This window comes from Mycobacterium sp. NGS67, assembly GCF_059812185.1.
The window spans coordinates 1-55224 of sequence record NZ_JCALCF010000005.1 but is presented as its reverse complement, the minus strand read 5'-3'; the positions used below and the strand labels follow the sequence as shown (position 1 = coordinate 55224).

Genomic DNA, 55224 nt, shown 5'->3' with positions numbered 1-55224 from the left:
GACCTCGAACCGCAGCGCTTCCCCATTCAGCAACAGGCGGCGGGCGACTCCAGCTGTCGAACCGAGGGTCGTCACAGTAATTCCGTCGCTTGACGGATACCGCTAGCAACGGTGGGGTGGCTGACCCCTGCGAGGGTTGCGATGCTCCGATTCGACATCCCTAACCGATCGTGGGCCAGTTGCCAGACCTGGTTACGCGCATCGCTCGTGGGGAATTGCGCGATGAGTTCAGTGATCACGACATCCTCCATAGTCCGATCGTTGAGAATTGCCCGGCGCCTGCAGAGATCCCAGAATCGGAGGATGACCGCGTTACTGTGCCCTTCCCAACATGCCGCGGCCACACTCACCACTTCAGCTGAAACGTCCCGGCATTCCAAGTTGGTCAGCAGTGTGCGTCGTTCGGCATCGCCGGGAAGGGCAAATTCGATGATGCGATCGAAACGACGATCGACGGCTTCGTCGAGCAACTGGGGATGATTTGTTGCGGCGACCAGCAGACTCGTCTCTGGCCATCGATCGAGCTCGACAAGGATCACGTTGACAATGCGTTTCAACTCGCCGATGTCGGTGTCGTCGTCGCGGCGCTTCGCGACTGCGTCGAATTCATCCAGCAACAACACGCATGGGCCTGATTTGGCGAACTGCAGGACCGATCGGATGTTACGGCCGGAACTGCCCAGGTAGCTGGAGACGACGGCAGCGAGATCTAGTGTCACCAAGGGCAATTCGAGCCGCTGCGCGATCCAGCGGGCGGCGAGCGTCTTGCCCACCCCTGGTGGCCCCCAAAACAGCACCGTCCGGCTCACCGTGACACCGGCTCGCGCCAGCTCGGCGCGGCGCTCACGCTCCGCCACGATCTCGCGTAATTGCGCCGCTACGGACTCATCGACGACGAGTTCATCACCGACGGGCATCGCATCAACATGTGCCAGCGACTGCGTTCCCTCGGCATCCGCCGGGATCGCTCCGCTGTCGAACCGCAGCCCAGCGGCTGGAGCTGCCGCAGCTAGTGCGTCATGTAGTGCCACTCGAAACGCGTCAGCATCGGGCACCGACGTTGGAACCGTACGCATGAGGCGAGCGGCCAGCTGTCGGACGCCCGCGGCATGCCCGCGGGCCCCCACTCGGACCAGATCCACCAGGGCGCGTTCAAGTCCGCCATCGCCCTGGTAAATCGCCGATTTGGATGCTGCCACGTTTACCACGTTAGCGTGGATAGGCGACAATTCCGAGAGGCGATCGCCGGTGAGCCCAAAGATGTCGCTCATGCAGCCGTTGCCGCCCTCAACGCGCGTCTCGCCGGTGTGCCGATAATCCCGCGGCCTATCCTTACTGTCTCGGGGTCGCGGGTCGATCGACGAAAGCCGTCACGATGCCTATAGCGCGGTGATGCCACTCAGCTCCGCGAACTTTAAGGATGCGTCGACCCTCCCCTCCTCCGACCTCCACATGCCGATAACTGCCGAATATGTCGGCCGGTAAATGCCGAGCCCCAAGCCCTCTGCTGTCTGTACACGCCCATCAACCGCTGGCCTTTGCAGCACAGACGGACCAGTTAGTCGCCAGTGCGGAAATGACGACAGCATCGAAAGAAACAAGCCCGGCGAGGCGCGCACGATCGCGAAGCCTGAGGACATCGATGCTGTCGATCCCGTCGGCCGACCGTGACGTGAACAGCAGAGCGTCGGTGAGCGCACGGTCGCGCCGGCAACATGAAGGCTCAGGTGATCGATATCGGCGACACTCGATAACCCGGACCCGCAGTCACGCCCTACGACATCAGCGCGCATCCGGTGCCAGCGTTGATGACCGCCAGCCGCCCCCACGCCGCGCGTACCCGCGCTTCCATCCGATGTCAGCTGCGTCGACTATCCTGGAGGAATTCCATTGAAGGTGGTGTTCCGAGTGACCGAGCTGCAGAAGGCCAAGCGCCGGGTGAAGGCCGTGCGGGCGATCCGCCGTAGCACCGAACTTGAAGGTTCCCGCAGCACCAACGCCACGCGCGCCGACCAGGTCGCCTACGCCCGTGGAACCATCACCGCCGCTGAGCTGCGCGACCGCGTTCGGCGCCGGTACAACCTGACGTAGCCGAGCCCGGAGTGCCGCATCCCTGGGATACCGGCGATCTCGAACGGAATTGGCGGGGCTACTTCATTCCTGGCACGAACGTTCTGAGGAATCGTGTCGATGCCGAGACAACGGAGGCGCTGCGGGACGCGGAGAACGATCTCGTCGAGGCTCGGGTTATCGAACTTCGCGAGGCCCCCGAAATTCTGGGTGACCGTACATATGATTTGCCATACCTGCGCGCGATCCACTGTCAGCTATTTCAAGACGTCTACGTCTGGGCGGGTGATCTGCGGACAGTCGGCATCGAGAAGAGCGGCGAGTCATTCTGTCCCCCAGGCAGCATCGGCCAGCCGATGACTCATGTCGCCGCTGAGGTCCACCGGCTCGACCGGCTCAGGGATGTTCCCGAGGCTGAGCTCGCCCGCACCGTCGCCTACCTGTACGACTACGCGAACTTTGCCCATCCCTTCCGCGAGGGCAACGGCCGCTCCACCCGCGAGTTCTTCGACCTCCTCCTCTCAGAACGCGGCGCCGGCCTCGACTGGCAGAAGACCGACCTGACCGAGTTGCACAGCGCATGCCACGCCGCGCGAGCCGAATTCGACCTCGCAAGGCTGACAGCGATGTTCGCGAGAATCCTCGACGCTGACCCTGCATACGATTTCTGATCGGGCAGGGCGGCTGCCTAGCGTTCTGACTCGACCGCCGCTCGTGGACCTCGGCAATCGCCACGGTGCCAGCCGACGCGGCGGCCGTCGCTGAACGGTGAAAAGTGTTGTCGCTGTTTGTGTCCCTTCAGCTTAAAGTCGAAGGGTGATCATTGGAGTGGCGACGAGATGCCTCTGATCCGCGCTCGGGCGGGGTAGTCCTGGACGGCCTGGTGGTGATGCGCAGGCCCGAGGAATCGCGGGTCTTGGCCCCAGAACGCTCGGACACTCCCCTGCCCAGGCGACCCGCCCATATTCATGGATAACCGCTATTATGCATGAACCATGTCACCCGCCGAACCGCTCTCGCCCGGTCCGCCGGCGCGCACTGACGCCGACCGCCCGCAGTGGTTTCGGGCGTTTCTGGCCGATCGGAGCACCCGCAAGCCCTCACCGCACACCGTGGATGCGTATCGGCGTGACTTCGATGCGATCGCTGCCGTGCTCGCCGGCGGACCCGAACACCTGGCCGCGTTGGACTGCGCCGCGATCACCAAAGACACGATGCGCCAGGCCTTCGCGGTGTTCGCCGCCGCCCGTGAAGCGGCCTCCATCCGGCGCTGCTGGTCGACGTGGAACACGCTGTGCAGCTATCTGTTTACCGCCGAGCTACTCGAGGCCAATCCGATGCAATTCGTCGGCCGGCCCAAGGTCGCCAAAAACCTGCCGAAGTCACTTCCCGCCGCGGCCGCCAAGGCCCTCGTCGACGCCGTCGCAGACCACAGTGACACGAAACTGCGCAACGAATGGCCCGAACGCGACCGCGCCCTCATCTTGACCACCCTGCTCACGGGCCTTCGCGCCGGCGAATTACGCGCCGCCAACATCGGCGACGTCCGCCTCGCCGACCAGGGTGGGGTGATCCACGTGCGCGGCAAGGGAAATAAGGACCGCGCTATCCCGATCGAAGCAGCGCTGCTCGACGTCTTACACGACTACCTGGCCAGTCGCGGCACTCGATTCCCCGCCGCCACCCGTCGTCGGCAGGCCGGCGACGTTCCTGCGCTGCGCCGCTGGCCCACCACAGCGCCGCTATTCGTCGGCGTCGACGGACAGCGAATCACCCGCGGGGCACTGCAATACCGGGTTCTGCGCGCATTCAAATTGGCCGGCCCAGACGCGCACCGCAACCCCGGCGCCCTCGTGCACGCCCTGCGCCACACCTACGCCACCGAGCTGGCCAACACTAACATCAGCGTCTACAGCCTCATGCGGCTTCTCGGCCACGAGTCCATGGCCACCTCCCAGCGCTACGTCAGCGCCGCGGGTGCCGAAACCCGTTCCGCTGCAGCGATAAACCCGTTGTATCAGCTCGTCGACACCTCTCCCCCATCCGCGGATGAGCGTTAGCTCGCCGAAGGACCGCAGCGACCCACTGGTCAGCTGGGGAGATAGGCTGCGTTTCTGTGGGGGTTGTCCATGAATATTTCGTGCGCGATGATGACGAGCAGGGGTCGTTGCTGCTCGATACACCTGAGCGCGGTGTCATCGGGATGTGTACCATCACCGAGTTAGTCAGTCTCGAAGCCCTGCTGATGGATTCGGCTGGCATTGAGACAACGATCTCGCAGTTGATGGACCGTCCCGACCACGGCGTTGTCGTTGCCCACGACGACGAGCCCTGACACGTGTTCGTCGACCGGATCGCCGATCACACCACCGCGTTGATCGCCGCCGCCGGCCCCGAACAACTCCGCACCGCACTGCAGCCCTGGTCGCAGATCGAAGAGTTCGCCGGACAAGTCACCGCCGGCGAGCTCGCGGAGGTGATGGCGCTGCTGCAGCCGCTGTTCCGCCAGGCCGTCCAGCACGGCCGCCACATTTACGTCCGCACTTCCTGCTGACCGGGTGTCAGCGCCCATCGAGATTCAGTAATCGGCACTGGGGCCCGCTCTTCGGTGTGAAAACGGTGTGCTGGCAAGCCACGCAGCTGTGTGAACGGTGAAGCGATCCACATGCGCAGTGCGAGGTGCCTACAAGTACCTGGAAGGCACCTAAGCCGGCGCCGCACGCCGGGCAGTGCGAGGGTCCCACTTCTTCCCAGCCGCGATGAGTCTGCCGAAGACGCATTCGGCTCATGCTAGCCATCGGCACCGTCAGAAAATTGGTGAGCCGCGGCCGTCGCGCTGGGCCATTGGCGGGGCTTAGCCTCGCAATTATGCGAACTGATCGGATTGGTGATGGGTAGCCCATCAGCCCGGACCGTTGCGCTCCGTGACCAGATACTGGCCGCGCTACGCGCGGAGAGCCCGTTGCCGATATCGACGCGTCGCGTGTGCGAACTCCTCGGCGCGCACCGATACGACGAGACCGGCTACCGAATCTATCCGCAACTATGCGCCCTTGACAGGCTGGGCATCGTCGAGCGCCTCCGCCGCGGAGGCGACTGCCGCGACGTCTTCTGGCGTTTTCTCGGCGATCCCACGGAAGCTGATTTCAACGCTGCCGTCGACGCCACGCAGCACCCCAAATCAGAAGCTATCGAGCTGCGACACCGGCAGCGGTCAGACGAGCTGACAGAGGCGACGTTAGCAACTCTCGACCGCTATATCACGGCGTTCGACGTGGCGCAAAGACGGTTCGCCGCCGCGGCGTCATCAAACGATACCGACGCCGAAACTGGCGCAGCCGATGAACTAGCTGCTCTCGCAAGGCAATTCGTAGACGTGTGGACAAACTGGCCGTTAGAAAAATTGGTGAGACCCATGTGCGCGGGTGAACCATCACAAGGGCCTAGCCCCGAGAGTATGCGACAGCAGCCCGCTTCCGATGTCCACGCCTGGGCGCGTAGCGCCGCGGTCGGATCTCCCTTGGCACGAATGATTCTCGTGGTGTTGGCCGACGGAGCGAAGGACGACCGCACTGTGTGTATCTCCCTTCGCGCCTTGGTCGAACAGTCTGGAGCCGCGCGAAGCACGGTGTTGCGTGCTCTCAACGATTTAGAAGAGCGGGGGTTGCTGAGCCGGCGATCGCAATTCGACGCTGACGGGGCTCGCCTGCCCAGTCGATATCACCTCAATTGCGCCCCTGCGCAACGCCTTCGAGGTCCGGCCACAGCGGCTCGGTCAGCCCGCGGCGTTCCTTCCCGGCGGGCCCGGGCCTGCAGTGTCGCCGCGGAGCGCCGGTGGGAGGCGCTGCCGCCGCTGCTGCCGGTTGCCGATGCGGCACCGTTGTTGGGAATCAGTCCTCACACTGTGTATCGGTTGATCGCCCGCGATGAGCTGCCGTTTCGCCGGGTCGGTTCCCGCCGGGTCTATATCGACACGGCGCGCCTGCGCGACCTGCTCGACCCGTTGCCACGCTGATCGTCGACGCCGGCACGTAAGCCGCGCCACGGCGTTCCATTCGCAAAGCACAGCACGTAGACCGTGCGCGCGAATGCGGCGACGGCGTCGTTTTTGCCTTCTGGCCTTCGATTATGGCCGGCGCTCCGCTTCGCGCAAGGCCACGGCCTCCGCTGCGCTACGGGCACAAGGCTGGCAAAGTCTCGCGCGCTGCTCGCAGGCTCGCACCTTCGACACTCTGCGCCCGGACCTTGCACTCTCGCGGAGCTGTTGCCGGCCCAAATCTTGGCTGCCAGAAGGCAAAAAATGTGGGCGGCCCGCAAGGGGCGCTGACAACCGAGAAAGGTTCCGTCATGACCGACACCATCACCACCGAGGCCGAGCAGACCACCGGTGAGCACCCCGCGCTGGGTGTCATCGAGCACATCGACCCGCACAGCCTGGTCCTGGACGCCAACGTCCGCGACGAGGCCACCCTCGGCGCGCAGTTCGTGGCCAGCATCAAAGAGCACGGGGTTCTCACCCCGATTGCCGCCGTACGCGATCGCGACGGCCAGCTGCGGGTGCGTTCCGGGCAGCGCCGCACCCTGGCAGCACGGGAAGCCGGACTGGCGAGCGTGCCGGTATATGTCCGTACCGCATCCGCCGGTGAGGACGACAAAGCCCAACTCGTGGAACGGGTTTCGGAGCAGATCGTGGAGAACGACCAGCGCGCACAGCTCACCGAGCTTCAGCGCACCCGTGGTATCCAGCAGATGATCGACGCTGGGGTGTCGATCACCAGGGTTGCCAAGAAGTTGTCGGTCGGCAAGGACACCGTGAAGGCAGCGGCGGCGGCGGCGAAGTCGCAGGCGGCGATGCAGGGGTTGGCCGAGGGGCAGCTGAGCTTGAGCGAGGCGGCGGCGCTCACCGAGTTCGAGGACTTGCCCGGTGCGATCAACCGGCTGATGCAGGTGGCGGGCACGCGTAGTTTTGAGCACGTCGTGGCCCAACTGCGCCAGGAACGCGCTGCCGCCGAGGCCGAAGCGGCGGCGGCCCAGCCCTACGTGGAGCGGGGGTTCACCTGGCTACAGCAGCGCCCGGAAGCCTCAGATCCTGGCTGCATCGCCTTGCACCACCTGCTCACCGCAGACGGTGACCAGGCCGATGAGCAGGCGGTGACCGACCCGGCCCAGTGGGCGGTGCTGTTGTACGAAACCGAGATCGTGGTTGATGCCGAGACCGGCGAGGCCGTCGATGAGGACGACGTGGACTGGGACACCCAGGACCAGCCCGAGGCCACCCCCGCCGAGGGATTGCGCCACGCCGACACCGTCACCGATGCCACCAGATACGTCCCGCAGTACTTCTGCCTGGACTTCCGCGCCGCAGGTCTGACACCGGAGCCGTGGTTCGCCCGCCGCGCCGGACTGGCCGAGGACACCAGCAGCGGTGAGGGGGCAGTGGACCTCGACGCCGATGCGGTCCAGGCGCGCCGGGAGCGGGCCGAAGCCGAGCGGGCCGAGGCCGACAAGCGGGAACGCCGCAAGGTGTTGGCGTTGAACAAGCTCGGTGATGCCGCGATGGGTGTGCGCCGCGATTTCCTGACCAAGCTGCTGGCGCGCAAGACCCCACCCAAGGGTGCGGCGATCTTCGTCGCCACCTGCCTGGCTGGCGACCCGTACCTGCTGACTCATCACAACGCGGTGGAGACGACCGCCGAGCTGCTCGGCATCGAGCGCACCGCCGTGGCCAAGCAGGCCAGCGACCTCGGTGCAGGCGGTGACAATCGTGCCCAGGTGATCACGTTGGCTCTGGTGTTGGGAGCGCTGGAATCATCGACCCCCAAGGACGCCTGGCGCGGTGCCGCACACGGCTACGGCCCTCGCGTCGGCAGCGCGGACTTCCTGCGGTGGCTGGCCTCTAACGACTACCCACTGGCAGCGGTCGAGGAAATCATCACCGGCACAACCGATGCCGAGACCGTCTACAGCGAGTATCTGTCCGACGCCGGGAAGCAGTAACTTCGGCGGCTGGTGGGGGTCAGGGCTTCGGCGCTGGCCCCCACTCCCATCTGAGCGACCAATCCTGTTGTGCGACAAACACACTGCATTTTGCCTTCTGGCTTGTCGATCGTGACCGGCCGGATCGGCTGCACGCAAGGCACCCCCGGGCCTTGGGCTCCACCGCCCGTAACCCGGTCTAGATCGTGCTGCCAGAAGGGCAAAAAGAATGGATGTCACAGACGGACGGGAATCAAATGAAGTGTGCAGGAAGGGGAACGCATCAGCCGATATGTTACGACAATCAATCTTGGTTACTGGATGCGCGGAATCCGTCAGATAATGCATTTCTTCGCCGGGTCACTTCGCGCGAGAATCAGGGCGACACCGCCGCGCTGCACAGTGACCAGGCCAGGAGACCCGTCCCAAGCGAAATATGCTGTCAAACAATTGGACTGACTGGCGTCGGCCCGTGGTGAAGAGTAGTGATTCCGGCGTCCGATACGCAAAGAGAATCCGTGACAAAAGATCAACAAATTTGTTTCTCACTGATGTAGCGCCAGCCTAATTGGCGCAGTAATATTGAATTATCAATAACCCATCCCGCATTTACTGCCAGGGGGCTACCAATGTCTATTCTCACCGTCTACACCAAACCCGCATGCGTGCAATGCACCGCCACATTCCGCGCACTCGATAAAGCAGGCGTGCACTACCAGACAATCGACATCACCACCGACGCCGAGGCCCGCGACTACGTGATGGCGCTGGGCTACCTGCAAGCACCCGTGGTGGTCGCCGAGGACACGCACTGGGGGGGCTTTCGCCCGGACCGCATCAAGGCGCTGGCCGCCTAGGCCGCCTTCCATCGAAAGGACAACTGCCATGCCTACTTTCGCCGCCCTGGACCACGACCTGCACGACATCGGTGAACTCGACCATCTCGAACGCATCGGTGAAACCCGCGCTCAACTGCTCGCCCACATCGCGGCCGGCATCGAATCCCTGCAAAGCGCGGCCGACACCCTGGATCGGTTGTGCAGCAACACTGTCTACGACGCCGACTTCATCGACGGCCGTGACGGCCGCGACGTCGCCGCGTTCCTGGACGAAACCATCCGCAACGCTCGCGCCACCTACGCCGTCGTACACGCCGTCATCGACAACGGGGTCCCGCGATGAGCTCCGCACACCACACCTGGCGACCGCGTGATGCCTTCGAGCACGTCCACCAGGCGTTCGAGGCTGCCGGTCACCGCATCCGCCCCCGGGGGACCGATGCCTTCATGGCAAGTTGCCCGCTGCACACCGACTACAGCCCGTCGCTGTCGGTCACCTGGCGGCCCACCGGGCGCGGCGACCGGGGGGCGCGGTGCTGATGCACTGCTTTAGCTGTCAGGCCAGCATTGCCGACCTCGCCGCAGCCCTCGGATTGCGGGTGGCCGGGCTGTTCGACGCCCCCGCACCGGCTCCCACCAATCACCCCACCAGGCACCGTCGCAGCGCCGCTGCGCGGCCCGCGCTCGTCTCGGGTCCATTGCCCGCGCGGATCACCCGAACCGCCGACCCTTCCGATCACCAGTGGACGACGGTGCGCGTCTACACCTACACCACCGACCGCGGACTGCCCCACCAGCAAGTGCTGCGCCAAGAATGCGGATGCAACGGCAACCGGCACAGACGATTTCAGCAACGCTACCGCGACGGCCGCCGCTGGGTGTACCGCAAACCCGAAGGATTCACCCCCGTGCTCTACCGCAGTAGCGCGATCGGTACCGCCGCCGCCACCGACGAGTGGATCTGGATCACCGAAGGCGAGAAAGACGCCGACACCCTCACCCGCGCAGGCCGTCTGGCCACCACCAACGCCCAAGGAGCCGCCCACTTCACCGACGATCTGCTCGCGCACTTCGACGGGCTCAAGGTGGTCATCGCCGCCGACCGGGATCTGGCCGGCTACCGGCGCGCCCTGGACCTGCACACCCGGCTGCGCCGACGCGCCGCGCAGGTTGTCATCGTGCTCGCAGCGCTGCAGGCCGACAAATCCGACATCACCGATCACCTCGCCGCCGGCCTATGGCAACCGGGCGAACCTTTCGGCGGGCTCACCGTGGTCAGCCTCGACGAACTGCACGCCCTGGCCCTGGCCGCCACCGCCGCCACGGCCGCCGACCAATGCGCGACCGCGCTGGCCGAAGCACGCGCCACCGTCACCCAAGCGCACACCCACCGCCGGTGGCTGGCCGAAGCCGCCCGCCAACTGCGCGCCGTACACCACCAACACCAGCAGCTGACCAAGATCGTGCGCCACAAACGTTCAGCAACCGCCGAGACGGCCCTGCGCACCGTCACCGCACTGCGCACCCGCGCCGCCGCCGACTACCGCCGCAGCGCCACCGCCGAGCCTCGCCTGCAGGAGTCCGCATGAACACCGGCATCGAAACCCTCGTCACCGCACAAGTCACCACCGCCATCACCGCGGCCGCAGGCCGCACCGGCGGCCCGGCCGCCCACACCGCCCGCGCCTGGATCGACGGCCTGTGCGCGCGCGCCCAACTGCGCTCCGAACGACGCCTCCGCCCACACCGCCCGCACTCCTCGAGGTAGGAACCCATGCACATCACCCGCCGAGTCCGTGCCGCCCTGACCGCCCTGTCTCTTACTCTTGCGGTCATCGCCGTGGCCGGATCACCACCGGCCCGAGCCGACATACCCACGGTCAGCCCCGGTGACCGTATCGAATACCTCAGTCCCACCGCCGATGTCACCATGTTCTGCACCATCGGCTACGTCTACACCGGCCGCGACCTGCACACCTACGCCGTCACCGCCGGGCACTGCCGAGGCAAGACCGCGGGCTACGCCCGCGCCACCCGCACCGGATTGACCGGAGATTTTACCCGCGCCACCCGCACCGGATTGACCGGAGATTTTACCCGCGCCATCGTCGAACCGCCCTACCAGGGCGGCCCCGACTACGGCCTGATCGACTTCGGTATCCGATCACTGCCGCTGGCCTACATCGGCGAGACCCCCACCACCAACCGTCACCCCCAACCCGAAAAAGGCCAGCAAGTCTGTCGCGCCGGAGTCTCCAGCGGCCAACACTGCGGAGCCATCACCGGATACGCCGGCAAAAACCAATACCTCACCACCGGCATGCCGGCCAGCATCCCCGGCGACTCCGGCGGCCCCGTCTGGCTCACCACCGCAACCGGATCCGCCGAAATCATCGGCATCTGGCTCGGCGAAAAAACCACCACCAACGGCCAAGAACACGGCCGCTTCGCCTCCCTGGCCGACGGCCTGCAACTGCTGAACTGATCCGAGGAATCGACCCTTGCCACCCTCCACGTTCCCGCCCGCCGATGGCGATGGCGACGTGGGCATTCCCACCACGCGACACCGTCGTGTCGGGGCCGAGTTCATCACCGTAGATAGCGAGATCCTGGCATTACGGCGCTGTTCATGCCGGCTGCAGTTCCTCGGAGGGAGGTGCCCCAACGCGGGAACGCCCTACCTGTATCGCCCGCCAACAGCCACCTGAGGACAGGCGCGCCGCAACTAGTACGGCAGGTCGCACACTGCGATATCGCAACGCGATTGGTGCGCTGACCACTCACCGGTGACCACCCAAGTCATCAGCGCAACCGGCACCGGACCCGGTGACTCCACCATCAACCGCCACAACGCCGTCTCGACCACGCCCTCCAGAGTAATGCGGGACGGTGACCGACGCTCCCGGCCGCGCGCTAGGTGAGGCTGAACTCCATGTCCTCACCGTTGACAGTCACCGCAAGACGCGCGTTCTCGACGCCCGCGGCACGCATGTAGTCCGCCAGCGTCGACAACAGCCAGTCTTGCTGGCCCTCAATCTTTGACACCGAACCTTGGCTGATCCCCAACCGTGCGGCCAGGTCGGTCTGTGTCAACGCGGCAGCTTTGCGAATTGCCGCGAGATTGACGGCGTACTGGCGGTCCATCTCGCGCATCCCCTCGCGGATCGCGGCCACCCGCGCCGCCCGCTGCGCATCGGCACGCATGTTTTGCAGGCGTTGATTGCCCCTATCCCTAGCCATCTCGTTCCACCTCTCGTTGCCATTGCGCGATTGCCGCGTCCGCGCGAGCCCCGACGCTGTTGTAAAACACATCGCCCATGCGGGCTTTGTCGCCGGCGAACAGCGCCACCACCACGTGCCGGTCATCGGGAAACCAACAGATCAACCGCACCGCGACATCCGGATCGAACGGATGCGAAACCCGCCACACCGCAAACTTTCTCGACTGGCGCACACGCCGCAGCACGGCGGTGTCCTCGACAGGTTCGCCGGTCAGTTCCTCAAGAACCACCAATTGGGCATCGATGTAGTCGAGTTGCAGCCGGGCAATCCGGCTGCCCTCCTCGGCGGCGGATTCCAACCGGTTGAGCCAACCATCGAACTCCGCTGTCCAATCGATCAACACCACCCAAGTATAGCCTACAAGCGATATAGGCTGCAACGCATATAACACGGCTGTGGCGCGGAGTGCTCACCGAAATCCGCAGCCCCTCAACATTTTTGCCTGTCAGCGGGCAGCAAGTATGACCGGTGAGGGCCCCGTCGCTGTCAACCCACACCCGGCGGGCTCGCCCGTTCTACGCTCCCGCCGCCCTGGCGGGCGGCTCCCGCTGCGCCCGTGCGGCACCGGCGGCATAGCCGCCTCCTGCTGATCCGCCGGCCTCTGCGGGGTTGACACCGCCACCCCACCGGTCCCCCGAAGCCCGCGCCACCAGGCGCAGATCACCACTACCGCAAAGGAATCTTGGCCATGAATACCACCGAGCACACCATCGACCCGTGGACCAGCACCGACCACGACCCGCACCAGCCGCCAGCTGTGGGCAGCGACGCCGATGCCGAAAACATCTACGCCGGCTGGGATTTGGAAATCGAACACCACCGCGCCCAACTCGTCACCAGCCTCAACACCGCCCTGAGCGCACTCACCGGAGCCCACGCAGCGGTCAGCGCCCTGCTCAGTGACCAGGTCTACGACGTCGAGTTCAGCGAAGGTACCAGCGGCGAGGACGTGGCCGCGTTCATCACCGAAAGCCTGCGGCTCACCCGCGTCGCCTACGCCCTGACCCAACACGTCACCGACCGGTCCTGACCCGGCCACACTCCGAAAGGACCAATCATGAGCGAGTTCTGGGAACAATGGGCCGCCACGGCCGCCGCGCCGATCCAGTGCCTCAAACGCCGCGCCACGGTGGCCTTCCGCGAAGAACGCCACCTCGGCCTGGTCATTCGGCGCCGCTGGATCACCTTCCCCGACGAAATTAACGGCGCCCCAGTCATCGTCGAGATGCCCGAGAACGCACCGACCAAAACGTGCGACCAGGGCCGCCACGATCAGTGCGGGCATCGCCTCGGCGGCCCGCACGAAGGCGGCATTTTGCTCAAGCTGTCCCTGCCCGGTTTCTGCTGGCGCTGTGGCTGCCCCTGCCACAACGACCCGCACCGCGCCGGGCGCCTGTTCTAACACCCCGGGCCCGGCCAACTCCCCCACCGCACGGGGGTTGGCCGGTCCCCTTTTTTCTTCCGGCCCACCACCGGCCAAGTTTGCCGCCCGGGCTGCGCTGCCGCCCGCCGGTGGCGTCGCGTCATCCGTAGCTGCTCAACTCTATTGCCGTCAGCTTGGGGGTGAAGCGTAATCGGCTGGGGGCCCGAGCGGTCAACCCACGCCCGGTGGTGGCGCCGGCGGCGAAGGACATTTTCGGCCCTACCCAGCTCGCTGCCGCTCGCGGGCCGAAAATCCGCCGGCTCCGACCACCGGACTCTTCGGGGTTGACCGCCCACCCTCACCCGATTGACGCCCACCCCTAGCGCTGACCGGCGCAACCAAGCACCACAGGAGAACGGAAGAAACATCATGTCCTACAACCGCATCGCCATCCTGGCCGCACTACACACCCAACTGCTCGCCGGCAAACCCGACCCCAGCCGCGGCCTGGCCGAGCTCGCCGGACGACTCGTCCTCGACGACACCTTCAACAAGATCCCGCTGCACCACATCGCCGAACGCCGCCCCCTGGCCGCAGCACTGCTGTGGACCCGCATCGCCGATCACCTGAGCGGGCAAGCCCGCATCGAAAGCCTCACCCTGGCCGCCACCTTAGCCCTGGCCGGCGGAAACCCCGGCATCAGCGCCACCCTCATCGACCGCGTCGACGTCGCAGCACGCCGCGAGCACACCCAGGCCCCGCCCATCCTCGAGGTCCTCAAACTCGACCACCGCGTCCGCGAGCACCACCACGCCGTCGCGGTCTAACACGACACCCCGGCCGGGTACCGCACAGGGCCCGGCCGGGTGTGTCCCCAACCCGCCCACCAACCCCACATCACCATCAAAGAATCAGGAGACAACATCATGGCGCGCAGCAAGATTCACACCACAACGACACCGAACCCCACCACCTACCACCTCGCCGAGCGACTCACAGGCCTGGCCATCGACAGCCTCTACCGCTTCACCGAAGGCCACCGCACCCTGGCCCCCATCGACGGGCACACCGTCACCGCCCTGCACACCACCCACCCCTGGGGATACAGCGCCCAACTGCACGCCACCGACCGCCACGGGAACCTGCATACCGCCGCCGAAGCCACCGCCAGACGCGCCCTGCCCACGGCCATCAGCTCACGAATCAGAACCTTCCGCAGCGGGCCACTGGCATGGCACAACGCCGCCGCCCGCATCACCGACGACGCCTGCCCCGACCCCGCCGACGCCGCCATGTTCGTTGCCTCTGGCCACCACCACTACCAACTGAGCCGCCGCCTGAACCCGGCCAACTTGCGCGAATACTGGGATCTACGCATCGACGGACAGCGCCACGAGCCGGCCTTCGCCGGACCCACCGGCGCAGCCGAATACGTCACCGACACCACCGAAGCGCGACGCTAACCATCCACCAAGGCCCGGCCAGCACCCTTCACCACACCAGGGGTTGGCCGGGCCCCTTTTTTGTTCCGGCCCGGAACCAGGCCTGGCTGCCGCGCGCAGTGGCGGTCACGCCCGCCGGTGGCGTCGCGGAATCCGTAGCCGCTCAACTCTATTGCCGTCAGCTTGGGGCACAGCGTAATCGGCCGGGGGCCCGAGCGCTCAACCCACGCCCGGCGCCGGCGCCGGCGGCGAAGGACATTTTGCGGCCCTACCCAGCTCGCTGCGCTCGCGGGCCGAAAATCCGCCGGCCCCCGACCACCGGACTCTTCGGGATTGACCGCCCACCCTCACCCGATTGACGCCCACCCCTAGCGCTGACCGGCGCAGCCAATCACCACAGGAGAACGGAGAACACCCATGACCACCTCGGCCAAGCCCAACCACCTCACCCCGGCCGCGACCATCACCCACAGCATCGTCACCGTCAAAGGCCAACAGCACGCCGAGGTCTCCGCCCACCACGCGCGCACCCCGGACGCCCGAATCTCTCTGGCCTGTGCTGGTATTCACATGATCTTCTACAGCTGCCATGCCGTGCAGGGGCTGCTCGAGGCGTTCACCGCCGCCCGCACACAGATGCTGGGTATTCCCCACCACATTCCGGCACTGCGGCGCGACCCGCACGAGATCGAGGCCCGTGTGGCGCTCAGCGTCGAGTGGACGCGCCGACCCACCTACGCCGTCGTCACCCAATCCGCGCTCAACCGGATCAAAACCGCGAACGTCAACTGGATCGACCTCTACACCGGCCCACTGACCTGGCAGCTTCGCGACCAAGCCGGACTGCTGTCCATGATCGAACTGCTGCGCCGCACACATCAGACCGCGATCGCGATCTTCGCCGACGGCCGGCAATACGACGCAGACCCCACCAGCTGCGACTACCGGATCGCCTGACCGTGCAGGTCGGCCTGGCCAGCCCCCCGCCATACGGAGGGCTGGCCAGGCCCCCCTTTTTTCTTCCGGCTCACAACCCCGCCGGCTGCCAGCCGACTGCGCTGGTGCCCGCCCGTGGCGCCGCGTAATCCGTAGCCGCTCAACTCTATTGCCGTCAGCAAGGGGGCAAAGCGTAATCGGCCGGGGGCCCGAGCGGTCAACCCACGCCCGGCGCCGGCGCCGGCGGCGGAAGACATTTTCGGCCCTACCCAGCTCGCTGCCGCTCGCGGGCCGAAAATCCGCCGGCCCCGACCACCGGACTCTTCGGGGTTGACCGCCCACCCTCACCCGATTGACGCCCACCCCCAGCGCTGACCGGCGCAGCCAATCACCTTCACCGAACGGAGAACACCATGGAGAACTTCAACGCACTGCGCACCCCCGCCGACATCGTCGCCGCCGCACCAGGCCTGCTCGGATTTGTTCCCACCAAAAGCATCGTGGTCTACCTGCTTCAGCAGCACCCGACCACCGGTCTTGGCGTGCGCTGCGCGGCCCGCTTCGATATCACCAACAGCACCGAGCAAGCCACCAACTTTCCCGCCACCTGCAACCTGCGCGCCGGGAACTTCGCCGCCGCGATCATCCTCGCGGTCTGCGACCAACCCCACGACATCCACGCCCGCCACCTGCTCGAGGCCACCCGAGAGTCCCTGCGCGCCATCAACATCGAGGTGTTGCGCTGCCTGCATACCCGCGACGTCACCGAGACCGGCCAGTGGCTCGACATCGACACCGGCCAGTACGGACCCACCTACCCCTACACCGACGCTGTGCTCACCGCCCAACTCGTCCACAGCGGCCACACCATCCGCGCCCACCGCAGCGACATCGAGGACGAATTCAGCCCGTTGCCGCCGGCACCCCCGGCCCAGATCGGCAACCACGCCCGCCTCGTCGAAGCCACCGTCGGGGAGATCACTGCCGCCCTGGCCGGCGGGCCCATCACCAACCCCACCCTGGCCACCCGCGCGGGCATCCTGATCACCGCACACCCCGCCCTGCGCGACGCGATGATCGGGCTGGCCATCGACACCCCCGAGTACGCCGCGGACCTGTGGACCCACATCGCCCGCCGACTGCGCGGAGCACCCCGCGCCGAAGCCCTCACCGTCGCGGCGGCCTGCCTGTGCCTGAACGGGGACACCGTGCGCGCCGGCATCGCCCTAGACGCCGCGTTCGACGAAGCCCACTCCAGCCACACACCCGAGCCGCGGCTGGCCGGTCTGCTCTCGGCCGCACTGCGTGCGGGGCTCTCACCGGAAAAGATCAGCCAAGCGCTCATCGCCGCTACCGAACCCCGCACTCCCGACACCGACTGATTACCACCCGAGCCTGGACCGGCCAGCTCCCACCGCACGGGGGTTGGCCGGTCCCCTTTTTCTTCCGGCCCCACACCGGCCAACCGCCGAAGGCAACCCCTGTCGCTGCCGCCCGTGGCGTCGCGTAATCCGCAGCCCCTCACCTTCTTGCCGTCAGCAAGGGGGCGCAGCCTAATCGGCCGGGGGCCCGACCTGTCAACCCACGCCCGGTGGCGGCGCCGGCGGCGGAGGACATTTCCGGCCCTACCAAGCTCGCTGCCGCTCGCGGGCCGAAAATCCGCCGACGCCACCACCGGACTCTTCGGGGTTGACAGCCCACCCTCGACCGATTGACCGCACCCCTAGCGCTGACCGGCGCAGCCAATCACGTTGAGCGAACGGAGAACACGACCATGGAGATCTCAGAATTCGAGCATGCATTCAACCTGTGCGACGAGGCCGCGGGCCGCATCGCCGAGCAGGCCTACGGAATCACCCGCATCGCCGCCCACAACCACGGTGACATCGCGTTGACCACCGTGCACGAACGCACCGCCACCGGTGGGCACCGCCTGATCCTGCTGGCCACCGACGACCACGGCCAACTCGCCGCCGTCGAAGCCACCGCACCGGACCTGCACACACCCCCGGTGACCCGGATCCTCAAAGTCCGCGCCGGCGACCTCACCTTCCACGCCCTGCCCAAAAACAAGTGGGCCTGGTCCGCGGCCGCCGCCGGCCACACCTACCGCCTGGCCGCCGCCACCGGCGACGAACTCGACGACGCCGACGACCCGCTGTGGACCACCACCATCGACGACCACCGCCCGACCGACCACGACGTCCTCGACGACGCCATCGACACCCTGGTCGATCACCACCGCCGCCGCGCCGCCTAGCACTCACCGACGACCTCACAGCCCGGCCCGCCACTCCTCGGCGGGCCGGGTTTCCCCGTACCCCAACCCCTTCAAGGAGATCTCTCATGCCCGACATCGACTACGGACTGGCCCTCGACTTCGTCGACCCGGCCGACAACATCGCCCGCCAGCTCCGATTCCAACTCAACTGGGCACCCCCCGGTGACCCGCGGCTGTTCGACGGGACCGGCCAACTCGTCGCCGTCATCGACGACACCCGCCGCCCCGACCACGGCCGCACCCAAGCGCTCACCCGCCCCCGCGTCGCACACGCCGACGTCGACGCCGCCCTGCACGGTTGGCAAACCTGGGCCATGATCAACGACACCATCGCCGACCTGGCCGCCATCCGGCGTGCCCTGGTCGCCGCAGGCCTGACCTGAACCCGATCTACCCGCGGCCCGGCCAGCACCCATCACACCCGGGGGTTGGCCGGGCCCCTTTTTTCTTCCGGCCCCACACCGGCCAGCCGCCGTAGGAAACCCCTGTCGCTGCCGCCCGTGGCGTCGCGTAATCCGTAGCTACTCACCTTCTTTGCCTGTCAGCAGGGCGCGAATGGTAACCGGGTGGGGGCCCGTCCGCTCAACCCACGCCCACGGTCGGGCATCGCCGTCCCGAGTGACCGTTTTCGGCCCTATGCCAGCCCGCCCCGTGTCGCTGCGCGCCGGGCGGGCGCGGGCCGAAAACCCGGCGAGCACCCGCCGCGGACTCTTCGGGGTTGACCGTCTACCCCCACCCGCTTGCAAGCACCCCTGCGCCGACCGGCGCACCACAACACCGTTTCCCGAAAGGAACACCTCTCATGGCACACGAACTCGACATCACCGGCGGCATCGCGTCCTTCGCTAACTCCCGCAGCGACCACTGGCACCGACTGGGCCAATCCGTCGGCCACACCATGACCGCACGCGAAGCCCTCGACGCCGCCCAACTGGCCGGCTGGAACGTCCGCAAGATGGCCTTGCAGGTGCCCCAGGCCCCCGTCATCGACGAACACGGCGTCACCGCACCCGAACCCCTGGCGGTGCCCGATTTCTACGCCACCGTGCGCACCAACCCCATCAACGGCCGCCTGGACGTCCTCGGCGTCGTGGGCAGCAAGTATGAGCCCGTCCAAAACGAGGCGTCCTGCGATCTGCTCGACGCCCTCGTCGACGAAAGCGGCGCGCACTTCGAGACCGCCGGAGCGTTGCGCGGCGGACGGGAAACCTTCGTCACCATGAAGCTGCCCGAGGCGATCGTCTTCGACGGCCGCGACGGCACCAAAGACCGCACCGAGCTCTATCTGGCAGCGCTCAATTCCCACGACGGGTCCTCGAAGTTCACCTTCCTCATCACCCCGATCCGCATCGTGTGCGCCAACACCCAAACCGCCGCATTGCGGGATGCCAAAGCCAGCTGGGGAATCCGGCACACCGGAGGCGCCAGGGCGGCCATCCTGGAGGCCCGCAACGCACTCAAACTGACCTGGCGCTACACCCAGGCGTTCGAGGCCGAAGCGGCCGCGCTGTATGCCCGCGCGATGGACACCGATCAAGTCCGCGACTTCGCCCACCAACTGTTCGAGGTCGACGCCGCAACCAGCACCGCCACCCGCCGGCACCGCCGCGAACGGGCGGGCGGCATCGTGAAGCTGTGGACGTCCTCGCCGACCCTCACCCCGATCGCCGGAACCCGGTGGGCGGCCTACAACGCCGTCACCGAATACCTCGACCATCACGTCCCGGTCCGAGGTGCCCGCACCAGCAGTGACGCGGCCACCGCCCGCGCGCTGCGCAACATCGCCAGCGCGGCCAGCACCAGTTCGCTCAAAGCCCAAGCCTTCCGGATGCTGCAGACGCTCTAACCCGACCCGCCCGGGCCCGGCCAGCTCCCCACACCGGGGTTGGCCGGGGCCCCTTTTTTCTTCCGGCCTCACCGCCGCGCCTGACGGCGCGCGGGCGGGCCGCCTCAGCGGCGGCCACCTCCGTAGCCACTCACCTTGATTTGCCGCTCGACGGGGCGCACACGCTAACCGGGCGGGGGCCCGAGCTGTCCACCCACGCCCGCCGGTGGCGCCGGCGGCGGAGGACATTTGCCGCCCTACCAACTCGCTGACGCTCGCGGGCGACAAATCCGCCGGCCCCACCACCGGACTCTTCGGGGTTGACAGCCCACCCTCACCCGCTTGCCCACACCCCGTGCCGACCGGCACACCAACCCTCCACGAAAAGGCCTTCCCATGACCACTCTGCGGACCACCGTCTACCTCAACAACGCCCACGCCCGCTTCTTCGGATTCGACGAGACCACCGCGCAACTGCGCATGGCCGAAAGCTTCGACCTCGAGCTCCCCGAGCACCTCACCGGATCCGCCGTCGTCGACGCCGCCCTTAACGTGGTCTTCGAACAGCTCAACATCGACGACCCCGAACACATCTGGGCGCTGCGCTACCGCCTGGCCGGGCACCGCAGCCTGTCCGTGGGCGACGTCGTCGTTACCGGTGAAACCGCTTGGGTAGTCGCCCCAATCGGATGGAAGCCGATCTCCGCCGCCACCCTGACCGCCGGCATTGTCCGCTGAAACCCCGACACCGAAAGGAGCCGAACTCATGGGCGAGTACTTCACCCCGACCTTTCTCAACACCGCCGGGCACATCGTCTGCGCGCTGGACCCCGCCGACTATGGTTCGGGCCTCAAGCTGGCCGGGCACACCCGCGCCGACGCCCCGCTGATGTCTGCGGTGCTCACGCTGCTGGCTCTCGACGGCGGTCTGCGTCTGGTCTGGGCCGGTGACTGCGCCGACCCCGATCCCGGGCACCAGGCCGCTCTGTACTTCCTTGTCGAGGACCGCCATTTCGTGCGGTTCGACGGACTCGTGGCCGACGGCGTAGCACCGAACAGACCACTCGGCGAGGCAACCGTGTCGACCGGCAGAGGTTATCTGTGCAACCTCGACAAGCGCGAATACCTCGCCCACACCGATCTGGTCGCCGACCACACCGGGTGGCGGCGCACACCGCTGCCTACGCTGACCGTCGAATCCGAACGCACCACAGCCAATTCGCAGAACTTCGGGGCCTGGGCGCGCGACCGCCTCCACTACCGCCTCAGCCACCCCGGACCCGGGTGGAACCTGCACTGGTAACGTGCGGTCCCCGGGGGTGCCCGACCACGGACCCACCCGACGGGATTGTGGTCGGACACCCCCCTTGATGCACCGTCCAGCGCTGGTTCACCACAACGTGGGATCTCCTGACCCCAGCAACGCCGCAGCCACCGCCTCGCCGTCCCACCCGTGGCGCACCGCTTCGCGTAACGCCACCGCCCGCTCGCGGCGCGCCCGAAGACCGTTGTCGCCCTGCCGGATCGGCACGCGCCCGCCGCCCCGGCCCGCCCGCGCCATCATCACCATGTTGTCGCGCTGGCTGCCGCCCACGATGTGCAGCAACCCAACCTCGCCGGGCAGGCTCACCCGCACACACGCCGGGTTGTCGCAGCCGTGCAGAGCGCGCACCCACGGTGCCAACGGTTCGCCTTCCAATGCGGCCGCCAGCGCATACCGGTTCGGGCGCACCATGATCCGGTCCGACCCGCGCCCGACCCAGAAGACTGGCAGAGGGTACTTATTCGAAACGTGCGGTATTCCGTCCGTTGTCTGTAAGGCCTTTGGGGTGCTTGGGACTGTTACTCATGGTCTGAGTTGGTGCGGTTCGGACGGCGGATGGCGAGTTATCTACACGTGTGTAGGTGCGTCAAGCGGGTCGGTATTGCGGGATGATGGGTGTGTGCGAATCCGGATTGTCGGGACGCAGCTGCCGGGCCGCGAATGTGGAGCGAGCGGCGACTTTCCGGGCTATTCCAACATCCACGTCGGCGTGCAGCGCAAGAACCGCCGAGATGAATTGTTGGATCTGCATCCGGGCGACGCTGCAACCGCGGTGTGGACGTTCGACTGCGTTGTGGACGGCACAGACGTGCGTGGGCCCTATATTCAGGGACCCCCGGGTGGACGCTTCATCTACCTGAGCTGGGGCACCGTCGATGATGGCGGCCGCTTCACCCCTGTTTCGGCGCGCGAAGCTGATGCTTGATGCCGTGCCCACCGGCGTCCTCGAATCGGCCGCGAAGTCAGGGCTGTTGGCACACTCGGTCTGACTGACGCCAAGGGCAATCCGCTGTGCGCGCGCGTGCGGCCACCGCAGATCACCTGGACCGCAGCGTAATCACCGCGGTGTCCGCCCGCATCGGTCGCGGATGCTCAGCTTGGCTGTCAGCGTGTTGGCGTTGCGGCTGGGGGAACTTCGGGCTAGTCGAGGAGCTGGTTGCTGATGGGGCGCAGCTGTGGGTAAGCATCGGCGACGGGTAGCACAGTCCCGTCGGGGTGCGCGCCGAGCCAGTCTTGAGCGGCCTCGGCGGTGGCGAAGTAGCGACCCGGGTGGCATGTCGTGGCGCGCACCCGGGTGGTATCCATCTCCTGGGAGCCGGGAATCGAGATCACGGCGGTGGCCGGCGTTAGTTCGGTGACCCCGGCTTGCGGGTCGACGGTCAGGCGAATGACGGTATCGGTTGTCGGGCAGCGTGATTCGATCTGTGCGGGGCGGTCGAGGATCGCCGGGAACAGCAGGGTGTCGGCGGCGCACCACGTGTAGAGGTGGTGACCGTCGACGATGTAGGTGTGTGGGGTGGGGTTCTGCGTCAGTCCCCACCCGATGATGCGGTGCTGGTCGTCGTATTCGATGTCTTGGCCGGCGGGCGCATCTGTCAGGTCGGCGACCTCGACGCCGGCGGCCGCGGAGAGTTCGGTGATCGTGACCGGGTTGCCGTGGGCGAGCAACCGCACCGCGGTGCGCATCAGGTGCCTGCCAGTCTGCGTGTCGGGGCCGAACAGGGTGTCGGCGACGGTGTTGGCGAAGCGGTCGGCATCGGCGGTCATATCGGGTCCCCTTCTGCGTGCTGCATTGTTGTTCCGGTATCGATCGTCGGGTCTGCCACCGGTGGGAGAGTCAAGCCGCGCCGCTGGATTCGGCGGGATCGGGTCCCCACGGATCGGGCGTCCCGCACGCGCCGTGTCCGGTAAGCGCCTCGCGGTAGCGGTGGGCGAACGTGTCGATGCGGTGGCGTTGCTGCTCGAGCTCGTGGATGCGTGCGTCGATGCGGGCCCGGGAACGTTGCAGTAGCGCGGCCAGGGGCGGCCCGACCAGCCCAGGGTTGGTGTCGCAGGTTTCGGCGAGTTGTTGAATCTCGGCTTCGGTGAGTCCAAGGTCGCGCAGAGCGCGCACGATACGCACGCACCACAAGGCGTTCTCATCGAACAGTCGATATCCGGCGGGGCTGCGGCCGCGGGTGTAGATCAGGCCAAGGTCCTGTTGTCGCCGCAGCACTTTGACCGATACCCCGGTGCGGCGGGCCAGGTCCCCGACCGTCATTGCGGGCTGCTCGGCCATCATAATTGCGTTGACTGTGACGGGGTTTGGACGTGATCCGCTGTGTGGGCGCGCAGTGCGTCCAGCACGCGTTGCGGCGTGGGCAGATCGAGTCGGCATGCGTCACCGACCGGAGGCGCGGCCTCGGGGCGCATCACATCGACACCGTTGACGAGAACTGTTGGGGAGGGGTAGCGACCGACCCGGTCGATGATCGCCACGTCGACGCCCAGGCCGGTCAGGCAGTCGGTGATGACCTGTCGGGCGGGCGCGGCATGCGGGCAATTCGGCGCGGTGAGTAGTTCGATTCGCATGCGGTCACTCCTGGTTGGTGGAAGGTGGTGTGGTGGCGGCGGTTTGGATGTCGTGCAGGATCGGGCAGTCCCGCTGGGCACGGGGCTGATCACAGGTGTCGACCAGCCGGGTGAGCGCATCCCGCATGCCGGCGAGGTCGGCGATGCGGTGCTGCAGGTCGGCGATGCGGGCGCGGGCCATCGTCTTGGCCTCGTCACAGGAGGCGGGGCCACCATCGGCCAGATGCAGCAGTTCCTCAATGTCATCGAGGGTGAACCCGAGTTGTTGGGCTCGTTTGACGAACCGCACCACCCGCACCGCGTCAAGTGTGTAGGCCCGGTATCCCGAGGGGGTGCGTTGCGGTTGGGGTAGCAAGCCGCGGCGTTCGTAATACCGCAGGGTTTGGGTGTTGACGTGGGCCGCCGCGGCGACCTCGCTGGTTCTCACCCCACCAGCATGAACCCTGTACCCAACTACCAAGTCAAGGCGACCGGCGCTAGGTGCCGATTTCGCGGTGGATACCGCCGGCGGCGGTGTTGACCCCCTCGGCGAGGGTGGGGTGGATGTGGATGGCGGCGGCGAGTTGGGTGTAGGTGGCGCCGCAGGTCATGGCAATGACGGCCTCATGGACCAGGTCGCCGGCGTCGGGCCCGGCAATGTGGCAGCCCAGGATGCGGTCAGTTTGCGCGTCGGCGACGAATTTCACCAGGCCGCGGGTGTTGCCGATGGCGCGGGCCTTGACGACACCGGTGAAGTCCTGGCGTCCGATGATCACGTCGTATCCGGCGGCGCGGGCGGCCGGCTCGGTCAGCCCGACCGCGCCGACTTCGGGGTCAGTGAACACCGCATGCGGCACCACCCGGCCGGTGGTGCTGCGATCCTCGCCGCGAAACACGCTGCGGTAGATGATGTTGGCGTCGTCGCGGGCGGTGTGGGTGAACATCGGGCCGCCGCGCAGATCGCCCAGTGCCCACACGTCCTCCGCCTCGGTGCGCAGCGTCTCGTCCACGGGCAGGAACCCGCCTGGATCCGGTTGCAGCCCCAGGTGTTCCAGACCCAACTTGTCGGTGTTGGGGATACGGCCGGCCGCGATCAGCAGGTGGCTGCCGGTGATCTCGCCGCGTTCGGCGCCGGTGCAGCCCAGCCGGATGTCTCCGGCCGCGCCGGCGGCCTCGGTGCAGGTGGTGCCGGTCAGCACAGTGACGCCGTCGGCGGTCATGCCGGCGGCCACCGCCGCGGAGATCTCGGGATCCTCGGCCGGCAGCAGTCGCTGGGCACGCTGGATCACGGTGACTTTTGAGCCGAAGCGGGCGAACATCTGCGCGAACTCGCAGCCGACGTAGCCGCCGCCCACCACCAGAAGGTGGATCGGCAGCTCGGTGGCATCAAGCAGTGTGCGGGAGGTGTAGTACGGGACGGCTTCCAGCCCGGTGATGGCGGGGATGGCGGCACGCAGCCCGGTGGCCAGGAAGATCTTGTCCGCGACCAGATTGGTGCCGTCAACACTGAGGTGGTGGGATGCGGTGAATATCCCTGCGGCGGGGTAGAAGTCGATCCCATCGACCTTCTCGACCGTGCGGTAGGAACCCGCCCGAATAGGGTCGACGATCCCGTTCTTGCGCGCGACGACCGCCGACAGGTCGACGTTGACCGGGCCCGCGGTGTGCACGCCGAACTCGGCGGCCCGGCGAACCTGCTGAGCCACCGCGGCCGAGGCGATCATCGTCTTGGTCGGGATGCAACCGCGGTTCAGGCAGGTTCCGCCGAGGTTTTCCTTCTCGACGAACGCGACCCGACCGTGGCGGGCGGCGCGCAGCGCCAACGGCAAACCGGCCATGCCACCACCGAGAACCAGGGTGTCGTACCGCTGCGCCATCCCAGCTCCCCTCTCACGACGCATCACCGCGCTGCTGCCAATCACCTGACGGCGGCACGCCATCCGGGCCGCGGTCACCCACAGCGTGAACCCCCGCCGGGTCGTGCACGGTGTTTTCCGGGCCGCAGCACCCCGACGCGGCAGAATCGGCGGTCAGTGTCGGCTCAGACCGGTAGAGGGTGGATCTGCGGTATCGCCAGGCACCAGCCGCGGCGGCCAGGACGGCGCCGAGCGCCACGGCGGCGACGGTGCTGGTGTGGCCTTGCAGCCACGTGGTGACCACGGCGGAGAACCGGGCCACCGCGGTGCTGCCGGTGGCTCCGTTACCCGCAGCGGCCGGTATCCAATACCAGGCCAGGTAGACGCCGGTGACCAGCAACACGACCGCGGTGATGCGCGTGCCGTAGCGGGCCAGTGCGCCGAGGCGTCGGCTGAGCAGCGACCCGGTCACCGCGGCGGCGATCGACACCAGTAGCAGCACCGCCGCGGCGCCGCCCGTGTAGGCGGCGAACACCGCGAGCAGCCCCGTGTAACTCGCGGCGGTCTGGGCCTGCGCGATGACCGCCACCAGAACAGCAAAGCTGCACGACAGCGATGCGACCGCGTAGCCGACACCTGCCAACATCACCGCCCCCACACCGAGCGGACCCGAGGCCAGGCGGTTGCCGCCCGGGATGGATAGGTGCAGCGACAGGCTGCGGCCGGTGAGCATGACGGCACCGAGAACCGCCAAGACCAGGCCGAGGACCAGCCCCAGCCAGGGCATGGCGGTGATCAGGGCCCGGGCGCCGGCGCTGATGGCCAGCCCGGCGGCGGCCAGGGTGCCGGCGAACCCGACCGTCAGCGCGGCACCGGTGCGCAGCGCCCGGGTCAGTCGGACCGGCAGCGGGTACGTATCCGTCTCGCCCAGGGTGTGGGTGATCCACGCCGGTAGCAGCGCGAACCCGCACGGGTTGACCGGGGCGAGCATCCCGGCCGTGAACGCGAGGACGAGCAGGCCGTTCACTTCCCGGCTGCTTTGTCGAGTTGCTCGAGGATCTGATCGGCGGAGGGGGCGTGGCCTTGGTATGTGACCTTGCCGGCCGGGTCGACGACGATCACGGTGGTCGGTGCGCTGATCTTGTAGGTGCGCGACAGGGTTGCGCCGGTGTCGATGACGGCGGGCAGGTTCTTGCCGTCGATCTGTTCGCGGAAGTGGGCGGCGTCCTGCGGGGACTCCTGGGGGTCCATGTCCACCAGCAGGAACCCGGCCTTGCTGCCGGTCTGCTGCACGGTCGCCTGGGCCTGCGCCAGGGATTTCCCGCCGCCGACGCACTCGCCGCAGCTGAAGGAAAAGAACAACAGTGCGATCGGGGCGCTGCCGGGAACCGAGACCTGCCGCCCGTCGATGGTGGTCAGGGCGGCCGGGGCCGGGCTCGGGGCATTCACTCCCTGCGAGGCGGGAGGATTCGTATCAGCGGCGGGGCCGCACGCTGCGATCGCCCCCATCACCATCACCGCGGCCGCGGCGCCCAGAAGGCGCCCGCTGGCTGCCGTTCGGAATGTAAGCCGCCGCGTTCGTCCTACCGCGGGACTGCGGTGTTGACCTGAGCCGGTCTGGCGATCTCGCTCGCTCACACCGCCAGCATGAACCCTGTACCCAAGTGCCGAGTCAAGCAGAAATCGGCCCAATCGCCGACAATCCCCGGTCCCGTCAGCTCGGCGATACGGCCGGGTTCGAACTTCGAGTAGCACCTTCGCTGGCCTTGCATTCGGTACCTGGCTACAGGTTTGCGGCGACCACGAATCTTTCTATTCGGTGGTCGATTCCGCAGAGGGCGGCGGATCGAAGCTTCGCGACGGTGCTGGCCGTCACCACAGCGTGAAGGGACGCCCGGCCCCTTCGGCTGACCGAATCCGGGCCTCGATGCTGACGGCGTCCTCTTGGTTGGCAAGTCCGCTTCGGACGGCGGCCGCGATGGCGCGCGTGCGCCCGGCAGCACCGCGTACGTCCGCTAGCGGGCTGGCGTGGTTTCTCCGTCGAGTCAAATACTCGGCCCGGTTAGTAGTGTTTGTCCCGAGCTGCATGTGCGCCGGGTTCGTACACCCGGCGAAATCGCACTGGTGACAGATCACGGCATCCTCGGCAATGGACCACCCGAGCCGTGGGATCACACCGTAGGCCAGCTGATAGGCGAAGAGATGGGCAGGGACGGTGCCGCGTCTCGTCGGGCCGGGCAGGCTGGCGGCCCGGAAGGAACCGTGACCCGTCGAGGACACCCCACCGATCCAGACCCAGCACAGATCACCGGCGCGCTTGTAGCGCTTGCTTTCGAACCGGGCGACGACCTCGGGGTCATCGAGCCAGGACCGCCATCGGCGCTCCGGAACGCGGATTGGTCGCGGCTGCCCGATCAGGACGAGCTGCTCGACACTTGCCGAGCGGGCGCCGACGGAAAGCTCATGCAGCGGTAGCGGAGTGCCCGTGATCGCCATTATCGCCTTCACTGTCGCGCTTGATTTGAGCTGTTACCGGCGAGGGTACGTGTGGACTCCGACAACGCGGGGCTGGTCACTCGGACACCGACTTTCGCCACGGATGCGACTCGATACGCGCGGCGACGTACTCGGCGTTATCCCGGGCGGCGAGTGCGCCCCATCGCGTCGCTGTGGCGATGGACAGCCCGATCAGGTCAGCGAGGACCGGAGCCGGTAGGTCGGCGGCGAGCGCGCTGAGCGCCGCGCCGCGGGCCGGGCGGACGAAAATACCGACGTTCTTGTTGAGCGAGGTCGAAAGGCGGCCCCCATAGAAGTGGGAGCCCGGTCGGGCGCCGGGGAACAGCCATGCCGGGGTTCCCGTCCTCGAGGTCGTCGACTGCTCGTGGGTGCTGCGAGCTGCGAGCTCGAGTGTCAGCGCGGCAAGCGGCGGCGGGAGAAGGACGGGCTGGTCCCGCAGGACCAGGTAGGTGTCGGTTTCGGTGGTGGTGACTCTATCGACGGTCAGTTCGACTATGCGGGAGGGGATTTGACCGTAGAGAAGCACGAGGGCGCCAGCCACGCGCACTCGCAGCGCAAGTTTGTAATCGTGCAGGCACCGCCGGAGTAATGTCCAGCGTTCGTCGTCGCCGAGGACGTTTTCCGGTAGGCCTTCCCGGCCCAGCCAGTGAACCTGTAGATCCGCGCTAAGGCCGCGAGCGTGGGCCCATCTCAGGAAGTCCCGTACCCGGCGACGGGTACTTGCTCCCAGCCCGATCCAGGTATTGACGTCGTGTTGGGTGGCGTGGGCGAGGGTTCGGTCGTTGTCCTCGAGCCAGGTCAAGAAGTGTTCTGCAGTTTCGATCCGCGCTCTGGCGTACCTCGGGGCGCTCGCTGTGATCCCCAGCCGTGTTGCACGGTGTCGCGTACGCGGTAACACGGACCAGGAAGCGTAGGGGCGCAGCAGCTGAGCGGTCTTCGGTGATAGACGGGCGAGGAAGCTCTTCAGCCACGGCCCAAGCGATTCGAGGCCCTCAGCTTGAGCGTCGAGGGCCCCGGCGTGCACGAGAATGTCGCGCAGGTGTCCGACGCGGTTGTCCTGCGGGAGTTCGTCGAGAACCTGGTGGGTGATCGGGTTACCTATGGCCACGAGGTCACCTAGCAGCTGAATCCACCCGGAGCCATGGAGGATCTCTTGAGTCCGTTCTGGAGTGTTGTCCTGCAGTAGAAACGTCGCGACACCCTCCAGTTGGGTCATGATCTGGCCGTCGGGGCCGGCCAGCCGTTCGCGGACGCGCGCTTTCGCGGTGCACGCCAAACAGTGGGCGCCGCCAACGAGGAGATCGACCTGTCCGCAGTCGTTGCAGATCCAGTTGCGGCCGTCGCCCGAGCACGGGCCACAGACCGAGCCACCGCCATCACTGACACCGACTAAGGGCCGGATCTGCTGGCAGCTGGCGCAAGGCGCCGGAGACCGCCGCAGCTGCCGGTAGCAGGGCACACAGACTGGCCCGAGTGGCAGCGTGGTCTGAATCGCGGCGGTGCGCTCGCAGATCGCGCATGTTCGTGGGCGACGTCGACGAGAGCGGCACGTCGAACATATCGGCTGCCCCGACGCGCTCCCTCGCACGCAGGGCCTGAGGCGGCCACATTCGCTGCAAGTCGTCGTCGGAGGCACCCAGCAGCGGTTACAAATCCACGTGCCGGCGATCCGGTCAGCTACTCGGGCCTCCGATGTTGTGCGCCCGCATTGGACACACTCGTGTTCCCGGCCGCGGTGATAACAGCAAGGGCAGATCGGTCCATGGACGGTCAGTGCGTGGGCGCGCTGGTTCTCCCGGCCGCACGACGAGCACGTGTAGAGCTTGCGGGGCCCGCATGTCTGGCACAGCGGCTGGCCGTCGATGCGATACGCGACACGCGCGATCGTGCCGCATCGCGCACAAGGATGCTTGCGAGCGGGATCGCGAGCCTGGCAGCGCATGCACACGATCCCACCGCCTTCACGGAAGGCCGGCTGACCCACCTCCCCGCAACGCACGCACATCTTGCGATGCGTCTGCGTATAACAGCGGCCACAGATACTCGCGCCATCCCGGCGGTACGGCAGGGCTCTTTGTGCTCCGCACCGGTGGCAGCGCATCCGTTGCACGCCAGGGTGTTCGACGGCCAGGACATCGAGAAGAGCGCGCAGTGCTGAAGGCCCGGTGGCCTCACCGGAGGTCAATGCATCAGGATGGGCCTGGAGGTATTCCGCGAGCCCGGCAGCATGCGCCGGTAACAGCCTCAAACCCGCAATCTGGGCGGTCAGCAATTCGGTGCTCGCGTCGGGAAGTCGCGGCGCCAGTATCGCCGCGATGTCCGCCGGCCTGTTCTCCGCGGTGTGATGTTTCCGGCGCGTCATAGCCCGTTAGGGCGCCGAATGGTGGTCCGCCGAACCGCCGGCGGTGCAGCCGCTTTCGTCTCGCCGACAGTCTTGGCGACTTGGGCGCTAGTCGCCGTGATTTCGATGAGATCCTCGACGCCGACGTCGAGGATGTCGCACAGCGCGGCCAAGGTGTCGAGGCTGAGGCGTTGCGGTGTCGTGGTAACGAGGCGGAACACCTGCTCGCGGGAGAGGTGAATGCCGCGCTCTGCAAGCAGCGGCACCAGATCGGTGGTGGCGAACATGTCGCGGGTGGCCATGATCTTGCGCAGATTCCACTGATAGCTCATCTTTTTCATCGCTAGGTCTCCCACAGCTCGGGATGTCGGTCGAGCGCGCGCTGCAGCAGCCGGTTGCGGTACTCGTCGGAGACGCCGGTGTAGATCCCGGTCGTGGCCGCGTAGGTGTGTCCGACCTGGGTGGAGACGAACTTCTCCGGATAGTCGAACTCGATCAGATGAGTGACATACGAGTGGCGCAGGCAATGCAGACTCAGAGACGGGTCAAGCCCGGCGGAATCACGGGCGGTGGTGAACGCTTCGTCGATGCGGCGCATAGAGATACGGCTGGCGCGTTCGGTCATCCACAACGCCGGATGGGCTCCGACGCCCAAGGCCGGCCGAATTTCGTTGCGCCACTGCTCGACGACCGGGACGATCCAATCCATCTCCGGAACGGTGAGCACAGTGCGCCGCTTCGGCGGACTACCCCGCGAGGATTTGCCCCAACGGACAAACAGGCCGCCGTAGCGCCCGAACGCGGGGACTTTCGGGTTGTGGCGCAGATCAGCAAGATCCAGCCCCCATGCTTCCCGGCGCCGAAGTCCGAACGCGTAGATGGTTTTCAGCAAGGCCGCATCTCGCATCGCCGCCAATCCTCCCTTGCACCGGCGGGCACGGATCTCCTCGACCCGACCATCAGCGGCATCGAACAGTGCCTGGATCTCGTCATAGGTCAACGGACGTCGGCGCGGGTCCCCTTCGTACTCGGTGACATGCACGATGGTGTTCCACTCGTGCAGAACCTGCGACGGTGCCACACCAAAGCGCTGCAGGCATTCGCCCGTCCAGCCATAGCGGGGGTCGCTCACGTACTGCAGAAACATTCGCAGCGTGGTCTCGTACAGCCGAGCGGTCGAGACCACAATCGGCTCCGCTCTGTTTAGACAACTGTCAATGAACGCCTCCACGTCGGAGGACCGCCAATCCCACGGATACTCGTTGACGAACTCGGTGACCCGCCGCGCCAGCCTCAGTCGTGAACTGATCGTTGCGGCCTTCAGAAATCGGGTCCGCTGCTGCAGCGCACACCCCTCGAGCATGGCCTCGAACACCGCCGACTCCGGATCGAGATGACGAACCCCCGGCACGAGCACAAGGTGCGACGCGCCTGCCAAATCGACTCTATCTGCCACGTTGCATAGGATGCAACATAACTGCGTTAGAAGCAATCCCTATTTAAGCAGCTCCGGCCGCATCCGATCGTGGCATGATCTTCCTTGCTTCCATCGATCCGCCACGCACGCACCGTTATCGCGAAGTGGCGCAATGCTTCACCAGATGCAACTCCGCTCGGTTCCTGCCGTAGCCGTCGGTTCCCACCGCGCCGGTCCAGATCGCGCAATCCTCCGCTCCGGGGCCGCGCACCACGTGGGCGGCAAAGCGCGCCAGCTCCTCGGCATGCGCGACCGGATCAACGACCAGCTGTAGCGGTTGCGAACGTCCCATGACCCCACTGCGTTTCGATGCCTACGCGCGGCCCGGTTGCCGCACCCGCACCCATCCTCGCCGCGGACACCGACATCGGACCTTCTTAGGCCGTCGCCGATGACGGCGCCAGCGCCTTCACAGCGGCCACGCTTCGGATCGTGTCTGCCGCCGCCCCGTTCGCCTCGACGGCACCGCCGGCAGGGACAGCGGCTGGTTGTGCCGCCGCGTCGTCATCGGCCGGCGGCTGCGCCGCCGCTGCCGACTCCTCCGCGGCCGGCGGCGCGGCATTCTGCCCGGCAGCCTCGGCTTCCCGAATCAGTTCGCGAGCTTGCTTTTCGGAGAGCTTGGCCATCCGCGCGATCTCACGCAGGGGCTCCCCCCGATCGCGCATCGCGGCCAGCGCCTGCCCGCACACCACGCGCTGCGCGCCGCGGCGGCGCTCGGCGTCCTCGCGCAACACCTGCTGGCGCGCCGCAAGCCAGCCGTCCACTGCCTCGACGCGCTCGCGGGCGGAGAAATACCGTCCCAGATCCTCGACGTTGGCCCGGGTGCGGCGCACCACGTCGTCCTGGGCGGCGCTGGCGGCCTCGCGCGCTGCGCGGCGGGCCTGCTTGCTGATCACTGTGTTCGCCATGGATCACACGCTAAGCCCCACCAACCCCCCAGCGCCGCAACGCAAGCCAAAAATCTTCCGACCGCACCCATCACCGGGCTTCGCACCCGATCACTCACCGCCGCCCCGAACGGCACTTAGGGTGCCCTAATCTTTCCCTACCGCCGAACATCACACCTCTTGCACTCAGGTAACGGTTCGGTAACGGCCGTTATCTGGGGGCGGGGCCGCCCCTAGTTTCAGGTTCAGGTGATGACGCAGTGATGGGCTTACATAAATTGACCGCCGGCGACGGCTATCTCTATTTGATCCGCCAAGTCGCCGCCTCTGATGCCACCGAGCGGGGCCGCCCCACTTTGGCGCAGTACTACACCGAAAAGGGGGAATCCCCGGGCCGGTGGATGGGCCGCGGCCTGGCGGCACTGGCCACTCCGCTGGCCCGCTACGCCTGTGACCCGCTGGTCGCCAAGTACTGGGGCGTGCAGGCTGGCTCGCAGGTCGGCGAAGAGCAGATGAAGGCGCTCTTCGGCGAGGGTTTACATCCCAACGCCGAACAAATCACCGGTCTTCTGACGAAGCTGGGCGCCGGTGCGGCCGGGGCGAGTATGGCCGCGCGGCTGGGCCGGCCTTTCCATGTCGATGGCAAAGAAAACCGGTTCGTCACCAGGCTTCGCGAGGTTTACCGCGACTACAACCTCACCCTCGGCGCCGACGTTTCAGCCAGCATCGCCCCCGACATCCGGGCCCGGCTGCGCACCGCCGTCGGGCAGGAATTATTCACGCAAACCTACGCTCGCCCACCAGCAGACGCGCGGGAACTGTCCGGTTTCATCGCCGCCAATTCCCGTTCGGCATCGACCGCGGTGGCCGGCTATGACCTCACCTTCACCCCGGTCAAATCGGTCTCCACGCTGTGGGCCATCGGGGCACCGCCGATCGCCGCCGCGATCGAGGACTGCCACCGCCAGGCGGTGGAGGAGACCCTGGAATTCCTTGAAGACAACGCCGCGTTCTCCCGCATGGGAGCCGGTGGCATCGCCCAGGTCGACACCACCGGTTTGATCGTGGCCGCTTTCGATCACCGCGACTCCCGGGCTGGGGACCCCAACCTGCACACCCACGCCGCAGTCAGCAACAAGGTCCACGTCATCGGCCCCGACGGAATAGGCCGGTGGATGGCGTTGGACGGCGCGACACTGCACCGTGCCGCGGTCGCGGCCTCGGAGTTCTACAACACCCGCATCGAAGCGTTGCTGGTCGAAAAACTGCGGGTGCGGTTCACCGCGCGGCAGTCCCGGCGCGGTAAACGACCCGTGCGTGAAATCGACGGCATCCCCGAGGAACTCAACGAGAAATACTCCTCACGCAGCGCCGCCATCGACCACCGGGTGGGCGAGCTGGCCAAAGGGTTCCACACCGAACACGGCCGCGAACCCACCGCCACCGAGATGCTCGCCCTGACTCAGCAAGCCACCCTGGAAACACGGCAAGCCAAACACGAACCCCGCTCCCTGGCCGAGCAGCGCCACACCTGGCGCGTGCAAGCCGTCGAGGTCCTGGGCAGCCAGCGCGCGCTGAGCAACATGGTCGCCGCGGTCACCAATCACGCACCGGCACACCACGTCCCGATCACCGACAGCTGGGTACACCAGCAGGCCGCTCACGTCATCGACACCGTCTCCGAGCATCGCGCCACCTGGACCATCAACCACGTCCGCGCCGAAGCCCACCGCCAGCTGCGCTACGCCGATCACCCTGGCGGACCTGAACTGGTCGACCGCATCGTCACGGCCGCCCTGCGCGGGCACAGTCTGGTCCTGACCAGCCACGCCGACACCGACAAACACGAACCCGCCGCCCTGCGCCGCGCCGACGGTTCCAGCGTGTACACCCGCCACGACACCACCCTGCATACCAGCGAGGCCATCCTGGCCGCTGAGCGGCGCATCCTGGCCGCCGCCGCCCGCACAGACGGCCGTGTCATCGACGCCGACAGCATCGAAGTGGCGCTGCTGGAAGCCCACGCCAACACCGGTGTGGCCCTCAACGATGGACAAATTGCCATGGTCCGCGAAATGGCCACCTCCGGGGCCCGCGTACAACTCGCGCTCGCCCCCGCAGGCACCGGCAAAACCACCGCCATGGCCGCCCTCGCGGCAGCCTGGCGCACCAGCGGCGGCACCGTGATCGGCCTGGCCCCCACCGCCGGAGCGGCCGAAGTCCTGGCCGAAGACCTCGGCTCGGATACCGACACCCTCGCCAAACTGGTGCAGCTCACCGGCACCCGGGCAGACCAACCCGAAGCCCCCCACGACGACCCCGCCCGCCGATGGTTCGACACCATCAACGCCGACAGTTTGCTCATCGTCGACGAAGCCGGAATGGCCTCCACCGCCGACCTGGACACCCTCCGCGCTTGTGCCGAAGCGCGCGGTGCCAGCGTGCGCCTCATCGGCGACGATGAGCAGTTGGCGTCGATCTCGGCCGGCGGCATCCTGCGCGATCTGGCGCAGCGCCACAATGCGGTCACCCTGAGCACCGTCGTGCGCTTCACCCACCCCGAAACCGGGCACGCCGAAGCCGCCGCCAGCCTGGCCATCCGCAACGGTGACCCCGCCGGCATCGGCTTCTACATCGACCACGGCCGTGTCCATGTCGGCGCCGATCAACACGCCGCGGACATGGCCTACGACGCCTGGGCCGCCGACCGTGCCGCCGGGCGCGACTCGATCCTGTTGGCTCCCACCAACGAGCTAGTCGCCCACCTCAACGAACGCGCCCGACTGGACCGTCTCACCGCCGCCGGCACCGACGCGAGCACACCCAAAGCCGCAGCGACCGTCACCCTCGCTGATGGGCTGACCGCCTCGGCCGGCGACATCATCGCCACCCGCAAGAACGCCCGCTGGATACGGACCACCAGCCGCGGCGGCTGGGTCAAAAACGGCCACCGCTGGACCATCCGCACCGTGCACGACGACGGCTCGTTGACCGTCGTCCCGCTCCGAGGCCGCGCCACGACGGTGCGGCTACCCGCCCGCTACGTCACCACCAACACCACCCTGGGCTACGCCTCCACCATCAACGCCGCCCAAGGCATGACCGCGGGTGGGCGCGACGTCGAAGGCACTTGCCACACCGTCATTTCCGACCGGCTCACCCGCCAGCAGTTCTACACCGCCGGCACCCGCGGCTGCACCGAAAACCACTTCTACGGCTCCACCGCCGAATCCGACCCGCACCGCATCCTGGCGCCCAAAGCCACCCACCCGCCGACCGCCGTCGACGTGCTCACGACCATTCTCGGCCGCGACGGCGCACAAATCTCCGCTCACACCGCCGCCGCACTCGACGCCGACCCGTTCACCCGGTTACACCAAGCGTGCGCGATGTATGCCGATGCGCTCTCCGCGGGCGCCGAACACCGCGCCGGCACCACCGTCATGGCCGCCATCGACACCGCGGCCGCGGGCCTCGGAACCCGCGTCACCGACGCCCCGGCCTGGCCGGTGCTGCGCCGCAACCTGGCTCTGCTCGCCCTGCACGGTGCTGACCCCGTCGCCGCCCTCCACGACGCCGCAGCCACCCCACTCGGCGATGCTGTCGACCCTGCCGCCGTCCTGGATTGGCGCCTGCCCATCCGCGGCGAAACCACTGCGCCACAACCCGCCCCGCTGCACTGGCTCAACCCCACACCAGCGGCCCTGAGCAACGATGACGTGTGGGGTCCGTGCCTGCGCGCGCGGACTGAACTGGTCACCGAACTCGCCGACACCGTACGCTCCACCGCCCGCGGGTGGGGGGCTGCCACCGCACCGGCATGGGCGCGCCCACTGCTCGGCCAGCGCGACCCTCTGATGGCCGAAATCGCCGTCTTCAGGGCCGCCCACGGCGTCGATCAGGCCGACACCCGCATCACCGGCCCCGAACAACACTCCAACCGCTCCAAGGTCTTCCAACAGCTCATCAACGCCCGCCTCGACGCCGCCCTGACCCGAGCCAACACCGACGCCGCGCGTTGGCGCCAGCTCGCCGAAAACCACGACCGACATCTCACCGCAGACCCGTTCTGGCCGCGCCTGGCCACCCACTTCAACGACGCCGCCCAGGCCGGCGCCGACATCGACACGTTGCTGCGCGACGCCCTAGCCGCGCACGGCCCACTCCCGTCCGAGATGCCCGCCGCCGCCCTGTGGTGGCGCCTGGCCGGCACCCTGGCCCCGCCGTCGCTGGATCGCGCCGACACCACCCTGCGACCGGCGTGGGCCCCGCAGCTGCACGGTCTGTTCGGCACCGTCGTCGCCGAAGCGATCCTCACCGACCACGCCTGGCCGTCCCTGGTCGCCGCGGTGGCCGCCTGCGACTGGCCCCCGGCTGATCTGCTCGCCGCCGCCGCGGAACACCTGCACGACATCAACGCCGAAAAGCCTTTGCGCCCCGACCAGTACGCGCGCCTGCTGACCTACCGCGTCGAGCTGCTCACCCACCACGCCGCCACCCTCGACCCCGACGTACCGCACCCCGCCGACACCCAGCACACACAGGCGGTCGGCGACCAACTCGACTGGTTCGCCACCGGCCACTACGGGCTCGAGGAGGACCTTGGCGAGCCGCCACCCGATCCCACCGACTACCCCTACAGCTTCGCCGAAGAGGACCTCGCCGGCCTGGACTTCGACGACCTCCCCCACCACCGGCCTCTGCGTGCTGAGCTGGCCGAGAACACTGACATCCCCGCTCTGCGCGCCCGCCGCGACGCCGCCTACCGCCACCTGCGCCAGCTGGAAAAAGCCATCCTGGGCGGGGGCGGTGGACCCGCCGAACACGCCGCCGCCGCCGAACTCGCCGACCTGCGCCGCCGCCACCACCAGCAGCGGCCCCTGCACCAGGCGCTGGCCCACGCCCACACCCGGTGGGTGCACGCCGAAGACGCCGCCGCGCTGCACGCCACGCTGCTCGACCAGCTCGACGCCGTGATCACCGCCGCAACCGGCCGCGCCGATGACGGTGCCGTCGCCCGCTACCGTGCTCACCGCGACCAGGTCACCGGAAACACCGAGCGCATCACTGTCGCGCTGCACACTGCGCGCACCCGCCTCGACGACACCCGCACCACCCTGCTCGACGCCGCCGGCGGCCCGCAGGGCATCGTCACCGAACACCACATCCACACCCGCCGCACCGCGGCCATCACCACCGACACCGCCGCCCTTAACGACGCCCGCCGAAACGCCCGCACCCTCGATGACCAACTCTGCCGCGCAGAAGCCGGGGCGGCCCGCGCCCTGGCGCAGCGCCCCGCCCACGCCTACGATCTGGCCGCCGACCTCGACGCGCTGCGCGCCGAGGTCGCTTTCTTGCAGGCCGCCAGCACCGTCAGCCCCGGCGCCCTCTACTACCCGCCCGAGACCGCGCTCGCCGATCTCGACGACACCCACCGCCGCGTTGTTACCGCGATCACCGCCAACATCCACACCGTGCAAGCACTGCACCTACACCCCGGCGCCGACAAGCACGGTGCCCTGGTCGCGCTCATGGCCACCGCACACGACCAGGAACATGGTGTGCTCGCCCTGACCGCCAGCCCGACAGCCCGCGACTACGCCGCCCACCACCCCTACGCCGACGCCAGCGGCCACATCGACAGCGCCCGCACCACACTCGGCAAGACGCCCCTGAAACTGCCTCTGGGCAGCCTGATTGTCGTCGACGACGCCGACCACCTCAGCACCGACAACCTGCACTGGCTCACCGCGGCCGCCACCGCCACCAACACCAAACTCATCCTCATCACCACCGGCGACCACCACCACCAACCCGCCTACACCCTGATCGCCGCGCTTCAACACAGCTCCACCACCGCCCACCAACTCGGCACCCCCGAACCCGACCCGCACCCGGCCCCGCGCACCGCCATCGAACGCGCCGAACACCACCTCGCCACCACCAGCGCAACCAGCACCACCCGTGACCAAGCCGTCGAACTACTACGCCAGCGCACCCAGATCGTCGACCGCCTACGCGACATCGCCGAGGCCGCCGCCCACATCGACAACCTCACCACCTCAGACCGCCACATCGACCGCAGCTACGGCATCGACCTCTGACCAATAACGCGCTATGAAGTCCCCTCAAAAGGCGACCGCGACCAGGGCGCGGGCGATACGATCCCGGCTCATGCCGACCACGCCGCGCCTACGGTGCCGGCGGCATGTGTGCGCGCACCGCCATGCGCCGATCCGCTCCCGGACTTTGATTCCCGCCACGGGCGCCGAGGCAGCCGGTAGCCGGACAGAACCACCGCTGCAGCGCCACCACGGACATCGCCGATGACCCGCGCGGCCTCCGCCTCCGAATCCGCGGAAACACCATTTATGGAACGGCTGTCCGAGCGATGGGCGCTAATCTTTGACCACAGCAGCGACGCGTTCGAGCTCCGCCAGCACCTGCACGGCAATTGCACGCCCCGCAGGCACGTCCAAGTCGCGCGCGTGCACTGTCGTAGGGCGCACGGTCCTAAGGGCCACGGCGATATCGCGGCGCACATCTACGAACCGCTGAGCACCCACACCACGCCGGGAACCAACTCCCGTCCCGCGTTGATCGTCTACTTTCACGGCGGCGGTTTCGTCCTGCGCGACTCCGTGTCACGCGATGCCGATTGCCGTCGCCTGGCCAACGGCGTCGGCGCGGTCGTCATGGCCGTCGACTACCGCCTGGCCCCCCAGAACCGCTTTCCCGCCGCGCTGGAGGACGCCTGGACGGCAACCCGCTGGGCTGCTGACATCGCCGAGCAGATGGGCTGCGATCCGCACCGTGTGGCGGTAGCCGGAGAAGGTGCTGGTGCCAACCTGGCGATCGGCGTGTGCCTGTTGGCCCGCGACCGCAGCGGACCTCCCATCGCCTTCCAGCTCCTGCTTTGTCCCGTCGTCGACCAGCGACGCCAATCCGCGCCCACCCCCACTCCGCCGCGGGCGGCGGTCGTCACCGCCGAACACCTGCACTGGTTCAGCGACCAATATCTCGCTAGCGAACAGGACCGGCTCAATCCGCTGGCCTCACCCCTTCTCGCCGAGCTCCGCACACTGCCGCCAGCACATCTGGTCCTCGCCCACGCCGACCCGCAGCGCGCAGCCGGTGAACAGTTCGCCCGCCAGCTGCGCGCCGCCGGCGTGCCGACCACGGCGCGCTGCTACCCGGGCATGTTTCACGGCTTCTACAATCTGGCCGACCAACTCGACACTGCCGCGCGCGCCAACACCGATGTCCACACCATCTTGCGCGACGCCCTCAACAACCCAAAACTCGCTGCCCCACAAGCCGTTATGCTGACGCCCGATAACAGAGGCGGTTGTTGAGACGCGCACTCGAAAGCTTCTCATGATGCAGGCGGAGGCAATTCCGATCGTGGGAAACGGCGCTATCTGTAGGCCTGCGTCTGAAGGCGGGTGGGAGGAGATTCAGCATGATATTCGTAACGACAGCGGAATCAGGTAATGGTGCCATCGTCGATATTTCCTTTGAAGACTGTCAGCTTCTCAGCGCTGCGACGATGGAGGTCCTTGACATCGTCGAAAACGCCGACTTCCTGGAACGAACGGGCTTCCAACCCCATGCCTTTGACTACATATTCATATGGATGGGAGAGAACCAGCCAAACGCCGCTCAGCGACTCGCAGACAGGCGAGACATTCTCGCCTCATTGAAAAACCAAATGAGGTCGCCAACGACCAGTGAACTGCGGCTGGCAACCAAGATTAGCGACAACGACACCCAGACCGTCCGCTGGAACCTCAGCCGCGACGCGCTGCTTATGTTCGACTGTGCATCACGGGAAATCCTTGACTACTTCACTCACAGTATCGGTTTCCTTCAGGAACTCTCAACCCGCACCGGCTTCCAGGCAGAGGACTTCCGCGCTATCCACCAACACATCAAAAGAATCTTGTTCGCTATCGACGATCGCTATGCGCCATCTCCCACGCACGGGCATGTCGGAAAGCGCTTCCACAAAGGGCAGATTTCCGGAATCAATTCACCGGAAGACCTTCAGGCAGTCGTCCGCGACGCCATCACCAACTCCAGCGATATCGCGGGTATCGAAAGCGTCAAAGGGGCACAACGCGCAGTATTCTACAAATCCGAAAACCCGATCTTGGTCATGATAGATAAAACCAACGACGACGGCGGTACAACATTTCGGCCCCAATACTTACACAACTACTTCCTCAAACTCATATTCAACCAGGGAAGCTTCCTGAAGTGATCTGTTGGTATCGGGCCGACGGACCCCGGGTGGTGCGCTGCGCCGTCACCGTAAGACAAGACAACGCGGCTTTCGGTTGAAATAATGTTGCACACGCAAGCCCCGGCAGCCGAGGAGGAATCATGCCCGAAGGCGACATCACCACCTACAACGAAGACGGGGTGTGGAAGTCGAAAGTGGAGGGCAGCCGCCGCGCCGCCCACACCGGCGGCACCAAAGCCGAACAGACCGCGATCGGCCGAAAAATGGCGCAGGACCGCAAGGTCGAGCACACCATCCGCAACCTTGACGGAACGATCCGCCAGAAGAACTCCTACGGCAACGACCCCAACCCGCCGCGCGGCTAACGGCCACGCAGCGTTGCTGGAACCGCACCCTCCCCGGCCGGCGGACTCCCCTGCGCCGGCCGACTGGTTGACCGCCCGCGTGGATCTGTGGGGCCCGCACTGGGTCACCAACGTCGTGGGCTCCGGATTCGAGGCCTACGCCCGGCTCTTCCACCCTCTCGATGACTACCCGGGGACACTGCGCTGGGCCGACATCGCCCGGTTCAACGACCGCCTCATGCACCCTTCAGCGCAGTGGGCACACATCAGTTCACCCGCCCCGTTCACCACCGAGCACGCCGAGCGAGGCCGTGGGCACCCGGGCGAGCCGCGCTGGGGACACCTGAGCCCCCGCGCGCTCGGCGCGCTGTGCGCGGTCCTGGCCCGCCACACCGCCAACCCGCAGCACTGTTTTTTCGCGGCCTGGCAAGGATGCGGGAACCTGCACGCCGGCAGCGGCGTGACACTGACCGCCTACCGCCCCGTCAACGGCGTGCTGCCTGACCTGTCACCACCGCCGCCCGCGCCGGCGCACTGGAAACTCGACCTGACCGGTCCCACCTTCGCCTTGCCCGGCCGCGACCGCTACTACCTGTTCCAAGGTGCTGTCGAGCAGGCCGTACACATCGGCCGCTGGGACAACGCAACGTTCTTCACCGCCCAGTCACCGCACTTCATGTGGCCGGCCGACCATACCTGGTGTGTGGCCACCGAGATCGATGACGACTCCACCATCATCGGCGGCACCACCGCGCTGATCAACGAGCTGTGCGCCTCCGCAGCGATCGAGGTCCTGCCGATCGCCCCCGACGCACCCTTCGACGACACCCTCAACCCTTGACGACTCATCCGTCGACGGCCGCAACACCCACGCTCATCGTCACCACGCCATGCAGGACAACGTAGAGCAACCACAGAGCTATCACCGCGGCCGCGATCAACCCACTCAGCCAGGGGAACCTGCGTGCGTCGTTCATCGTAATCCTCTGCCTCGCAGTACACATCGATCCGAAAACACCATCGGGCGCCCTCCCGCGCGGCTTCCGGCGCTGCGCCTTGACCCGCGCGGTCGTGGCGGGTGCACGGGCTCGCGCGCAATCCTCACCGCAGCGGTGAGGTCTGACTCACCGCGGGCCACTTCGGACGGCGAGCCCTGCACCGCCGCGCGGTGCACATCGTGGATGCTGATGGCGCGCTGCCATCCGTCCCGGTACCAGCTACAGCACCACGGCGCACCGCCGCCATGGGTTGGACAGCCCTGCCGATACCGCGCCGCCGCTGCCAGCAACGACGACGGCGCGCTAGCGGCCAGCGCGAACGCGGCACTGCTGTGATCGTCGTTGCGCCACGCTGCGCCGACATGTTCGCCGCAATCGCTGAGGACAAACGCCAAATCGTCAATCTCACTATCGCCCAACGTGTTACGCGGATTACGGGTGGAGTGCCGGTCAACGTCGCCGACCTCGACGACCACCGCCGGGCGGTTATCGAACCCCTCCGGGGCGAACCTCAGTCTGCGGTTACCCACAGAGCTCAACGTCTGCCCGTGCGGACAGATCAGCGCTCCGGCTGGTTGTTCAGTGTCCAGCAGCCACCGCAGTCCGATCAACAGCAGCGGCAGATGCTCCGTGGCCTGCGCAGGTGTGCCGGTGTGCGGGCAGGTCATGGCTGCCGCCGGTAGGCCGCAGTGAACACCTCGGGCTTGCAGGGCCAGGCCGCCCCGCCCGAAAGCAGTACGACATAGTCGCCCAGATCGGCCCGTACGTCACCGATCGGCGTCGGAATCAGCAGATAGCCCGGTTCGTCGGCGCCAGTAGCCGGGTTGACCCCGGCCGGAAAACAGCACCGGTCAGCAAGTCCCAGCCATTCCACGATGGTCGCTGCGGACGCCGAGGTCAATTGAAGCGCTTCGGCTTCGACGGTCGCGATATACCGCTGCGGCTTGATGGTCTCTGCCTCGACGAGCGCGCCCAAACCGGCGCCGGCGTCAGCGGTTGTCTCTGTTCTATCGTTCACGACATCCCTCCGTGTTGATCGAAATCCCTGCCGCGACAACACAGCTACGCGCACCGCCGGTCCCGCAGATCTGTCCCGAGGGCATCGGCCATGTCGTCAGTTCGTTCTCACCAGCGCCGATGCAGCTGAAAACCAGCGTCAACACCACGACCACCAGGGCGTCGACGGCGACGATCCACATGGCCTCTCCCGCAACAGCAGTGGATGTGGCCGGATCGCGTGCATCGGCGCCGACGCGGGTGCTCATTGCCGTTGTCCGTGCTGTGCAGGAGGCCGCGCACTCTGTGTCAGCTCCCAGTGAGCCAGCCGGCCTGGCTGGTCGTGGACGCGGCGTACCGCGCCGTGGCGTTGCAGGATCAGTAGCGCCCGGTAGACCTCTTCGGCCACCACCGGCCGCACGCGGTCGCCGGCCCTTCGGCTCAACGCGATACGCGCCGCGCTGGTCGTCATGGGCTCGTGCGTGGCGGCCAGGACCTCGATCAGTGCCGCGCGCAGCTGGGTCGCGTTCACCGCTGCCCCGCCGCTTTGGCGCGCCGATGCCGCGCTACCGCCCATTCCCACGGTGTTTGTGGTTTATCCGCTGGGGCAATGCTTTTGAGCAAGGTGCCCACGGCGTGGTCGTAGCGGCGCACGAATTCGGGCCAGTCCGGTAGTTCGGTGGCGATGCCGGCGGTGCCGCGGTGCAGCAACCGTGCGTGGCCGAGGTTTTGCGGGAGCAACCTGCGGTAGTCCAGACTCGGGCCCAGGTGCGAGGACAGGGTTTTGGCGCCGCTGGCCTGATCGAAGGATTCTTGGCGCCGGGTGGTTTCGCGTGACCACTGTTCGGCGCGTTGCAGCATCTCCATCTCATCGGCCCCGTACATGATCAGTGCCGCGGGGAAGGTGGCGCGCAGCTCGCGGGCGTAGGCACTGCCGTAGACGGTGTCGAACTGACACGAGGCCTGCACCGAGAGCAGCAGGTTCACCCCGAGGCCGCGGCCTTCGGAGACGTGTCGGCGCAGCGCGGGCATGGGGGCGACGTTGGCGGCCTCGTCGACGGTGATCAATAGCCGGTGCAGCATCTCTTTGCGCGCGGTTTTGCCGCGCCAGCGGCGCACCAGATGCTCGAGCAAGGTGACGGCGGCGCCGGCGATCGCGCCTTCGGCCGGGGCGAGGATGAACAGCGTGGCATCCGGTTGGTCGAGGAAGGTGTCATCGAAGCAAGACCCGGTGTTGCCGCGCAGTGCCAGGCGCATCCACGGAGTGACCGCTTTGCGCATGGTCAGCGCGATGCTATCGCGCATGCGCACATCCATATCCAGCGTGCGCTTCAACCCGTTGCGCAGCAGCGGGAGGTCCTCGACCTGGCGGGCGGCGGCGTGCCAGCCCGGCTCATTGGGGTTCTTGTCGTCTTTTTCCATGTTGTCGGTGGCCAGCAGCACCCAGCTGATGCCCTTGCCGTTGCCGCACGGTGAGGCCGCGTAGAGCATCGCTGCCAGGGGGGCTTCGGTGTTGTTTTCCCAGATCCCGCCATCGGAGACCTGATCGATGCCCGAGCCGGTACCGACCGCGGCCATCTGCATCATCGTGTTGCCAACTGTCACCGCCTCATCGGGTGTGGTGATCAGCGCGGTCGGATCAAACGAGCGCACCTGCACATCCGGGGGGTAGGACGGGGAGTAGTCCGGGCGTAGATCGATGACTTGTTTTGGCCCCCAACGGCGTTGGCACACCAACCACATCAGGTCGTCTTTGGAGGACACGCAGACCGCCGGACCGCCCCACAGGACGGCGGCGGGGGCCAGCACGGCACGGGTCTTTCCGGACTCGGTGGGCGCGGACACCAGATGGTGTGCCGCGCCGGCGGCCAGGGACAGTTTGTTGCTGTCGGAGTGGCGGTGAAACCCGCAATACGGCGAGGGTGAGCGCGCCATCACTGCCTGCGCCGTGGTGGGCTGGGGTCACCGGGCGGGTCGTCGGGGTCGGTCGGGAAGATCCCGGGCCCAGTTATGTCGTCGGGTCCGGTGAACCCAAAATCGATCTCTTCGGCTTCCTCGGCCGGGCTCATCGGCCACCAGTCCCGGGCCCCGTCGACAGCCAGCCAGCCTTCGGCGATGCCGTAGAGGCCGGCAATGAGCAGTACGGCCGGGATCTGGGCGGCCAGCCACGGCGCCAGCACCGCCGAGGACAACGACTCCCCCGGCTCATAGATCAGGGGCATCGGGGCACCGATAAGCGCCGCCGACCACAGCAACGCCGCCACCGGGTAGGACCGCAGCTCATCGGGGATTAGCTGCACGATGGCTTTGGATACGGCTTTACCGACCGGCCATCCGATCGGGGCCAATACCGCACCGGTCATCAAAATAGCCCAATCCAGCATTGCGTACGGTGTTTTTACCGGCCGCACATACCACGGATGAATAACGTCATCATCGGCAGTATCGACACGGGCGCCGGTACGTTTTGTATCGCGGTCCCTAATTTGACGCGCCAACAATTCGGCGCGCCTTTTCTGGAATATAAATGTCCGTTGGTTACGGGCGATCCACTTGCGGCGGATCTCGTCGAACCTGTCAGCGGGAACGGTCATCGTGGCCGCCCTCCGCGGTGGGTACAGGTTCAGTGTAAAAGGCGCTCAGCCTTAACGCGACATCGTCGAGAAACTTTTTCAACTCCATCGCATACCGCCCCACCAGGTAGCGTTCGCTGTCGGCCAACGCCGCCTCCATGCCAGCAGAACACGAGTTGACCAGGTCCGATACCCGCACCGCGGGGCTAGCGCCGGCCATGATGGCTTCCGCGGAGCCTTCTTGCCAGCCCAGGGCGAAGTCCAGTTGCGCCAACGTGCGCGGCGCAAATAGGCCCTCGCGCAGCCGCGCTTTGCGCAGCGTCGAGGGGGCTGGGCCGCCGGCGGCAGCCAGGTCCTGGCGGGTCCATCGCAGCTGTGCCAGACGGTCCTCCAGAAAGAACATCAACCGCTCGATCCCGTCGGCAGGTATTGCTTTCACAGAAAAGACCGTAACAACCCGACAAAGTATTTCGCTACAACTGTCGAATATGAGTTAGTGCATCCCTTAGGCTGAGCCAAGAAGAAAGGGATACGGCCGATGGTGCGCAATGTTCTAAGGGGTGTCGGTTTCGCCACGATGTGCGGATGCCGTCTGGGGCTTCGCGTCCTGCGCATCGCCCCACGACAGTTTGCTGTTGCAACAGTGATCGCCTCGGCGTGCGCCGAGACGATGCCGATCGGGCACCGGCGATGACCGCGCCATCCACCGACGACGATGTCCACTTCGTGGGCCGGTCTCAAGACTTCCTCAGTGATCTTGAGGTTGACGACTCCGGAGTCGGTGTCCTGGCGCACCCTGACGATCCCGGCGTCCTCGACCCGCCCGACATCGACGACGCCGGACCTGGCGAGGACCCCGGTGACCAGACTCCTACCGGCTTTGCAGAGTCGGGTGCGACGCCGAGCGGTTCATCGCCCGCCGGTACCGGCGCAACCACCCACAAGGGGCACGACCACGTCGATGATCTGCCGCAGGAAAACGATTCCAGCACAGTCGATCTGGCCCCCGTCGATCTGGATTCACCCGAGCCCGACAACGACATCGACGCTGACAGCGACCCCAACAAAAGGGACGCCGACGCAGACGCGGCGCCCGACGCGCTCGACAGCCCCGAGGCGCGCGCGGCGCAGCCCACCGGCGACGACCTCGTGGTGAGCGACACCAAAGACACCGCGGCCCCGGCTGCGGCGCGTTACAACAAGAAGATCGCCGCCGGATTCGTCGGGGCGACCGCGGTCGCGGCCCTGGTCGCCAGCGGAGCGCTGATGGCCATGCGCACCGAGCCGCACGTCGCCGAGACCGGCCAGGCCGGCGGGCCCACCACCCACCTCAGTGTCGTTGCCGCCCCCACCACCACCGCCGGGGCGGGCGAGCATGACTCGACGATCCCTTTTACTGCGACCTCGGTGGGTTGTCTGCCCGGGTCCACGGCCGCCCAGGCCGCGGCCAGCCCTGACCCCACCCAGGCCTGGGTGTGCGTGACCGGCGGCAACGCCGGTGAATTCGTCGTGCTCAACCTCGGGCGCAGCATGCTCATCACCGCCGTTTCGCTGACGCCGGGCTGGGTCGGCACCGACAGTTCCGGGGTTGACCAGTGGCACCAACACCGTGTGGCCACCCGCGTGCAGTGGAGCTTCAACGACAGCCCACCCACCGCGATCTCCCACGACACCGGCAGCGTGCATGGCGAAGCCACCAAAGCCCTGCCCGAGCGCGGCGTGCTGGCCTCCCGCGTCATCCTGCTCATCCAGGAAACCGGCCGCGCTCCCGCCGACGCCGCCCCCACCACCAGCCCCGCACCCGGTTCCGGCGGACTGTTCGGCGATGTCCTCGGCCCGGCCGCTACCGAGCCGCCACCGACGGGCAGTCCCGCCGTGCTGCCCGGATTCACCGGCGAGCCCGCCCGCACCGACCCCGCCGACAACTCGTTTGCCATCTCCTCGATCAAGATCTTCGGCCACCCGCCCCAATAGGAAGGCTCACCGCCATGCTGACCAATACTTGGCGCCACCGACTCGAGGCCAGCGGCACCGGCCTGCGCCGTGGCGTGGCTGCCGTGGGCTTGAGCGCCTGCAGCGTCGTGGCCCTGTCCACCATCTGGGGCTGGATCACCGACAACCCGATCGACGTCGACGGGCCCGCCCGCAGCGCGGTCAACCGCACCGCCCTGGTCGGCTCCTACGCCCAGGACTGCGTGACCCGCTGGCTCACCGCCACCGCCGCCCGCCAGCAGTCTCTGCACGACTGCTGGTCCCTGCACGACCCGCTGCGCCTGCCCACCACCCCGGCCGTCCTCGTCAGCTCCCCCGCGGTCTCGGCGGTCACCCTGGTCAGCGACAACGACACCACCCAGCAATGGAGCGTGGTCATCACCGTGGCCGAACGGCCCTTCGAAGCCGCCACCCCTCACACCACCTACTACCGGCTGCCCATCCTTTACACCCGCTACGGTGTGCGGGCCAGCGCCCTTCCCGCCCGCATCAACGGCCCCGGTGTCGGCGCGGATGCACCCCTGGGCTACCCCAGCGCCCTGGCCGCGACCTCCCCGGCCTTTGTCACCATCAGCGGTTTTCTGACCAGCTTCCTCACCGCCGCGCCAGGGCTGGAACGCTACGTCACCCCCGACTCCGGACTTCTGGCCGCCGCGGACTACCGCTCGGCCCAAGTCACCAAACTCGTTGCCAACCACTCCGCACCCGAGGACTCCGTGCCCGCCGACGGCACCACCTTGCATGTGCTGGCCACCGTCAGCGCCGTCACCGCCCAATTCGCCCCCGTGCAACTCGACTACCCGATCGCGCTGAAAGTCACCGCCGGCCGCTGGAGCGTCACCGGCCTGGACTACGCACCGCTGCTCGCCGCCGACGCAGAACTGACCCCCGTCATCCCCACCGCGGCCGCCGCGCCGCGCTAACACGACACATCCAATTCCCCACCCACGAAAGGAAATCGACCAATGTTTCTCGCTACCACCACCCCGACCCTGCTGGCGGCCACCGACCTGGTCTCTGGCAGCCACTCGCTCTACACCATCGGCGTCGGCGTCCTGGTCATCTTGATCCTGCTCGCCGGGGGCACCCGCGCCGCCGGCGCCTTCTTCGGCGGACGCATCGGTGAAACCGTCGCCTGGGCCCTGGTCGCCGTCGTCGTCGCCGTCGTCGTGGGCTCGGGCTACGCCATCTACACCTCAGCCAAACGCACCACCGACCGCACCGGCATCACCACCGGCCAATTCGGCCAATAAACCCGCGGCCCCCTACCCAACACCCGACACGTATCCCGGCGTTCGGCGGACCGCTGGGCCGCGCCCAGCACACCGCACCCGGCAGGAGTCTTCCCGTGACCGAATCAGCGCAGCTGTTCAAAGGTGTGCACGACATCCCCGTCTACACCAACATCTTGTTCAACAAACCGCTGCGGCTGCCGGTGGCCATCAGCCTCTACGGTGGCGCCGTGCTGACCGTGGCGCTCACCGTGGCCGTGCTCGACTCCGGGCACGCCCGCGCCACCCTGATCGGCGGGGCACTGATCACCGCCACGGCCGCCGGGGGCGCCGCACTGCTCCCGCGCGGGCGGCCCAGCCTGGGTTTTCGCCTGCACAGCCTGTGGCGCACCGTGTGCCCGCGCCAAGCCACCAGCACCGGCGACCCGCTGCTGGCCCCCCCGCACACCGTCATCGGCAACCTCAGCTTCACCCGCCACGGCGTCTACGCCCACTACCTGCTCTCCGGCCTGCCCTACTACCTGCAATCGACCAAACGCCGCACCGGCGTCGCTGACCGCCACCAAACCCTGGCCCGCGAAATCCCCGCCGGCACATGGATCTACGGCCTCTCAGTGCCGCAAAGTCAACGCCAGCTGCTGCGCGCCATGCTCGCCGGGCACCGCGACAAACCACGCTGGATCACCGCCTGCCAACAGATGGCGCCCGTGCTCGCCGACCAACACCCCCGCACCCGCATCTTCTGGCTGGCCATCCCCGTCGACGCCGGCCGCGCCGGGCACAGCCCCATGGGGCAAGCCGCCAAACTGCGCGACTGGGCGATCGGACGCGACAAAGACTCTGACAACTCCGTGGCCGCCTACCAGCGCTTGGCCGAGGACGTCATCACCGCCCTGCCCGAAGAATTCACCCCCGTCACGGCTACCGAAGACATGACCAACTGGTTCTGGCGGCACAACGCCTGGCGGGGGGTGTTCGACAACCCCATGCCGCGCCACCACACCGCGATCAGTCGCCTCGACGGCACCACACTGCCCGAGGCGGTCTTCGACACCGGCGACCAGCACCACCACCGCGGCCGCGCGTTGCCGCTGCACCTGGGCGCGGCGATCCTGGGTGTGACCACCGCGGTCTGTGCTGTGGCCGGGCTGCCCGCGCTGGCCGCGATCACCGCCACGGCGGCCGTGGCCGCCGCCGGCGCCTGGGCCGCTGGTGTTCGCCACATCCCGTCGACGGTGAAAACCCTGCGCGTGGCAAGCCCCGATGGCCTCTACCCTGACAGCTACCAGGCCATCCTGCCGGTCGTGGACATGCCCAAAGCGGGCATCGTGTTCCCCGGCTCGGAATTCCTGCAAGCCCTCGACGACCTGGACACCGGTGCGGTCTTCGACTTCGCCGTCAATCTCGTCACGCTCAGCCGCGAAATGGAATCGGTGCGCAACGACCGCGCCAAAGGCAACCTCGACGACCAGTTCACCCAGCGCCGCGACATCGCCAACGGCGACGCCCAACTGCTCACCACCGCAAACCAACTCGCCGAATACCGCCGCCAACTCGACGCCAACATCGACGAACGGCCCCTGCAAGCCGCCTTTTTGATCGCCGTCGGCGCCCCCGACCAAGCCAGCTTGGACTACAGCGTCAAACGGTTGCGCGAAGAACTCACCGGCTCCGGTCAAATCGCCATCCGCCACTACCGCGGCGCCCAAACCCGGCTGTGGGCCGCCTTCAACCCCGGTGTACCCCACCACAAAACCGGCGCCGATCAGTTCAGCGAACCCACCACCACCCGCAAATGGTCACGCTTCGTGCCGATCACCTCCTCGATGGTCGGCAACAGCGCCGGAATGCTGCTCGGCTTCACCCGGCACAACGCGATGGGCAGCGCGGTCCTGCTCGACCTGCCCGGCACCGCGCGCCGCAACCGCAACCCGTGCCTGGTCTGCAGCGGCGCCCTGGGCTACGGCAAATCCTATGCCGCCAAACGCATCACCCGCGCCGAAATCCAGCGTGGCGCACAAGCATTCATCGTCGACCCCGGCACCGAATGGGAAAAAGCCCTCGCCGACGTCCCCAACAAAGCCGTCATCGACATGGCCGGTGATCAGTTCAGCTGCGATCCGCTGCGCACCTTCCCCGCCGACGTCGCCGCCGCCTACTGGCTGGACTACATGCTCCCGATGATGAGCCTGGACCGCCGCAGCGTCGCCGTGCAACGCCTGCGCGCCATCCTGCAAGCCGACGTCGCGGCGGCCCTCGACATCACCAGCACCGCCGCTCTCATGAAATACATCAGCCGCATCCAGGCACCCGCCACCGGGCCCGACGACCGCGCACCGCAGGTCATCCGGCTCGCGGAGGACCTCGCCCCCATCCTGGCCGCCCTGCAATCCTGGGCCACCTACGACTTCACCCGCGCCATCTTCGATGACACCCTGCCCGTGCCCGACCTGGCCGCCCTCGATGTCACGGTCTGGCTCACCGGCAGCCTGGACCTACCCACCGCCGAAGAAATGAGTACCCCCCACCTGGCGGCCAACCTGTCGGACCGCAAACGCGCCTCGGTCGCCATCTACGGCATGCTGGTGCGCCTGGCGCGGGTCACGTTCTTCGCCGACGCGGCGCGCTTCGGGCTCATCGTCCTCGAAGAAGCCGCCGGCCTGCTCAACAGCCGCGCCGGCGCCGACGACGCCCACCTGATCAGCCGCCGCGCTCGCAAGCACTACACCGGGTTGCTGATCATCACCCAGAACCCCATCAAAGACCTCGCCCTGATGGGCGACGAGTTCATCACCCAACAACTGATCATGCCGTTCGAAAACGACGACCTCGCACGACAAGTCGCCGGCAAAGTCGGCATCCGCGCCGACGACTACGGCGACATCGAAGAATTCTTCCTCGCCCAACCCTCCGCCCACGAAATGCGCGATCCCACCGCGTTCGACAACCACGACGAGAACACCACCGCCGGCGACGCCCATCGCGGCCAGCGACAAGGCTACGGATTCTTCGTCGACGAATTCCGCCGCAAATCCCCCATCTGGGTCGCCAGCGAACCCGACCCCGGCGTGCACCGCGCCTACGACACCACTCCCGGCCACGCAGCATGAACACCACCGCCGCAGCACCCACCACCGTGACCGGGCGCGCCGCCGAATACCTCGGCTACCAGCTGGCCACCCGGCCGCGGCTGCGCCGGGCGGCCACCGTGTGGTTCACCCTGCACTGGCTGGCCAGCTGGTCGGTGGCGGCCGCGCCGCCGGCCGCCGCCTCCACCATCGGCGGAGCCCTGAACTGGACGGGCATCACCGACAGCTACGGCGTGCCCGTCGGCAACTACTACCTGTCGGTCGTCTCCACCAGTGAAGCGATCACCAAAGCCGGCCCCGGCCTGTCCGCCGACCCGTCCAGCTGGGCGCGCTGGCTGGCCAACGCGCTCAACACCGGCCTGACCCACGAAGCCGTCGCCGAGCTGCTCTCCGCCCAGGCCGCCGCCTACATCTTCATGATCACCCTGGCGCTGTGGCTGATGCGCTTCGCGATGTCCAACACCTGGCTCTACTGGCTGACCACCTGGCTGCGCCCGATCTTCGAAACACTACGCACCATCCTGGCCGACCTGTGGGTCTTCCCCATCTGTTTGACCCTGGGCCTCGGGGTCGGCGCCTACCACCTGCTCTGGCACGGCCGCAAAGGCCACGGTGCCGGAATCATGTTGTCCACCTTCGCCATCGGCGTCCTGGGCATCATGCTTACCGGCGACCCACTCTCCGACCTCTACCGCGAAAACGGGCTGCTGGCCCAAGGACGCAACCTCGGCTTCACCGTCGCCCAAGCAGGCCTGAACAACGGCGCCCTCACCCCCGGCGGCGGCGGAGCCCAACTGCACCACCTCACCGGGCTCATCGCCGATGCCACCGTGCGGATGCCGCTGCAGCTGATGAACTTCGGCGAACCCATCGACAACATCGGCGGCTGCGGCCAGGCCTACACCGCCGCGATGCTCGCCCCGCACAACCCCGGCGACCTCGCCGGCCCAGCGCATGCCATGACCCAATGCGGAGCACCGCAGGCGCTGAGCTTCGCCCAACACCTCGACGGCTCCAACCTCGCACTGGGCATGTTCTACGGCCTTCTGGGCTTCATCTTCACCCTGTTCATCTGCTACGTCACCTACAGCTACGTCATGGCCTGCTGCGCGGCCCTGCTCAACGCGCTGCTCTCCGTCATCGCGGCCGGGCCCGCCATGATCCACGGCGCACCTCGGCGCCGCGCCGCCCGCCGCCTCACCCTGTTCTTCAAACACGCCGCCCTGCTGTTCGCCTACACCCTCTACATCTCCGTAGCGGCACTGATCGTCCTGAAAATGGCCGCCCGCGGCGGCTACGCCGACCAAGTCGGCATGACCCATCCCCTGGCCCGGCTCATCATGATCGCCCTGTTCTCCGCCGCCGCCATCGGCGCCTTCCGCTGGCTCAAACACCAACTCGGAGACCACACCCGCCACGAACTCACCCACGCCGTGACCGAACTGGCCCGCCACGGCCGCGACGGCTACCAACGCGGCCGCGACACCTACGACCGCGGCCGCGACCTGGGTGCCCGCGCACCCTGGAACACCAGCACCACCTCCGACGGCGACTCCGACAAACCCCGCACCGGCACCCCCGCAGGCGGCCGTCCCCCCGGCGGGCGGCCCCCCACCCCCGGGCGCGGCCGCAAACCCCACCCGCCGACCCCACCACGCGGTCCCACGCCCACCGCCGCCTCGCCGACCACCACATCCGCGGCCCCAAGCGCCGCTGCTGCTGCCCGCACCGCCGGCGCCGGCGGCACGGCGGCACGGGTCGCCGCAACCGCGACCACCGCAGGCGAAGCCGCCGCCACCGTGGCCGCCCCCGAAGTCGTCGCCGGCGTTGCCGTCGCCGCCCACGTCGCACACAAACTCCACCGCCCCCACCACGGCAACAAGCCCGACCACGGCCAGCCCCGCCTCGCGGCACCACGCGCTACGCCGCCCAAACCCACATTCCAACCACCCCCCGCCCCCGCCAACGGACGCCACCCCAGGCCCATCCCACCACCCGCGGCGGCACCCGACACCGCCACACCGGGCGGCCCCGCACCCGAGCAAACACCGGTCAAAGGCCGCTAAGACACAATCCGGTGCTTGGATGACGAGGTGGCCACCGACTGGTACCGCAACGACGCGTGGACGCCGGAGATCAGCGCCGAGTTCGAGCGCCGGCTCGCACGTGCCCGCGCCCACAACCGGCCGGAATATCTTCGCGTCCAGGGGGTGCACCTGCAACGAGCCGGCCATATCGAGGCGGCGCGAGAATTGTGGGTGCGCGTTCTTGATCAGCCATTCGATAAAGCCGACGTCGGCGGGTACTCCCGCGCCGGGGCGCTGGAACACCTCGCGGACTCCTATGCGCAGTCGGACCCACCGACGGCCGAGCGGTGGTACCGGCGTCTGCTCTCTGAACATCCCGATTTGCAGTGCACCTCGCAGCAGGTCGAGCTGTCGCTGGCCGAAGTGCTGGTCGCCCAGGCCAATCCCGCGGCCGCGCGCCAAGCCTTGCAGGCCTGGCGTGACCGCGGCGGATCGCACACCCCCGAGGATCTACTGCGCGCCCATATCGTGCTCGTCGACGTCGCCGTGGCTGACGGTGACCAGCGCGCCGCTCGTCACGCCGCGCGCGGCGCGCTGAAAGCAGCCGACCTTCCGGCGCCTTTCTTCAACCACCCCCAAGTCGGCGTCGCCCACCTCGACCCCGAAACACACGCACGACTAAGACGTTTGGCGCGTCGCCGATGGCTTCCCGCCATGTTAAGGAGATAGACGGTGTTTCAGAGCCTGCACGCGCTGGG

At 67.3% G+C, this 55224-nt stretch carries 63 protein-coding genes and 1 pseudogene (1 of these 64 only partly in view); 37 read left to right on the top strand and 27 right to left on the bottom strand.

Features of this window, described 5'->3' with window-relative positions; all coding sequences use genetic code 11:
* Positions 1 to 75, bottom strand: the start of a protein-coding gene (locus AC5Y4D_RS05935; protein WP_500036682.1) for a S8 family peptidase. The gene continues 2301 nt to the left of window position 1, outside the view; only the first 75 of its 2376 coding nucleotides appear in the window; the start codon lies at positions 73 to 75; its stop codon lies beyond the left edge, outside the window.
* On the bottom strand, positions 72 to 1271 hold the full coding sequence (locus AC5Y4D_RS05930; RefSeq protein WP_500036681.1) for an AAA family ATPase: 1200 nt from the start codon (positions 1269 to 1271) through the stop codon (positions 72 to 74). The genes AC5Y4D_RS05935 and AC5Y4D_RS05930 overlap by 4 nt, the downstream gene beginning before the upstream one ends.
* Positions 1272 to 1908: 637 nt before the next feature.
* On the opposite strand from AC5Y4D_RS05930, the gene AC5Y4D_RS05925 reads away from it, so the two are divergent.
* From AC5Y4D_RS05925 to AC5Y4D_RS05865, 13 genes are all read left to right on the top strand, one after another.
* Positions 1909 to 2091, top strand: coding sequence for an antitoxin VbhA family protein (locus tag AC5Y4D_RS05925; RefSeq protein WP_145010566.1), 183 nt, complete (start codon positions 1909 to 1911; stop codon positions 2089 to 2091).
* A gap of 11 nt (positions 2092 to 2102) precedes the next feature.
* On the top strand, positions 2103 to 2741 hold the full coding sequence (locus AC5Y4D_RS05920; protein WP_500036680.1) for a Fic/DOC family protein: 639 nt from the start codon (positions 2103 to 2105) through the stop codon (positions 2739 to 2741).
* 324 nt (positions 2742 to 3065) lie between these two features.
* The gene (locus AC5Y4D_RS05915; protein WP_500036679.1) at positions 3066 to 4130 is read left to right on the top strand and encodes a site-specific integrase; all 1065 of its coding nucleotides are present in this window, start codon (positions 3066 to 3068) and stop codon (positions 4128 to 4130) included.
* Between the two features lie 56 nt (positions 4131 to 4186).
* Complete coding sequence (locus AC5Y4D_RS05910; protein ID WP_500036678.1) at positions 4187 to 4405, top strand: hypothetical protein; 219 nt, start codon at positions 4187 to 4189, stop codon at positions 4403 to 4405.
* A 3-nt stretch (positions 4406 to 4408) separates the two neighbouring features.
* Positions 4409 to 4624, top strand: coding sequence for a hypothetical protein (locus AC5Y4D_RS05905; protein WP_500036677.1), 216 nt, complete (start codon positions 4409 to 4411; stop codon positions 4622 to 4624).
* Positions 4625 to 5053: 429 nt separating this feature from the next.
* Entirely contained in the window at positions 5054 to 6085 is a 1032-nt protein-coding gene (locus AC5Y4D_RS05900) for a helix-turn-helix domain-containing protein (protein WP_500036676.1), read from the top strand.
* 332 nt (positions 6086 to 6417) lie between these two features.
* Positions 6418 to 8067 (top strand): ParB/RepB/Spo0J family partition protein, encoded by a 1650-nt coding sequence (locus tag AC5Y4D_RS05895; RefSeq protein WP_500036675.1) that lies wholly within the window; start codon positions 6418 to 6420, stop codon positions 8065 to 8067.
* A gap of 608 nt (positions 8068 to 8675) precedes the next feature.
* Positions 8676 to 8903, top strand: a complete 228-nt coding sequence (gene nrdH / locus AC5Y4D_RS05890; RefSeq protein WP_500036674.1) for a glutaredoxin-like protein NrdH — start codon at positions 8676 to 8678, stop codon at positions 8901 to 8903.
* A 28-nt stretch (positions 8904 to 8931) separates the two neighbouring features.
* Positions 8932 to 9228 (top strand): hypothetical protein, encoded by a 297-nt coding sequence (locus tag AC5Y4D_RS05885; protein ID WP_500036673.1) that lies wholly within the window; start codon positions 8932 to 8934, stop codon positions 9226 to 9228.
* Positions 9225 to 9425, top strand: coding sequence for a hypothetical protein (locus tag AC5Y4D_RS05880; RefSeq protein ID WP_500036672.1), 201 nt, complete (start codon positions 9225 to 9227; stop codon positions 9423 to 9425). The genes AC5Y4D_RS05885 and AC5Y4D_RS05880 overlap by 4 nt, the downstream gene beginning before the upstream one ends.
* Positions 9425 to 10474, top strand: a complete 1050-nt coding sequence (locus AC5Y4D_RS05875; RefSeq protein ID WP_500036671.1) for a toprim domain-containing protein — start codon at positions 9425 to 9427, stop codon at positions 10472 to 10474. Before AC5Y4D_RS05880 ends, AC5Y4D_RS05875 begins: the two co-directional genes overlap by 1 nt.
* Positions 10471 to 10653: a hypothetical protein gene (locus AC5Y4D_RS05870; protein WP_500036670.1), complete on the top strand. Its 183-nt coding sequence runs from the start codon at positions 10471 to 10473 to the stop codon at positions 10651 to 10653. Before AC5Y4D_RS05875 ends, AC5Y4D_RS05870 begins: the two co-directional genes overlap by 4 nt.
* A 6-nt stretch (positions 10654 to 10659) precedes the next feature.
* Positions 10660 to 11370, top strand: coding sequence for a chymotrypsin family serine protease (locus AC5Y4D_RS05865; protein WP_500036669.1), 711 nt, complete (start codon positions 10660 to 10662; stop codon positions 11368 to 11370).
* A gap of 240 nt (positions 11371 to 11610) precedes the next feature.
* Here AC5Y4D_RS05865 and AC5Y4D_RS05860 read toward each other — a convergent pair whose 3' ends face one another.
* From AC5Y4D_RS05860 to AC5Y4D_RS05850, 3 genes are read right to left on the bottom strand one after another with little or no spacing between them, the layout of a single operon-like run.
* Positions 11611 to 11751, bottom strand: coding sequence for a hypothetical protein (locus AC5Y4D_RS05860; RefSeq protein WP_500036668.1), 141 nt, complete (start codon positions 11749 to 11751; stop codon positions 11611 to 11613).
* Positions 11752 to 11798: 47 nt separating this feature from the next.
* On the bottom strand, positions 11799 to 12125 hold the full coding sequence (locus AC5Y4D_RS05855; RefSeq protein ID WP_500036667.1) for a helix-turn-helix domain-containing protein: 327 nt from the start codon (positions 12123 to 12125) through the stop codon (positions 11799 to 11801).
* On the bottom strand, positions 12118 to 12465 hold the full coding sequence (locus AC5Y4D_RS05850; RefSeq protein WP_500036666.1) for a hypothetical protein: 348 nt from the start codon (positions 12463 to 12465) through the stop codon (positions 12118 to 12120). The genes AC5Y4D_RS05855 and AC5Y4D_RS05850 overlap by 8 nt, the downstream gene beginning before the upstream one ends.
* Before the next feature lie 390 nt (positions 12466 to 12855).
* On the opposite strand from AC5Y4D_RS05850, the gene AC5Y4D_RS05845 reads away from it, so the two are divergent.
* From AC5Y4D_RS05845 to AC5Y4D_RS05795, 11 genes are all read left to right on the top strand, one after another.
* Positions 12856 to 13197: a hypothetical protein gene (locus AC5Y4D_RS05845; protein WP_500036665.1), complete on the top strand. Its 342-nt coding sequence runs from the start codon at positions 12856 to 12858 to the stop codon at positions 13195 to 13197.
* Between the two features lie 27 nt (positions 13198 to 13224).
* Positions 13225 to 13569 carry a hypothetical protein gene (locus AC5Y4D_RS05840; RefSeq protein ID WP_463828183.1) on the top strand — a complete coding sequence of 115 codons (345 nt, stop codon included), beginning with the start codon at positions 13225 to 13227 and terminating at the stop codon, positions 13567 to 13569.
* Positions 13570 to 13959: 390 nt separating this feature from the next.
* Positions 13960 to 14358 (top strand): hypothetical protein, encoded by a 399-nt coding sequence (locus AC5Y4D_RS05835; RefSeq protein ID WP_500036664.1) that lies wholly within the window; start codon positions 13960 to 13962, stop codon positions 14356 to 14358.
* A 99-nt stretch (positions 14359 to 14457) separates the two neighbouring features.
* Entirely contained in the window at positions 14458 to 14994 is a 537-nt protein-coding gene (locus AC5Y4D_RS05830; RefSeq protein WP_500036663.1) for a hypothetical protein, read from the top strand.
* Positions 14995 to 15390: 396 nt separating this feature from the next.
* Entirely contained in the window at positions 15391 to 15930 is a 540-nt protein-coding gene (locus AC5Y4D_RS05825; RefSeq protein WP_500036662.1) for a hypothetical protein, read from the top strand.
* A gap of 392 nt (positions 15931 to 16322) precedes the next feature.
* Positions 16323 to 17291 carry a DUF4192 domain-containing protein gene (locus tag AC5Y4D_RS05820; RefSeq protein WP_500036661.1) on the top strand — a complete coding sequence of 323 codons (969 nt, stop codon included), beginning with the start codon at positions 16323 to 16325 and terminating at the stop codon, positions 17289 to 17291.
* Positions 17292 to 17620: 329 nt separating this feature from the next.
* Positions 17621 to 18169, top strand: coding sequence for a hypothetical protein (locus AC5Y4D_RS05815; protein ID WP_500036660.1), 549 nt, complete (start codon positions 17621 to 17623; stop codon positions 18167 to 18169).
* An 86-nt stretch (positions 18170 to 18255) separates the two neighbouring features.
* Positions 18256 to 18573: a hypothetical protein gene (locus tag AC5Y4D_RS05810; RefSeq protein ID WP_065045145.1), complete on the top strand. Its 318-nt coding sequence runs from the start codon at positions 18256 to 18258 to the stop codon at positions 18571 to 18573.
* A gap of 419 nt (positions 18574 to 18992) precedes the next feature.
* Positions 18993 to 20036 (top strand): DUF932 domain-containing protein, encoded by a 1044-nt coding sequence (locus AC5Y4D_RS05805; RefSeq protein WP_500036659.1) that lies wholly within the window; start codon positions 18993 to 18995, stop codon positions 20034 to 20036.
* 375 nt (positions 20037 to 20411) lie between these two features.
* Complete coding sequence (locus AC5Y4D_RS05800; RefSeq protein WP_500036658.1) at positions 20412 to 20753, top strand: hypothetical protein; 342 nt, start codon at positions 20412 to 20414, stop codon at positions 20751 to 20753.
* 28 nt (positions 20754 to 20781) lie between these two features.
* On the top strand, positions 20782 to 21318 hold the full coding sequence (locus AC5Y4D_RS05795; RefSeq protein ID WP_500036657.1) for a hypothetical protein: 537 nt from the start codon (positions 20782 to 20784) through the stop codon (positions 21316 to 21318).
* A gap of 87 nt (positions 21319 to 21405) precedes the next feature.
* On the opposite strand, the gene AC5Y4D_RS05790 is transcribed toward AC5Y4D_RS05795, so the two are convergent.
* On the bottom strand, positions 21406 to 21750 hold the full coding sequence (locus AC5Y4D_RS05790) for a hypothetical protein (protein ID WP_500036656.1): 345 nt from the start codon (positions 21748 to 21750) through the stop codon (positions 21406 to 21408).
* Positions 21751 to 21958: 208 nt separating this feature from the next.
* On the opposite strand from AC5Y4D_RS05790, the gene AC5Y4D_RS05785 reads away from it, so the two are divergent.
* Together AC5Y4D_RS05785 and AC5Y4D_RS05780 are read left to right on the top strand one after the other, a co-directional pair.
* Entirely contained in the window at positions 21959 to 22264 is a 306-nt protein-coding gene (locus tag AC5Y4D_RS05785) for a DUF5990 family protein (RefSeq protein ID WP_500036655.1), read from the top strand.
* Positions 22215 to 22396 (top strand): annotated as a pseudogene (locus AC5Y4D_RS05780) (DUF5990 family protein). The gene AC5Y4D_RS05785 and the pseudogene AC5Y4D_RS05780 overlap by 50 nt, the downstream one beginning before the upstream one ends.
* A gap of 83 nt (positions 22397 to 22479) precedes the next feature.
* On the opposite strand, the gene merB reads toward AC5Y4D_RS05780, so the two are convergent.
* The 13 genes from merB to AC5Y4D_RS05715 form a co-directional block, all read right to left on the bottom strand.
* A complete protein-coding gene (gene merB / locus AC5Y4D_RS05775) occupies positions 22480 to 23106 on the bottom strand; it encodes an organomercurial lyase MerB (RefSeq protein ID WP_500036654.1) in 627 nt (208 codons plus the stop codon).
* Between the two features lie 70 nt (positions 23107 to 23176).
* On the bottom strand, positions 23177 to 23599 hold the full coding sequence (locus AC5Y4D_RS05770) for a MerR family transcriptional regulator (protein ID WP_500036653.1): 423 nt from the start codon (positions 23597 to 23599) through the stop codon (positions 23177 to 23179).
* Between the two features lie 17 nt (positions 23600 to 23616).
* Complete coding sequence (locus AC5Y4D_RS05765) at positions 23617 to 23910, bottom strand: alkylmercury lyase (RefSeq protein WP_500036652.1); 294 nt, start codon at positions 23908 to 23910, stop codon at positions 23617 to 23619.
* Between the two features lie 4 nt (positions 23911 to 23914).
* Positions 23915 to 24337: a MerR family transcriptional regulator gene (locus AC5Y4D_RS05760; RefSeq protein ID WP_500036651.1), complete on the bottom strand. Its 423-nt coding sequence runs from the start codon at positions 24335 to 24337 to the stop codon at positions 23915 to 23917.
* A gap of 49 nt (positions 24338 to 24386) precedes the next feature.
* Positions 24387 to 25766 (bottom strand): dihydrolipoyl dehydrogenase family protein, encoded by a 1380-nt coding sequence (locus AC5Y4D_RS05755; protein WP_500036650.1) that lies wholly within the window; start codon positions 25764 to 25766, stop codon positions 24387 to 24389.
* A 13-nt stretch (positions 25767 to 25779) separates the two neighbouring features.
* Positions 25780 to 26772 carry a cytochrome c biogenesis CcdA family protein gene (locus AC5Y4D_RS05750; RefSeq protein WP_500036649.1) on the bottom strand — a complete coding sequence of 331 codons (993 nt, stop codon included), beginning with the start codon at positions 26770 to 26772 and terminating at the stop codon, positions 25780 to 25782.
* Positions 26769 to 27194 (bottom strand): TlpA family protein disulfide reductase, encoded by a 426-nt coding sequence (locus tag AC5Y4D_RS05745; protein WP_500036648.1) that lies wholly within the window; start codon positions 27192 to 27194, stop codon positions 26769 to 26771. Before AC5Y4D_RS05745 ends, AC5Y4D_RS05750 begins: the two co-directional genes overlap by 4 nt.
* 423 nt (positions 27195 to 27617) lie before the next feature.
* Entirely contained in the window at positions 27618 to 28241 is a 624-nt protein-coding gene (locus tag AC5Y4D_RS05740; protein WP_500036647.1) for a hypothetical protein, read from the bottom strand.
* A 76-nt stretch (positions 28242 to 28317) separates the two neighbouring features.
* Positions 28318 to 29478 carry a hypothetical protein gene (locus AC5Y4D_RS05735; protein ID WP_500036646.1) on the bottom strand — a complete coding sequence of 387 codons (1161 nt, stop codon included), beginning with the start codon at positions 29476 to 29478 and terminating at the stop codon, positions 28318 to 28320.
* A 1142-nt stretch (positions 29479 to 30620) separates the two neighbouring features.
* Positions 30621 to 30944 carry a helix-turn-helix domain-containing protein gene (locus AC5Y4D_RS05730; RefSeq protein WP_500036645.1) on the bottom strand — a complete coding sequence of 108 codons (324 nt, stop codon included), beginning with the start codon at positions 30942 to 30944 and terminating at the stop codon, positions 30621 to 30623.
* Positions 30945 to 30946: 2 nt separating this feature from the next.
* Positions 30947 to 32059 carry a tyrosine-type recombinase/integrase gene (locus AC5Y4D_RS05725; RefSeq protein ID WP_500036644.1) on the bottom strand — a complete coding sequence of 371 codons (1113 nt, stop codon included), beginning with the start codon at positions 32057 to 32059 and terminating at the stop codon, positions 30947 to 30949.
* 115 nt (positions 32060 to 32174) lie between these two features.
* Positions 32175 to 32372, bottom strand: coding sequence for a hypothetical protein (locus AC5Y4D_RS05720; RefSeq protein WP_500036643.1), 198 nt, complete (start codon positions 32370 to 32372; stop codon positions 32175 to 32177).
* 85 nt (positions 32373 to 32457) lie between these two features.
* Positions 32458 to 32988, bottom strand: coding sequence for a hypothetical protein (locus AC5Y4D_RS05715; protein WP_500036642.1), 531 nt, complete (start codon positions 32986 to 32988; stop codon positions 32458 to 32460).
* A gap of 242 nt (positions 32989 to 33230) precedes the next feature.
* Between AC5Y4D_RS05715 and mobF the strand changes: the two genes are divergently transcribed.
* From mobF to AC5Y4D_RS05690, 5 genes are all read left to right on the top strand, one after another.
* On the top strand, positions 33231 to 39074 hold the full coding sequence (mobF, locus tag AC5Y4D_RS05710) for a MobF family relaxase (protein WP_500036641.1): 5844 nt from the start codon (positions 33231 to 33233) through the stop codon (positions 39072 to 39074).
* Between the two features lie 267 nt (positions 39075 to 39341).
* A complete protein-coding gene (locus AC5Y4D_RS05705) occupies positions 39342 to 40325 on the top strand; it encodes an alpha/beta hydrolase (protein ID WP_500036640.1) in 984 nt (327 codons plus the stop codon).
* 107 nt (positions 40326 to 40432) lie between these two features.
* Positions 40433 to 41233, top strand: coding sequence for a hypothetical protein (locus AC5Y4D_RS05700; RefSeq protein WP_500036639.1), 801 nt, complete (start codon positions 40433 to 40435; stop codon positions 41231 to 41233).
* 122 nt (positions 41234 to 41355) lie between these two features.
* On the top strand, positions 41356 to 41580 hold the full coding sequence (locus AC5Y4D_RS05695) for a DUF2188 domain-containing protein (RefSeq protein ID WP_500036638.1): 225 nt from the start codon (positions 41356 to 41358) through the stop codon (positions 41578 to 41580).
* A 13-nt stretch (positions 41581 to 41593) separates the two neighbouring features.
* Positions 41594 to 42400 (top strand): hypothetical protein, encoded by an 807-nt coding sequence (locus AC5Y4D_RS05690; protein WP_500036637.1) that lies wholly within the window; start codon positions 41594 to 41596, stop codon positions 42398 to 42400.
* Between the two features lie 4 nt (positions 42401 to 42404).
* Here the strand turns inward: AC5Y4D_RS05690 and AC5Y4D_RS05685 are convergent, their stop codons facing one another.
* From AC5Y4D_RS05685 to AC5Y4D_RS05650, 8 genes are all read right to left on the bottom strand, one after another.
* On the bottom strand, positions 42405 to 42536 hold the full coding sequence (locus tag AC5Y4D_RS05685) for a hypothetical protein (RefSeq protein ID WP_500036636.1): 132 nt from the start codon (positions 42534 to 42536) through the stop codon (positions 42405 to 42407).
* On the bottom strand, positions 42533 to 43225 hold the full coding sequence (locus AC5Y4D_RS05680; RefSeq protein ID WP_500036635.1) for a hypothetical protein: 693 nt from the start codon (positions 43223 to 43225) through the stop codon (positions 42533 to 42535). Before AC5Y4D_RS05680 ends, AC5Y4D_RS05685 begins: the two co-directional genes overlap by 4 nt.
* Positions 43222 to 43575: a hypothetical protein gene (locus AC5Y4D_RS05675; protein ID WP_500036634.1), complete on the bottom strand. Its 354-nt coding sequence runs from the start codon at positions 43573 to 43575 to the stop codon at positions 43222 to 43224. Before AC5Y4D_RS05675 ends, AC5Y4D_RS05680 begins: the two co-directional genes overlap by 4 nt.
* A complete protein-coding gene (locus AC5Y4D_RS05670) occupies positions 43565 to 43822 on the bottom strand; it encodes a hypothetical protein (protein WP_500036633.1) in 258 nt (85 codons plus the stop codon). The genes AC5Y4D_RS05675 and AC5Y4D_RS05670 overlap by 11 nt, the downstream gene beginning before the upstream one ends.
* The gene (locus AC5Y4D_RS05665) at positions 43819 to 44085 is read right to left on the bottom strand and encodes a hypothetical protein (protein WP_500036632.1); all 267 of its coding nucleotides are present in this window, start codon (positions 44083 to 44085) and stop codon (positions 43819 to 43821) included. Before AC5Y4D_RS05665 ends, AC5Y4D_RS05670 begins: the two co-directional genes overlap by 4 nt.
* A complete protein-coding gene (locus tag AC5Y4D_RS05660; protein ID WP_500036631.1) occupies positions 44082 to 45488 on the bottom strand; it encodes a type IV secretory system conjugative DNA transfer family protein in 1407 nt (468 codons plus the stop codon). Before AC5Y4D_RS05660 ends, AC5Y4D_RS05665 begins: the two co-directional genes overlap by 4 nt.
* Positions 45488 to 45916 (bottom strand): hypothetical protein, encoded by a 429-nt coding sequence (locus tag AC5Y4D_RS05655; protein ID WP_500036630.1) that lies wholly within the window; start codon positions 45914 to 45916, stop codon positions 45488 to 45490. Before AC5Y4D_RS05655 ends, AC5Y4D_RS05660 begins: the two co-directional genes overlap by 1 nt.
* A gap of 214 nt (positions 45917 to 46130) precedes the next feature.
* Entirely contained in the window at positions 46131 to 46565 is a 435-nt protein-coding gene (locus AC5Y4D_RS05650; RefSeq protein ID WP_463828163.1) for a hypothetical protein, read from the bottom strand.
* A gap of 251 nt (positions 46566 to 46816) precedes the next feature.
* Between AC5Y4D_RS05650 and AC5Y4D_RS05645 the strand changes: the two genes are divergently transcribed.
* The 6 genes from AC5Y4D_RS05645 to AC5Y4D_RS05620 all read left to right on the top strand — a co-directional run bounded on the left by AC5Y4D_RS05645 (position 46817) and on the right by AC5Y4D_RS05620 (position 55195).
* Complete coding sequence (locus AC5Y4D_RS05645) at positions 46817 to 48100, top strand: hypothetical protein (RefSeq protein WP_500036629.1); 1284 nt, start codon at positions 46817 to 46819, stop codon at positions 48098 to 48100.
* 14 nt (positions 48101 to 48114) lie between these two features.
* The gene (locus AC5Y4D_RS05640) at positions 48115 to 49041 is read left to right on the top strand and encodes a conjugal transfer protein (protein WP_500036628.1); all 927 of its coding nucleotides are present in this window, start codon (positions 48115 to 48117) and stop codon (positions 49039 to 49041) included.
* A gap of 42 nt (positions 49042 to 49083) precedes the next feature.
* A complete protein-coding gene (locus tag AC5Y4D_RS05635; RefSeq protein WP_054585968.1) occupies positions 49084 to 49371 on the top strand; it encodes a hypothetical protein in 288 nt (95 codons plus the stop codon).
* A gap of 95 nt (positions 49372 to 49466) precedes the next feature.
* Complete coding sequence (locus AC5Y4D_RS05630) at positions 49467 to 52460, top strand: ATP-binding protein (RefSeq protein WP_500036627.1); 2994 nt, start codon at positions 49467 to 49469, stop codon at positions 52458 to 52460.
* A complete protein-coding gene (locus tag AC5Y4D_RS05625) occupies positions 52457 to 54505 on the top strand; it encodes a hypothetical protein (RefSeq protein ID WP_500036626.1) in 2049 nt (682 codons plus the stop codon). The genes AC5Y4D_RS05630 and AC5Y4D_RS05625 overlap by 4 nt, the downstream gene beginning before the upstream one ends.
* 15 nt (positions 54506 to 54520) lie before the next feature.
* Positions 54521 to 55195 (top strand): tetratricopeptide repeat protein, encoded by a 675-nt coding sequence (locus tag AC5Y4D_RS05620; RefSeq protein ID WP_500036625.1) that lies wholly within the window; start codon positions 54521 to 54523, stop codon positions 55193 to 55195.
* Positions 55196 to 55224 lie beyond the last annotated feature (29 nt).

What these genes read in the sequence shown, in the direction of transcription:
- AC5Y4D_RS05930 (WP_500036681.1), bottom strand. Translation starts at nt 1,271, where the DNA reads ATGAGCGACATCTTTGGGCTCACCGGCGATCGCCTCTCGGAATTGTCG.
- AC5Y4D_RS05915 (WP_500036679.1), top strand. Translation starts at nt 3,066, where the DNA reads ATGTCACCCGCCGAACCGCTCTCGCCCGGTCCGCCGGCGCGCACTGAC.
- AC5Y4D_RS05895 (WP_500036675.1), top strand. Translation starts at nt 6,418, where the DNA reads ATGACCGACACCATCACCACCGAGGCCGAGCAGACCACCGGTGAGCAC.
- nrdH (WP_500036674.1), top strand. Translation starts at nt 8,676, where the DNA reads ATGTCTATTCTCACCGTCTACACCAAACCCGCATGCGTGCAATGCACC.
- AC5Y4D_RS05885 (WP_500036673.1), top strand. Translation starts at nt 8,932, where the DNA reads ATGCCTACTTTCGCCGCCCTGGACCACGACCTGCACGACATCGGTGAA.
- AC5Y4D_RS05880 (WP_500036672.1), top strand. Translation starts at nt 9,225, where the DNA reads ATGAGCTCCGCACACCACACCTGGCGACCGCGTGATGCCTTCGAGCAC.
- AC5Y4D_RS05875 (WP_500036671.1), top strand. Translation starts at nt 9,425, where the DNA reads ATGCACTGCTTTAGCTGTCAGGCCAGCATTGCCGACCTCGCCGCAGCC.
- AC5Y4D_RS05870 (WP_500036670.1), top strand. Translation starts at nt 10,471, where the DNA reads ATGAACACCGGCATCGAAACCCTCGTCACCGCACAAGTCACCACCGCC.
- AC5Y4D_RS05865 (WP_500036669.1), top strand. Translation starts at nt 10,660, where the DNA reads ATGCACATCACCCGCCGAGTCCGTGCCGCCCTGACCGCCCTGTCTCTT.
- AC5Y4D_RS05855 (WP_500036667.1), bottom strand. Translation starts at nt 12,125, where the DNA reads ATGGCTAGGGATAGGGGCAATCAACGCCTGCAAAACATGCGTGCCGAT.
- AC5Y4D_RS05845 (WP_500036665.1), top strand. Translation starts at nt 12,856, where the DNA reads ATGAATACCACCGAGCACACCATCGACCCGTGGACCAGCACCGACCAC.
- AC5Y4D_RS05840 (WP_463828183.1), top strand. Translation starts at nt 13,225, where the DNA reads ATGAGCGAGTTCTGGGAACAATGGGCCGCCACGGCCGCCGCGCCGATC.
- AC5Y4D_RS05835 (WP_500036664.1), top strand. Translation starts at nt 13,960, where the DNA reads ATGTCCTACAACCGCATCGCCATCCTGGCCGCACTACACACCCAACTG.
- AC5Y4D_RS05830 (WP_500036663.1), top strand. Translation starts at nt 14,458, where the DNA reads ATGGCGCGCAGCAAGATTCACACCACAACGACACCGAACCCCACCACC.
- AC5Y4D_RS05825 (WP_500036662.1), top strand. Translation starts at nt 15,391, where the DNA reads ATGACCACCTCGGCCAAGCCCAACCACCTCACCCCGGCCGCGACCATC.
- AC5Y4D_RS05820 (WP_500036661.1), top strand. Translation starts at nt 16,323, where the DNA reads ATGGAGAACTTCAACGCACTGCGCACCCCCGCCGACATCGTCGCCGCC.
- AC5Y4D_RS05810 (WP_065045145.1), top strand. Translation starts at nt 18,256, where the DNA reads ATGCCCGACATCGACTACGGACTGGCCCTCGACTTCGTCGACCCGGCC.
- AC5Y4D_RS05805 (WP_500036659.1), top strand. Translation starts at nt 18,993, where the DNA reads ATGGCACACGAACTCGACATCACCGGCGGCATCGCGTCCTTCGCTAAC.
- AC5Y4D_RS05800 (WP_500036658.1), top strand. Translation starts at nt 20,412, where the DNA reads ATGACCACTCTGCGGACCACCGTCTACCTCAACAACGCCCACGCCCGC.
- AC5Y4D_RS05795 (WP_500036657.1), top strand. Translation starts at nt 20,782, where the DNA reads ATGGGCGAGTACTTCACCCCGACCTTTCTCAACACCGCCGGGCACATC.
- AC5Y4D_RS05790 (WP_500036656.1), bottom strand. Translation starts at nt 21,750, where the DNA reads ATGGTGCGCCCGAACCGGTATGCGCTGGCGGCCGCATTGGAAGGCGAA.
- merB (WP_500036654.1), bottom strand. Translation starts at nt 23,106, where the DNA reads ATGACCGCCGATGCCGACCGCTTCGCCAACACCGTCGCCGACACCCTG.
- AC5Y4D_RS05770 (WP_500036653.1), bottom strand. Translation starts at nt 23,599, where the DNA reads ATGACGGTCGGGGACCTGGCCCGCCGCACCGGGGTATCGGTCAAAGTG.
- AC5Y4D_RS05765 (WP_500036652.1), bottom strand. Translation starts at nt 23,910, where the DNA reads ATGCGAATCGAACTACTCACCGCGCCGAATTGCCCGCATGCCGCGCCC.
- AC5Y4D_RS05755 (WP_500036650.1), bottom strand. Translation starts at nt 25,766, where the DNA reads ATGGCGCAGCGGTACGACACCCTGGTTCTCGGTGGTGGCATGGCCGGT.
- AC5Y4D_RS05740 (WP_500036647.1), bottom strand. Translation starts at nt 28,241, where the DNA reads ATGGCGATCACGGGCACTCCGCTACCGCTGCATGAGCTTTCCGTCGGC.
- AC5Y4D_RS05735 (WP_500036646.1), bottom strand. Translation starts at nt 29,478, where the DNA reads ATGACCCAACTGGAGGGTGTCGCGACGTTTCTACTGCAGGACAACACT.
- AC5Y4D_RS05730 (WP_500036645.1), bottom strand. Translation starts at nt 30,944, where the DNA reads ATGAAAAAGATGAGCTATCAGTGGAATCTGCGCAAGATCATGGCCACC.
- AC5Y4D_RS05720 (WP_500036643.1), bottom strand. Translation starts at nt 32,372, where the DNA reads ATGGGACGTTCGCAACCGCTACAGCTGGTCGTTGATCCGGTCGCGCAT.
- AC5Y4D_RS05715 (WP_500036642.1), bottom strand. Translation starts at nt 32,988, where the DNA reads ATGGCGAACACAGTGATCAGCAAGCAGGCCCGCCGCGCAGCGCGCGAG.
- mobF (WP_500036641.1), top strand. Translation starts at nt 33,231, where the DNA reads ATGGGCTTACATAAATTGACCGCCGGCGACGGCTATCTCTATTTGATC.
- AC5Y4D_RS05705 (WP_500036640.1), top strand. Translation starts at nt 39,342, where the DNA reads ATGGAACGGCTGTCCGAGCGATGGGCGCTAATCTTTGACCACAGCAGC.
- AC5Y4D_RS05700 (WP_500036639.1), top strand. Translation starts at nt 40,433, where the DNA reads ATGATATTCGTAACGACAGCGGAATCAGGTAATGGTGCCATCGTCGAT.
- AC5Y4D_RS05695 (WP_500036638.1), top strand. Translation starts at nt 41,356, where the DNA reads ATGCCCGAAGGCGACATCACCACCTACAACGAAGACGGGGTGTGGAAG.
- AC5Y4D_RS05685 (WP_500036636.1), bottom strand. Translation starts at nt 42,536, where the DNA reads ATGAACGACGCACGCAGGTTCCCCTGGCTGAGTGGGTTGATCGCGGCC.
- AC5Y4D_RS05680 (WP_500036635.1), bottom strand. Translation starts at nt 43,225, where the DNA reads ATGACCTGCCCGCACACCGGCACACCTGCGCAGGCCACGGAGCATCTG.
- AC5Y4D_RS05670 (WP_500036633.1), bottom strand. Translation starts at nt 43,822, where the DNA reads ATGAGCACCCGCGTCGGCGCCGATGCACGCGATCCGGCCACATCCACT.
- AC5Y4D_RS05660 (WP_500036631.1), bottom strand. Translation starts at nt 45,488, where the DNA reads ATGGCGCGCTCACCCTCGCCGTATTGCGGGTTTCACCGCCACTCCGAC.
- AC5Y4D_RS05655 (WP_500036630.1), bottom strand. Translation starts at nt 45,916, where the DNA reads ATGACCGGTGCGGTATTGGCCCCGATCGGATGGCCGGTCGGTAAAGCC.
- AC5Y4D_RS05645 (WP_500036629.1), top strand. Translation starts at nt 46,817, where the DNA reads ATGACCGCGCCATCCACCGACGACGATGTCCACTTCGTGGGCCGGTCT.
- AC5Y4D_RS05640 (WP_500036628.1), top strand. Translation starts at nt 48,115, where the DNA reads ATGCTGACCAATACTTGGCGCCACCGACTCGAGGCCAGCGGCACCGGC.
- AC5Y4D_RS05635 (WP_054585968.1), top strand. Translation starts at nt 49,084, where the DNA reads ATGTTTCTCGCTACCACCACCCCGACCCTGCTGGCGGCCACCGACCTG.
- AC5Y4D_RS05625 (WP_500036626.1), top strand. Translation starts at nt 52,457, where the DNA reads ATGAACACCACCGCCGCAGCACCCACCACCGTGACCGGGCGCGCCGCC.